Origin of the sequence: Oscillatoria nigro-viridis PCC 7112 (genome assembly GCF_000317475.1) — a bacterium.
GTDB lineage: Bacteria > Cyanobacteriota > Cyanobacteriia > Cyanobacteriales > Microcoleaceae > Microcoleus > Microcoleus nigroviridis.
Genome location: NC_019729.1, coordinates 1,841,274 through 1,898,944, shown reverse-complemented (window position 1 = coordinate 1,898,944; position 57,671 = coordinate 1,841,274). Strand labels below are relative to the sequence as shown.

The window sequence follows — 57,671 nt, the reverse complement described above, 5'->3', positions numbered from 1 at the left end:
TAGATAACTTGACCTGTCACAATATCGAAGTTGGCAATTAATGCCTGTGTGCCATGACGGATATACTCAAATTCTCGTCGTTGAACTTTACCTGGTCGCAATGGTAAGTCTTTCTCTTTACGTTCAATTGCTTGAATACCTGTCATTTCATCAATGCAAACTGTTCGTTCCCCTACGACAGCTCGTTCTATTGCTGTGATGTATAAGTTAGTGATGTTTTGGACTTTGGCATCAAATTCTTCATCTAGGGGGGGGAGTCAACCAGTAGCGACTCTGAGTAAGGCTTAATTTGGGCTTCTTCTAATAACCGTCCTACATGACGTGGAGATATACTTTCGACCCTACCTTGTTTAACCATCTCTTCTGCTAATTCCCTTGCCGTCCAATGACTGATCGGTCGTCCGCAATCTTCTGGCTCACAACAGGCAAGAGCAAATAATTCTACAACTTGCTCCATACTAAATTTGGCTGGCGCACCACAGCGCCAATCGTCTTGCAAGCGTTCAATAACTGGTAATTTTCGCTCACTTAACTCTAACCATCGATGCCGCCATCTACGAGCCATGAATCGAGTGATGCTCAATTCCCGTCCAAGATCACGGTTATTCTTCCCTGTGTCTGCCAGCAGAATTATTTTTGTTCGCAGTGCTATTTGTTGTGGCGTGCTACGGCGATTGAGCAGCTTTTCTAACTCTTGACGCTCACACTCACTTAGGGTTAATGATTTTGGAGCTAATTGTGCCATGTTCTCGTTCCTTATGTCTGTTCTGAGTACAATTTATCTCACTTAGCCCCTGTCTCCCATAAAATAGGTACTTTATTTCCGCCATGCTGTACTAGTACAGCACGGCGAAAATAAGCAGACCATTAAATAGCCAAAACTTTGCCCTTATATGTCCACTTAAAAGGTTTAGCCATTGTGTGATTAAAGTAGTCGATAAAATTCAGGATTCGATTTTTCAAATCATCGGTACTGACGAAACTTGCTCTTCTTAGTAACTGGCGAACCAAAATACTGAACCAAATCTCAATTTGATTGAGCCATGAAGAATGTTTCGGTGTGTAATGGAAAACAATTCGGTGTGCGGGGTCATTCAAAAAAGTAGTGCGAGATTTCATTGATTTAAGGATGCCACTTTTCCCCTTAATACCCAAGTCAATATCCAAACCTTCTGTTTCTGCAACCAAACGAACCAGGGACTCAGACTGATGAGTGTTCAGGCAGTCCATAATCAAATGCCATTTTTGGGCATCAGGGTCAGTTTCAATTGTGCGACGAATATGAAGGGCAAAATCAACTTCTGTTCTGGTATCTCCACAAGTCGGCTCGATAATTTGACCCGTGGCAACATCGAAGCTAGCAATTAAGCTTTGTGTGCCGTGACGAATGTACTCAAATTCCCTTCTTGCGACTTTGCCTGGTCGCATTGGCAAGTCTTTTTGTAAGCGCTCAGTCGCTTGAATACCTGTCATCTCATCAATGGATATTGTGCGTTCCCCCTGAAGATGACGCTCAATCGCACTCATGTATAAACCAGTAATATCTTCCACTTTTGCGTCAAATTCTGCGTCTTCAGGGGGGGGTTAACCAGTAGCGACAAGGCGTGGGGTTTAACTTCTGCTTCTTTTAGTAATCTTCCCACATGGCGGACTGATATGCTTTCAATAATGCCTTGTTTCATGATTTCATCTGCCAGTGTTCGCTTATGTCCAGTGACTTATTGGCCTGCCGTAATCGAATGGTGACGAACACAAAGAATGCAAACAACTCGATTATTTGTTCCATACTAAATTTTACTGGTGCACCCACACGCTCTTGATCTTGTAATCTTTGCAAAATCGATCAGTCCTTGCCGTCGGTCTCCAGCCATCGATTTCGCCATAAACGAGCCATTTGCCTATTGATATCTAAACTTCGGGCAATTTCACGATGGTTTTGGTTATCAGATGCCATGAGAATTATTCTCGCTCGTAAGGCTATCTGTTGCGGCGTGTTGTGTCTGTCGCTCAACTTTTGAAGTTGAGTCCGCTCGTCATCGCTTAAATTTAATGTTTTAGGAGTTAACTTAGGCACACCGTGATTCCTTGATACGTTCGCCCAAACGGTTTTTAAGCCGACTATTTATTTTCCCACGAATATGGTCTGTTTATTTCCGCCGTGCTGTACTAGTTGTGCTTGACCCTGATTTAAGATTAGCAATTAATGTATTCCCATGCCTGGATGGTTATACTAGCGAGCGTGCAGAGCGTGCATTGTTTGAGCAGGTGTTACAGACTGTTAAAAGCGGTGAATTATGGATTGCCGATCGCAATATGTGTACTCAAGGATTTCTCTTGGGCTGACATCAGGCGTCAGCCAACTTTTTGGTAAGAGAACACAAAACCCTACCAAGCGAAAGCTTTGACTCCTTTGAGCGAAGTTGGTCAAGTCGAGACAGGCACTGTTTTTGAACAAACAATTAGTATCACCCCTAGAGGAGAATATTTAGAAAAAATACGACGAGTAGTCCTGCATCTTCATAAACCTACTCGTGACGGCGAGTCGGAAATTGCTATTCTTACTAGCCTACCAACGGAAGTGGTCAGTGCAGTTCAAGTAACCGAATTGTATAGAAAACGTTGGAATATTGAAACTTTGTTCCAAATCCTAGAGCATAATTTTGCCTGCGAAATACCCAGTTTAGGTCATCCCAAAGCTGCTTTAAGTAGGTCGGCATAAAAAAACCAAAGTAAGTAAAGAAATGTTAAGAGCGGGAACGGGAACTAAATTTAAAGCGATTAGTTGTATCCCACATTCCGCAGATATTCGCTCGGATTTAATTTCAAAATAATTCAGAACTTTCCAAGCCTCAAATGATTGCACAGCAATCAATTGAGGCTTTTTTAAGGTATAATAATTGGTGCAAGTAGAGCAACCATTAAAACCATGAAAAAGCCCTCGAAAGCTATAAATATCGTAAATTTAGACCATTTGGGGATAGTAGCAGGGCTCATAGATGAAATGGAATTGGTAGAAGAAGTCAACAAAAAAGTGGGAATAAGAATTAAAGAAACCCTCAGCCCAGGACAAGTAATGAAAGCAATGATTTTGAACGGATTGGGATTTTTGAGCGCCCCAATCTACCTATTTGACACATTTTTTGTGGGAAAAGCAACAGAACATCTAATCGGATAAGGAGTGACGCCAGAACAATTAAATGATGACAGAATCGGGAGAGCATTAGACAAATATTATCGAGCTGGAACAACAAAGTTATTTACAGCAATTGCCCTGAAAGCAGCGCAAAAATTTCAAGTATCAATGAAAAGCGTTCATCTAGACAGTAGCTCAATATCAGTTTAAACGGAACTTTCCCCCTGCGGGGGGAGTTTCGAGGGCTGTATTCTTTTCCCCATCTCGGTTTTAGCCAATTGACCGCTCTCAAACCGTAGTCATGTATTTAAGATTTGCTTAATATTGAGGGCGAAAGTATTGTTCTATCATGAATTTAAGCAAAAACCCCGCCACATAAGGGTTAGAGAAAATTGTAGTCATGTAAAAGATTTTCCCCCTCCGGGAAAGTCTTACCCTGTAATGGTTTCAGACCAAACTTCCCCCGTGTATGGGGGAAGTTCCGTTTAAACATCTGAATGTCTAGATGGCTGAATGTTTGAATGTTTAACTGTCGCCCGAGGTTCTTCGTGAATGAGACGAAGCTCAAAACCGAAGCAATGGAGCTGTTGGGGAAACTTGCCGGCACCGTTAAAGCGTTCAAATCAGTCATCCACCAAAAACAGGCGATCGCCGATTCTTCGAGTCAGGGCGCTACCTTGTGGGATTGGGGCGGTCAACCTGCCTCATATTCCGGGAATGGGTACAGCCTGCTGTTTAAGGAAATCGCGGGAGCGCTCAAATGAAAGCCAAGAGACGCAAACCCTGCAAACCAGAGCCAAGAAAATGCGTTACTTGTTGTGGAAGGGCATCGGTTGCTAAAAATGCGCTCAGCGCCCAGCGGTATCAAAGATTTAGGAATCGCAAAAGTTCTTTTTGAGTTCCGCTATAAAAGAGAGCGCTCGACCGTTAAAACCTGCAACTCCAGCAACTATTTGCTCCATTCGTCCCATGCTGCTTTCGCCACTTTTGCGATGACTTCCTCGCGTACCGCATCGTTTGCTCTAGAGTCTGAAACAAAAACAGAGATCGCCAGATGCCGTCCATTGGGGAGCGTCACGAGTCCAATATCGTTGGTTGCAGCCGTCATTCCATTTACAGTAGACGAAGTACCCGTTTTGTGGGCCACAACCGTCCCATCAGGCAACAGTCCTTTAATGCGCTTTGGGCCTGTAGTTGTCTCTGTCATCAATTGCAGCAATAAAGCTTGACTGGATTTTGAAAGCCCTTTTCCCTCGTGAAAGGCGCGCAGCAAAGCGACGGCGGCATCAGGTGTCGCATAGTTGCGGTACTTCGCTGCTGTGTCTTGCGCCAGCTCCTTCTCCGTCTGAGCAACAACGATATCGTTTACGCCAAGACCGCGCAAATACTCAGTGACAACCTTTGGTTCGCCGAGGAGTTTTAAGAGCACATCACAAGACGTATTGTCACTTTCAGAAACCATGTACTTTAATAGTTCAGACAGACTGAACTCCATTCCCTGCGATTTTTCGTCGAGAATCCGACTACCCTGGAGGACATCGCTGGCTTCTACACGAATTTTCTGGTCTAGCTTCAGTTTTCCTCGGTCTACTCGATCCAGAACAGCCATTGCAATAGGAAACTTGTAAACGCTTTGCATCGGAAATTGCCCATCTCCATTCAGAGTGACTGACTCTCCGGTTTCTAGCACTGTGGCTGTAACTCCAACGCGCCCTAGAGCCGCCTGAGAAATTTGTTCGATCCGATCGCGTAATTCGTTTGTGCGTTCGGCGTTGGATATTGCGATACCGCTCGGTGCACTTGTCTCGTTGTTGGGAGTATCTTCTCTATTGCTGGAGTTAACGCTCGTGCAACCAAGAGTCAGTAAAAACAAGCAAAACGTGTAAAGCCAAGCTTTTTTAATCGCTGGAATCATGTCAGTAGTTCTCGGTTAGGGTTGAGCCGTATTAAGGATAGAATAAGTTAGGGATCGGATTTTAATTCATGTACCTCTGTGCGTTGGCTTTTTAGAGGGAAACTTACAGCGAGGCTTTTTGACGGTTCTAGGGTTAACCGAGAAGTATTGAATCCCGACCCGCCGAGTTTTTTCGAGGTGTACAACGTGCACAAACAGCAGCCCAACCACTGGTCGAAGGCTAAGTGGAAAGGGCGGACGGTTCAAATTAGAATCGTGCTGCGGGATTGGGCAGCTCCCCGCACCGGTAAGGTTGTCCCCACGCTCGCCGTTGATTTGATGTACCCCCAAAGCGCTGAGTTAGTCGGGTTCTACCCGCTGGGATTTGTTGCAGAAGCAGACCGCCCCAAGATTGCAATCGGCGAAACTCGAACTATGAAGATTTGGACGAAAGGAGACGGCGAAACCGGCATCCCCACCACCAAAGTTTGGCTGTTCGACGAAAGCGTGACCGAAGAGCAAATCCAGGATGTTCTCATGTTCGGGCGCGCGGCATCGAGTTTGTGGAAACCGGAAGATTTCGGTCTGTCCCCTTAATCGCAAGAGAGTTGTACAGCGCGACTTGTCTAAACTTTCCCAACAAAAAGCCGCTGTAGAGTGTCGAGTTCTCAATCAGCTTTTTGTTTTTTACAAGACGGTAGAGAGTTCGTCAGCGACTTGAATTCGACCTTTGACCAGGGAGCGAATCAGGCGGTCGAGCGAGCCGCGTTCTTCTTCAGTAATAGACTCGTCGAGGATGGCGGCCATCATGCCGTAGCGGTCAGCTTTGGTAAGGCGGTGAGTATCGGTGACAGCAGCGATGATTTCGTTGATAGCGCCGGGGAGAAGGTTGACTGGAGACACGGGATTGCTTTGAACTCGACACCTCAATCATCTCGTAGTTTCCCTTAAGAGCAAGTGATAGTGCTGGCATTTTCTGCGTGATAATACCGAAGGTGTTGGGTAAGCCTCGTCGGCATTACAAGCGATCGAAGTCACAATAACCCATCAGCGGAGCTGCCGAGCAACTAGAACTTTTAGCGCTGCTGAATTTAGGTACGGTTGATGCGCCCAGCAATTCATAAAAAACAATTCAACCCAAGTCTTATTCAGCAATATTCGCCTGGGGCGATCGCATCAATCACAGCTCGATCCAGCAATGCAGGCGGTCAACCAGCGAAAGATTCCGGGAAAGAAGCCAACTTTTTAAAGAAATTACAGGAGCGCTGTCATGACGCTAGAAATGCAAATCCCTCGGCAGTGCGGTGCCCGAGTTTGTTTTCGGTACAGCGGAAGCTGCACCAACAGCACCGGAAGTAACAACGCTCGCGCTGGAAACACAGCCAATGGAAACGGAAGCTCTACCGCCATCGGCAAAACCAACAGCATCGCTAACATCGGAAACACAGCCAGCAGCGGAATCTGCATTGCCAGCACCAACACCGCCAATACCGGAAGCACCCGTGCCAGAACCCATCCCGTTCAATCAAAGAAAAGTAGGCTGACTCACCGCATCCAAGCGCCAGACAAAGAAACGACGGTCAGGTTTACGGTAGATATGTCCGTCAGGAGAGTACCGCAAGCTGTCGGTGCTGGCTCATTAGTGACAAGTTAAGGTGATGGGTAAATTGTCAAGGGGGTATTTACATTGGTTAAAAAATAGATGAAACTCAGAATAGGCAAGTAGTTGAGCAATTATGACCAGCCATGACCAAGACCAGAACTACCAATCGGGACCACGCGAAAAAGAAACAACGACCACTGATAGAGGATGAAGTAATTGCCCAGCAACTAGAAGCATTACTGACACCAGCCATGCTCAATCAGGAAAATTCCTACCGTCAGCTAAAACTTCGAGACCGAATTCTCAACTTGCCATTGATGATGGCTGCGGTCTTAACCTTACTATGGCGAGATGTGGCAGGGGTAAGAGAGCTGACCCGAATGTTAACGAGAGACGGCTTTCTGTGGTGTAATCCCACTAAAGTCAGCCAACAAGCACTCTCACAAAGATTTTTGACCTTTCCTGCTGAGCTGTTTGAACAAGTATTTAAGGATTTATTACCGCGTTTAAGAACAAATTGGCAGAGGAGAAATCAACGAACCTTACCAGAAAGTATTCAGTTTACCTTAACAAGATTTGAGCAGATTTGGATTATAGATAGTTCAATATTAGAGGCATTATTTCGGAAATTATCAAACTTAGAGTCAGCTAAAATAGGACAATTGGCGGGGAAAATAAGTACAGTAATTGATCTAGTAACTAGATTGCCAGTCGAAATTAGGTTTACCGAAAATGCGAAAGAATCTGATGTAAAACTTGAAGAGAATATCCTTAATTTAGTCAGCGAAAATACGTTATTACTATTAGATAGAGGCTTCGATCGCTTTATTTTTGGTTAAACTTAATTGAGCAAAAGGTTAACTTTATTACCCGAATAAAGAAAGGAGCCGCCATCAAAGTAGAGGAAGTATTTACCGATAGTTATGGACTGCGAGACCGTAAGATACGTTTGGGGTCTGGAACAAAGAAAACTCCGTTTATTACCTTACGTTTGATTGAAGTTCGTTCATAAAAACCTGGCATTCTTATTTAACAAGTGTGCTAGAGCCAGAAAAATTACCCCCTTATGTAGTAGCAGATTTGTATCGAAGACGTTGGCGGATTGAAGAAGCTTTTAATATTGTAAAAAGGCTGTTAGATTTAAGCTATTTATGGACGGGTTCAATCAATGGGATTAAATTACAGATTTGGGCAACTTGGTTATTTTATGCAGTTTTAGTAGATTTAGGTGATGCGGTAGCTGATGAACTAGCTCTACCTTTTGAGCAGATTTCTTTAGAAATGATTTATCGCGGTCTTTATCATTTTACTATGGCTCATCATCAAGGTAAAGCAACAGAGCCAATCAAGTATTTTGCTGACCCCCAAAATCGAGATTTAGGCATTATTAAACAGCAGCGAAAACCGAATGTTAAGTTAATTATTGCCCCTTTTCCTGAAAAGCAACGAGGGTCTGACCAATTCTTTTTTAAGAACTCTCCGAAAGCCTCTTGACAAAAGACTTACAGCCTTAACTTGTCACCAATGGTGCTGGCTGCTAAAACGGGGCGCAAGAAAGCGGACTCTTGGTGCGGATGTGGCTGGAGGATGGGTTGAAAGAAGAGGTGTAGGTAAGGATTCTCTTGATATTGGGCGATCGCTGTACCCGCAGGGTGGCGATTGGTACTAGCGGGACTTAAATAAAGATTTCTCGTGTTCTATAGTGCTAGTAGCGATCGCCCCAATACGATCGGCTTTTACTGCTGGCAGCGGTCAAAGCTTACTTTTTCAAGGGGTTTTTAATGAAATCCAAAAATAATTTACCCACATCCGTAACGCGCTCTATCTTGGAGGCTTGGCTGCCGTACTGATAATAATATTCGCTTTTCCGAACAATTGCGTCAATATCCTCAACTTTCTTGAAAGATACCAAGTTTGTATCTCGATAAGGAAGCTCGTAACCTGAGATTATCTGCTGAGGTATAGGTAATGGAATCCCCAGGCTTCCAAACTGCCTTTCGTATTTCTCATTCTTTTCTTTGGTTACATACACTTCTTTCAATTGAATTAAACCTTTTGCGTTTAAGTCTTGTAAAACTTGATTGTAAAAAGGGCGCTTTAACTCAAGGTCATCTCGAACAAGTTGCAGGTCATTATAAGTACCTTCGTGCAAATACCTGAGCAGCATCAAATGCCAGCTTGTAAATTCATCTAGCCAATTTAGAAACATTCTCTGAATATCAGCCTCCGGTGCATTGGGTAGCCCCGCATTTAAAACTGTATTCCTCAGCGCTGCTAATTCTTGTTCTTGGTGGTGGCGCATTGCGGTGCTTAGAGCAGATATTAATGCTGTCTGAAAAATCGGGCTGTCTGCGGAAAAGCTCTCTACTTTATCTTCTATTTCTTTGATAGCATCAACAAGATTCAGTAAAAAATTGTCCAACCGCTGATTGGCGGGGGATTTGACATAAGTTTCATAAATATAGGATGCCAGCGACCCCCCTGGTAATAAATTGATAACGGCTTTGCCTCCATTGTAAAGCTTGTCATTATCGCTGTTTTTAATGACCTGTTCTAGTTGTAATTTAAGCTCTTGGGCTTTCGAGTCTGACATATCGGTTCCTCAAATTTATTCTGAACTGTAATCACAGCGGTAAGCTTAATTTTAGCAAGATTGAATAAAAAATCAAGTTCGCTTAACTGTTCTATACCGGGCAAATCATTTCTCGATCCCAGGATCTCGTCCGAACCTGAGAACGCTCAGCTCCCCCCGTGAAAGAACGTCTCCCCTTGGAGCCTCCATCCATCCCGCCGAGCTCGCGAAATACCCAGAATAGATGCAGTAACGCAGCAGGTAAAATAATGATGGCTGCAAACAGAAAATATTGGGCTGTCGCTGGCTGGCTGGGTAAGTTTTGCCGATATCAGCTTCTAGTTGCAGCAATTTCTGACCGACTGGCGAGCTGGCTGGAGGAATCTTGCCCCTCCCGTAGCTTGCAGCACGAGCGATCTACCGATTCAACCGCAGCGCGAACGTGCCTGGAAAAATCTAGTGGCGAGATACAATTTTTAGAGGCAATATGGCGAAAAACAAGCCAATTTATGAATTAATAGGGCTGGCATTGGATGCGATTTATCAAGAAAATCTTTGTCCGCAAGCGAGTAGCGGCAGAGATTTTCCAACCGAAACCGTACAGGTTTCATACGACCCAAGCCTTCCCGATCTGTGCTTTATCTCAATTGAAACTTTTTTAACGCACGATTACGATGTAGTAATTACAAAAAGCGGTAGCGTTCAAGTAATTTCAGATCGACCTAAAGGGGGAAATATGGCGAAAAACAAGCCAATTTATGAATTAATAGGGCTGGCACTGAATGAAATTTACAGGCAGGGCCTCTGCCCGCAAGTGGCGAGCGGTAGAGAAATTCCCATCGAAACTGTAAGGGTTGCATACGATCCGGATCTGCCCGATTTGTGTGTTCTCACAATCGAAACTTTTTTAACCCACGACTTCGAGGTACTAATTGATAAAGACGGCAGCGATGTGGCGGCGATTTACGATCGACCCAAAGCGCGCATCCGATTTGGCAGTAAAGAGAGCAATTCGGGTGAAAAATAGTTTGGCAAAAAATCATAAGGGAAAATAGGTTTATTCAATGAAACCAAGTGCAAAATTCCAGAAAGGGCAAAGAGTTAGCATTTACAACTCGCGAGGGTCGCGACCTATTTATGAAGTAGATGAGGTTGTTTGGTCTGGGTCAACTTGGACGTATACTTTTTTAGAATGCGATACTCAAAATCCCGTGTTTGTTACTTTTAGCAGCGGCGGTCATTCTCGGTACCGGCAAGAAGAACGCTGGCTGTCTTCGGTTTAAACATTCAAAAGCGAGGAAAACTGCCACTTCCCGCGTTCCTCCACACCAAACGCCAGGGTTCGCTGCCATCACAATTGGGCTTTGACCAAGATTATTTGTAACGCCCCAGGGTTTTCCTTGCTATGCAGGACTACCTTATTGGTTTTTCATTCCTAAGCGTAAATATTTGAAGCATTCATAATTTCTGACTTATACTCGCAGAGTGATAAAAGAGGGGTAAAATGGTCAGCTTGCTTGTCAAGTTCAGAGAAGTTATTTGCGGTCTTACATATTAATAATTGTTGAGTGACCGGAATAGGATATCATGGGAGTAGACAAACAGCTACAATTTAGATTCAGCTAAAGATATTTACACCTCTGAGCTTCTATCCTTGATGGGGTTTTAATATGACTCAAAAACAATGGTACGAATCCCTATTCGAGAATTACGGACAGAAATATGATTCTGAGATTTTTACACAAGGGACAATTGGTGAGTGTGATTTCATAGAACAAGAACTAGAATTTAATAAGTCCTTAAAAATATTGGACGTGGGCTGCGGTACAGGAAGACATACAATTGAACTGACAAAGCGGGGATATTCTGTTACTGGAATTGATTTATCCCCATCCCAGATAAAAAGGGCAAGGGATAAAGCAAAAACTGAAAAATTGATGATTGATTTTCAGCAGCAGGATGCCAGAAATTTGACATTTAATCATGAATTTGATGTAGTGATAATGCTTTGCGAAGGAGGATTTTCGCTCATGGAAACTGATGAAATGAACTTTGAAATCTTGAAAAATGTCACCCGCTCGTTGAAGACGAATGCTAAACTTATATTCACAACTTTAAATGGATTGTTCCCATTATATCATTCGGTTGAGCAATTCTATGAATCAAAAACAGAAGCCGGAAATTCTACCTGCAAAAGCAATAGTTTTGACTTGATGACATTCCGAGAGCACAACATAACGGAATTTGAAGATGACCTGGGAAACAAGAAATCTCTTGCCTGTAATGAAAGGTGTTATGTGCCGAGCGAAATTACCTGGTTACTTAAAACTCTCGGTTACAGCAGGATAGATATTTATGGTGCCAAACTGGGTGCATTTTCTAGGAATGACAAATTAACAACTGAAGATTTTGAGATGCTTGTTATTGCTGAAAAATAATTTTTTGACATCGGGGTGAAGCGAGCAGTCGAACAGAAACTTACGCTAAGGATTAGCCGTTTTGAATATTGCGATTGCCTCTTATAAACCTGCACCAACTCAACAAAGACCTGCACTAGCTCAACAAACTAATTGTGACCCAAGTTATCCCGACGTGTGCATCCCACCTGCACCACCTGATTTAAATTGTGGCGGCATTTCTCACCGTCGCTTCCGAGTATTACCGCCAGACCCTCACAAATTCGATCGCGACAAAGATGGTACAGGTTGCGAAAGGTAAAGGAAACCTGCCATTTCGAGTACAGTGGGGATAGGCGAAAAACTGTTAGATATTGATGGATCTGTAGCAGTTCCAAGCCCTGAAACAGCTTTTGCGAATATACTGATGAATTGGAGGTAATTATGCCCCTCGTAAGCCCCCCAATTTTGGAATTCAAAGCGAGAAAGGCTATAGAACCCATTTGATATCTTTTTAGCGATCGAGTAAAATCAGCAAGATAGAGAGTAATTTAACCCTCTTTTGTCACTTTAGGCAAAAAATAATCAGGAACGCTTAGAGCATAAGACTTTTACCAAAAATCCTGATGGGGGCCATTCTGGAATGAAAATAAACGCTCAAATGCTCGCTATATCTACAGTTAAAAATTTGGCTCTTATTTTTGTTTTCCCAGAGTGACAGAAGAGGGTTACAGACCGCTGGAATCATTTGGTTTGGCGTGTAAATATTTAGAAGTCGTGGCAACTGACGCATGACCCAAAGTTTGACTCAGCAAGTGGATGGGCGCTCCCCTGTTGAGCGCATGGCTCGCATGGCAGTGACGCAGCCAGTGAGCGCTAGTTTTCTCAGAAATTCCCGCGCGTTTAGCAGCTTCCTTGACCAAGTGCGTCACCGAAACCCTGTGCAAGCGGCTACCGTTGGTAGCTTTCCGACTCCTAAAAATCGGCGAGCGAATTCCCAGCACTTCCTCTGCTGTTCAAAAGTGCTAGATACAGAGACGAAGGAAGTAGAACCGCGCGAGTCTTGTCGCCCTTGCCATAAATCGAGAGTTGCCCGCTTTCACCGTTAGGTCATCGCACGCGACCGCTCAATCAATTGCTGTAACATCCGATCGATCTCGGCGATCGCTCCCAGGTTGAGACAAAAAACACTCTCAAGGGTAGCGCGGAACTCTGCAACCGTTGAAAGGACACGATGTTCTGTTCGACCATCCAAATAATGCACCGTAAGCTGATTATTCCACAAGGCATAACGACAATTTGAATCTGGTTTTGCCACCATCAAATTAGTAACAAAAATCGAGTTGGGATGAGTTGAAACGTACCAATTACTCACCTCATAATCTGGTAATTCTTGTTCCTGAAGATCGAATCTGTAAAGGGATTTCCACTCATGCTTGATATATGCTTGCATAATGTAGCTGCGATCCGCTGCGCTCAATCGAAATGGTTCGTGGGAGGTAGGTTGTTCAATATCCGGTGTCAAAGCAAGCGGCGCGGTAAGCGTTAATCCTCCGAATCCCGCATCTGCAATGTATGGCTCTCCATCAATATTGACCCCCAGCACCATATGACTGCGAGGTGCGATCGTCCCGGACGGCAAATTCCACAGCACGCGAGCTGCTAGATTCGTTACCTGAAAGCCAAGAGCAAGCAAAACAGCCCGCAACAGTGAGTTTTGCTCAAAACAATAGCCGCCCCGTCCCTGGTTGATGAGTTTTTGTTGCAAGGATGCTAAATCCAGCTTCACAGGTTGTTTCAGGAGCGAATTGAGGTTTTCAAAGGCGATCGTTTCGGAATGTCGCTGATGAATTGCCTGTAACGTTGTCAGCCTAGGCGAGCAGTCACCGCTATAGCCAATTCGTTGAAAATAGGCATCAAGGTCGATCTCAGTCAGTCGTTGTTGTAATTGCATATTTTATTATCAGAGTCAATGCTGAGTTTCTTCATGGGGAATAATTAATTATTATGTATCCAACGTTCCTTCATGTTTAGCATCGGAGAAATCTATGATTTCGATCGCTCCTTCACGTCGAATCATCCACTTCCCCTGCCGATCGCTCCTTTCATCCCATCAAGTAAATCGGTAATGTCTCTTTGGTCGGGGCCGCGATTATCGCATAGCTGTGCTGACATAACGCATCTCAAGAGCTAATCTCAAAGTTAGTTCTTTACCGCAATTGCTCATGGGTAGCCAATCTACAGCCAAAACTATCTTTCTCCTCGTCTCTATGGCGGGCTGGCTTATCGTTGGTGCATCTTTGATGTATCTTTTTCCGCTCGTCGCAGATTGGTTGATATCCTCCGATCGCACCCATCTATGGATGCAGACCCTCAGCCGTAGCGGTTACAATCCTATGCTGGCTTGGGTAGGAGGAGGCATCACTCTGGTTGTTACCGTGTCGGGGTATATCATCTGGCATCAGAGGTTTGAAGGCAAGATTTAGAGCGACGGTAGCAAGTCGATTTTGGAGCGATCGCGACCGCACCCTCTTCGGAATTTGCCCGTACACCGCCTGCACGGCCGAAGCGTGCAGCTTGAAAGTCATCGATGTTTTCACCCCGGCGGGCGTCGTCCGCTCCTCCACGATTATCCGCTTTCGTCAACACCAAAGGCAAGCTCGTCACCCGCACCATCCCGATCATTCAAGAGTTGAGGCTGCTGTTGGAAACCTACTCGCATCCCAATCACCAGTACCTGTTCCCCAGCCGCCACCTAAACCACCGCAGGAAGCACATGAATCCAGAAGCCGCCTCTCAATTGTTCCAGAAAGCTTGCGAGAAAGTTGGCATCACCGGCGCTTCCACCCACAGCCTGCGGAGAACGGCCCTCACGAGCGATGAGCAACGCGGGGATTCCATTGCGGATCGTTCAAGAAATCAGCGGTCACAGCAACGCCAGAATAATTGTACCGCTACAAAAGAAGTGCCGGCCAGAACAAGTCAGAAGAGCGATCTCTTCACTTTCTATGCTTTCTAATACTGGAAAACGCTCGTTACCGTGTTGGCAGCGGTCTGCTAGTTTAAGCTGATACGCAGCTAGATTGTATAATATAAATATAAGATAAGCGATCGTTAGTTAGAATGTATGCCCGCCAAAAACCATCTATCTCAAAATCAAAAACAGAGACTCATTAAACTCTTAAAAGAGTCTGATGATAATTATGTGAGGGAAAAAGTTCTCATCTTATTGCTAATAAATGACGGAAAAATTTATCGAGAATTCAGTGAATTTATGGAGATTGCTTACACAACGGTAGCTTATTGGTCAGTTCATGGCGACCCAGATAATTTGGATAGTTTTTTAGATAAAAGAAGCCCAGTAAATTTTCGCTTTCGTCACTCCAGAGTATGAAAAAATCTTGATAGATACAATTGATAAATATCCGGCAGAATATGGATATGAATTTGGGAGATGGACGGCAGCCAGACTAGCAACATATTTAGAAAAAGTCACAGGAATTAAATTGAGTGGTTCCCAGATATCCAGGATACTACATAAAAAAAATACGTTTATATTTGGGCTAAATATAGTTTAGAGGACAAATAAAATTCCATTGAAAGAGAAGTATTTAAACAGAAGCTATCTGAGTATTTAAGAATAACAAAAGAAACCCCAGAGCTTTTACAGGTATGGTAAAGGGCGTGAAAGTGGATTCAGTTTACGAGTGATAAGAAGAAAAAGTTGGGGTAAAAAAGGCAGTCGAAAAAAAATCACAGGTCAAAGGAAAAGAGGCAGAGTAAATAGGGCTTGCTGAATAATCGATCGCATATTGCGTGGCCTGGGTTTCGAGCGCGCGATCGAGAGTAAAGTGCAAGATAAACAGGTAAAATAGGTCAAAACCCGTGCATAGCCACCTGCGATCGTGTACAGAAAAGCTGAGCTTGCTCCCGTCGAACCCTTGGATTTTGAACTAGCCAACGGATGTAAATTGTCAGCAGACAACCGTTGGGTAAAAATGACCAAACTCATCCCGTGGTCAGAATTTGAAGCAGAATATGCTGAAAACAGCCCCACATCCCTGGGAGCCCCAGCCAAATCGTTTCGGATGGCATTGGGGGCATTAATCATTAAAGAAAAACTCGGAATCAGCGATCGTCCAAGAGTAGAACAAATCCGTGAAAACCCATATATGCAATACTTTATCGGTCAATCAACCTACAGTAATGAACTACCATTTGACCCTTCACTATTAGTTCACTTTCGTCAAAGAATTAGTCCCCACCTAATTGAAAAAGTGAATGAACGAATGGTCAAGAAAATGATTGAAACCACAGCCATCAAAAAAAAAAGGATTCGGACGCCAAAAATAAGTCACCTAATCAAGGAAAACTGATCGTAGATGCGACCTGCGCTCCCGCCGATATTAGCTATCCAACCGACTTAGGATTATTAAACGGAGCCAGAGTTCACACCGAAAAAATTATAGACATCCTCTATAAACCTCTAAAAAGTCAAATCAAAAATCAACCAAGAACCTACCGGAATCAGGCAAGAAAAGATTACTTATTAATTGCCAAACAAAAACGACCCACTCGCAACAAATAAAGACAGGCCATCAAAAAACCACTCCAATACCTGGGGGGGTGACAACCCGCCTGAAACCCATAATTAGTAAGGATTGAGCCAACTTGTGGTAAAAAAAGATAGGTAGCAGAATTGTTACACGCTTGCCTATCCCAAAAAATAATGATACCAACATTCTACCTCATTCATTTTAAGAAACAACTAAGTTCAGCTCAATTGAAACTGATTGAAATCTTGCTACCCTTGATACAATCAGAAAAACAAGTGAGATTAGAACGGCTCTCCCGGGTATTTCCCTATCCAATTACAACAGAAAGTCGGCGGAGAAAACTACAAAGGTTTCTCGATTTGCCTCACTTAACTATCTCACTAATTTGGTTCCCATTAATTACTTATTGGTTGATGACTTATTGCCGTGTGGGTAGTCGTTTATCAAGATCAATCGACCGCAGTCAATGGGGACGCATTAATCTGTTTATGGTTAGCCCGATCTGGGAGCGAAGAGCAATTCCATTATACTGGTCACTGTTGCCAAAATTGGGCAACAGTAACTTCGAGTCACAAACAACCAATTTACAGCAAGTTTTACCATTATTTTCAGAAGATAAAGTCATCGTTTTAGGAGACCGTGAATTTTGTTCTGTCGATTTGGGAAACTGGCTGAGGGAAAAGGGTGTATCTTTTTGTTTAAGACTAAAAAAAATCATTGCATCGAAACGGAACATTTAGTGTGGCAACGGTTAGATGAATTAGGAATAGTACCAGGAACCTCTTTATATTTTCAAGGTAAAAGAGTGAGAAAAACTCAGCCTGCTACTGGATTTGATGTTGCAAGTAGCGTGGAAAAGAAACTACGGGGCATGGAAGGTTGATGAAGCGTGGTTTATACTCACAGATTTAGGATCGTTGCCGGCAGCTATAGATGCTTACCAGCAACGGATGGGTATTGAAGAAATGTTCCGAGACTGTAAAACGGGAGGCTACGATCTTGAAGGAACTAGCTTAAAAGGAGACCGACTTATTAAGATGATTTTGCTCATGACGCTCGCCTACAGTTCGGGAATATTTCAAGGCAATGAAATAAGGAAAAAGCAGGTGAAAAAATATGTATCTCGCCGCAAAGAACCTAAAAAAAGATATCGAAGACGGAGTACATTTGGTGTAGGTTTAGATGGAGAAAAGTGGGTGAATTATCAAGGGACAATATTCTGACGAGGTAGAACAGTAAACGCAAGTTAACTCCTTCTAAACGCCGCTTTTACCAACAAGCTATGCGGGCTGCAACCCTTATACAGTCTATCTCGTAGACCTCTTTGTCACCCCCCCAGGTGTTTTTATGCCGTTATGGGAAAACAATAGCTGTTTCTGGATTTAACACGATCGGCGCTTATGCTTCGGTGAGATTGAGGTAGGAAAACTTATCTTTAACTCGGCTTGAATATATCAATCGCTCCCGATCTTGGTTTACGATCGATTATTCAGCAAGCCCTACATATTTATTACTACCGTAAATTCTTTGAAGGCTTCTATTTGGGCGATTAAGTCTCCTGATTCATTGAAGTTATCCCAACTAATTCGATCTAAAAATACATACCCTTCAAAGCTGCTCGCTGACAATTTGGCCCCAAATTCTGTGTGTTTTCCTGCTTTTCCTCTCACTATGGGACGAATGTGGGGTTGGGTTATGCTGACGATCCTATCTTCTATCTTATTGGTTTTGTTTTGGTACATCCATGCTTGTTGGCGGTAAACTTCGTGACAAACTAGCAGTATGTTATATTTCTGCTTTTTCAACTTGCCTAATTGCGCTCCTAACTCAATTAATTTCTCGATATGAGGTAGATTTCTGTTGAGATATTGCAGTTGCTTGTTGATTGCTGCTCTTTTTTGGCTGTGTTTCGGTCGGCGTTGCTTGGCAAGTGCTAGATAGTCTTTTCGAGCTGTTTTGCGGTAGGTTCTCGGTTTCTTCTGGCAGATATGTTTAATCGATTTGTAGAGGATATCTAATATTTTTTCTGTTTGCATTCTTGCTCTATCGAGAATGCTGATGTCTGTGGGATAGGCGATATCTGCACTCGCACAAGTTGCATCTAATAGTAGTTTTCCCTGATTTTCACTTTCACTTGGTTCTCCTGGTTTTTTTTTGCTTGTTTCTGGTTGAGGTGTTGTGGCTTCTCGGAGCTTTTGCACCATTTTTTTGTTCACTTTGTTAACTAAATTGATGCTAATTATTTGTCGAAAATGAACCAATAGGGAGGCATCTAATGGGATGAGAGCGCTATAGGATGATAGGCCGATAAAGTATTGTAGATAAGGGTTTTCTCTAATTTGTTCTACCGTTTCGCGGTCGCTAGTTCCTAATTTTTCTTTGATGATTAATGCCTCCAATGCCATCCGAAACGATTTGGCTGGTGCTCCAATGGAGACGGCAAAATTTTGTGCATATTCTGCCTCAAATTCTGACCACGGTATCAGTTGAGCCATGATTACCCAACGGTTGTCTGAGGGTAATTTTCCTCCATGAGGGAATTCAAAGCTTTCTGGTGGGGTGCCGTCTGGGCTTATTTTTATTTACACAACATTTAAGGGTCGTGCAAGGGTTTTGAGCTATTTTACCTGTATTTGTTGCACTTACCACCTGTGCGATCGCGATCGAAACCCTCAGACGGTCAACCTTTCAGCACTTATTCAGCAAGCCCTAGGTAAAATTGATTTTTCATGATTTACTTATTTTGTAACGACCAACAGAACTTTCTAGCATTTTATCCTGTTTCTAGTAAGACAAGAGTGCAAATAAGTCAGGAGTTGGGATTCAATCAACTCTCAGCAAAATTTTCTATTGTATCATAAAACTATTTTGCAATAGATGTTTTGATCTTCTGCTGTTCTTCTGGGGTCATGCGAACTTGGATTATGGTAATTTATCTGCTTTCTATTATGCCATCACCTTAGCCAGACAATTGTCTGAGTATTTATACTGACTGCTCTCATTGGGATACTCCCAACTGATTTGGGTTAAATGACTTGACTAAAAAAAGCTTCCCACATAATATTGTTCAAAACCATTGTCTTCCCAAATTATCTCAATCCTTTCATTAAGAACTCCCTTTTACATCCTCTTACCCCGTGAGCAATAAAACAAAAGCAAAAGTATTCTATATTCTATTTTATATTTGTGGCTTTCCCACTTTGGTAAGTGCCCAAATTGCCCCCGATCGCACTCTACCGCTCAACTCCACCGTCACCAGAGACGGAAACACCTTAAGGATTCAAGGCGGCACAGCAGCGGGCCCCAACCTATTCCATAGCTTTCGGGAATTTTCCGTCCCCACCGGCGGTACGGCATTTTTTAACAACGTTGATACCATTCAAAATATCTTTACTCGCGTCACAGGTGGGTCAATTTCTAACATTGATGGCATCCTCAAAGCGAATTGCTGCGCCAACCTATTTCTCATCAACCCCAATGGGATTATTTTTGGCCCGAATGCCAGCCTAAATATCGGCGGCTCGTTTTTAGGCACTACAGCTAATAGCATTAATTTCGCAGGCGGGAGAGAATTTAGTGCGATCGCTCCCAATCAAACTTCCTCTTTGCTCACAATAAACATACCCATTGCCTTGCAATATGACCGAAATTCAGGCAGCATTGTCAATCAATCCAGGGCGATCGATCGCAGTGGTAAAGTTGTGGGACTCCAAGTGTTACCAGGCCAAACTATAGCACTCGCAGGTGGCGATGTGAGGTTGGACGGCGGAAATTTGCAGGTTCCGGGGGGTAGAGTTGAGTTAGGCGGCTTAAGCAGATCGGGAACAGTCAGGCTGAATTGGGATAATAATCAGTTGAGTTTGAGCTTTCCAGAGGGGTTAGCCAGAGGTGATGTATCTCTGACAAACGGTACTCAAGTGAATGTACGTGCTAAAGAAGGCGGGGTTATTGCTGTCAATGCTAGAAACCTAGAGATTTCTCAAGGTTCGACACTTCGAGCGGGGATAGCAGCCGGAGTGGATACCGCTGACAGTAAAGCGGGAGATATCGAGGTTAATGCGACAGGAGAGATTGCCGTTACAGGTACTCAAAGCTTTATTTCTAACGCGGTTTTATCTGACTCCAAAGGTCAAGGAGGCGATATTCGCATCACAGCAGGATCTCTCAGAGTCACTAATGGAGGTCAGATATTTACAGGCATCTTTGGAAAGGGAAACTCAGGCAATGTGAATATAACTGTCAGGGATAAAGCTTCTTTTGAGGGAGAAGGTAGTGATAACGTTTCCAGCGGTGCATATAGCTTGGTTCAACCCAAAGCTGTAGGTCAGGGCGGTGATATCAATCTAAGAGCAGGAACTTTATCTGTCACCGATGGCGCTGTCTTGCAAGCTAGTACCTTGGGACAAGGAAATGCGGGGAGTATTAACATTAACGTCCGGCATACAGCTTCTTTTGATGGAGTAAATGCCGCCGATCTTTTCTCCAGCGGTGCATACAGCCGAGTGGAAGACTCTGAAACAGCCGGTCGGGGAGGAACCATTAACATCACAGCAGGATCACTGTCTGTCACCAATGGCGCTGTTATAACCACAAGCACAGGTGGACAGGGAAATCCTGGTAGCGTAATAATAAATGCCCGCGATACTATTATTTTAAACGGGGCAGGCCCGTTCAGAGAAGACTTAAAAGTTGGACAATCCAGTGGTATTTTCAGCAGCGTTAAAGAAACAGGGGTAGGTGAAGGTGGCAATATTCGGATTAATACCAGGGTGCTTTCAGTAGGAAATGGTGCCGTTGTAATTGCCAACACTTTTGGGCGGGGAAATGGAGGGAGTATTCAGATTAATGCTAATTCGATCTATTTAGCTGGAATGGATGCAGGTGGACAATCGAGTGGAATCTTTACACCTACCGAGGTAGGAGCGATTGGTGAGGCGGGAGAAATTAGCATCAATGCAAATACTTTTAGAGTAACAGACAGAGCAGTTGTCAGTTCCCGCACCTTCAATTCTAGCAATGGGGGAAACTTGACTGTTCAAGCAGGGCAGTTCATTATTCAGGATGGCGCCCAAGTTACTGTCAGTGCTTCAGGCTCAGGATCGGCTGGTAATTTGATAGTAAATGCGGACTCTATTCGCCTAGATCGTGGAGAGATATCAGCGACAACTTCTGCTGGCAATTTTGGCAATATTCGCTTACAAACTCAGGACTTGCAAATGCGTCGAGGTAGTCAAATCACTACTAGCGCTACAGGTTCGGCCACGGGTGGGAATATTAGTATTGATACCGGAGTATTAGCAGCGTTAGAAAATAGCGACATTAGTGCTAATTCCCTAGAAGCTAGAGGCGGGCGCGTTACAATTAATGCTCAAGGTATTTTTGCTACTGAGGCCCGATCGCAACAAACCCTAAACAGCGACATCACCGCTACCTCCCTAGCAGGCCCGCAACTCGACGGTGAGGTGATTCTCAATACTCCCGATATTGACCCCACCCAAGGTGTACTTCAATTACCAAAAACGATCGCCAATCCCGACGCAATCGCCCAAATTTGTCCCGGTCAACGACAGTCAGGAACCGATAGAACCTTTACCAGAATTGGGCGCGGCTTGCCAGCAAATCCGGCGGAAACACTCAGCAACGGCTCAGTTGCAGTCGGTTTAGCCGACGCTGTAGCCCCTGTAGAACAACGAACCAGAACTGCTGCACCCCAACAAGCTCGTCCTACTTCCGCCCCCATCCTATCGGCTCAAGGTTGGGCCGTTAACAGCAAAGGAGAAGTTATTTTTACTGCTAATCCTGCTGCTGTTACTCTCCACAGCCCTTTTAATCCTACCCGTGGTTGCTATGGTCGATAAAGGAAATCAGAAATGCGGCGATCGGCTCCTACAAATAGCTGCGGGAATATTAGCTAGTAGTTCGACGGTTTGGCCGGTGAAAGCACAAACCGTTCTCCTATTCCCAATAGAAGAACTCAACGAGCGCCCAGATTTCATAACACAGATACCTACCGCAACTCAAAATCCTAACCTCTCAGAGCCTTTAGTACCGCAAACCGTCCCTTCCCAGCCAAACCTACCCCAGCCAGCTAATCCATCTCCTAGCTTGCAGGAAAGAAAAACTGAACCGAAGCCGGATAGCAGTCAACTTTACGAATGTCCGCTCCCAGTACGATCGCCAGAGCCGCAATCTCCTCTAACTAAAACACCGGAAGATACCACTAATGAAGTCATTGAGGCAATCTCTGTTACTAATTTTCGCTTCATTGGTAATACAGTTTTTAGTCAACAAACCCTTGAAACGGAAATTACTAACAAATTGCTAACATTAGATAGCAATACTCATCAGTTATCAGAAATAAAAATCACATTTGCTCAATTGCAGCAACTAATTTCCGAAGTAACAAAATTCTATAATGACCGAGGATATATTAACTCTTTTGCCTACATTCCCACCACGAGCGAAGAACCAAATCAAAGGTTGCAAAACCGAGGGGCTGCTGGGGAAGTCACGATCAAAATCGTTGAAGGAGGCTTAGAATCAATTCGGGTCAGGAGGCGGACGGGAAAGCAGCGCCTAAATCTCAATTATGTATGCAGCCGTTTGGCGATCGCCTCCCAGCCTTTACAAGTTTCTCGCCTGCTAGATGCCCTACGATTGCTCGAACTAGATCCTTTAATTAGAAATATTTCTGCTGAGTTGATACCCGGCTCTCAGTCCAACAGAAGTGCCCTTGAAGTTAATTTCGAGGAAGAAAAAACATTTAGTGCTGCATTGCTACTAGACAATCGACGGGCTCCCAGTGTCGGCAGTTTCCGCCACCAGCTACAGCTAACGGAAGCAAACTTATTCGGAAAAGGCGATGGATTGAGTGTGGCTTACACCAATACTGAGGGCAGTAATGCTTTTGATCTAAGCTATACATTGCCATTAAATCCTAACAATGGCACAATTAATTTCTCAGCGGGCGTTACTGCCAATCGCGTCGTAGAGAAACCTTTTGAAAAGGTTGATATAAAAGCAGCAGCACAATATTTAGATATAACTTTGCGCCAACCTTTATTGATACATCCTAGACAAGAGGTAGCTATCGGAGTGACAGTAACTAGGCGGGAAACTGGCACTTCAATTTTAGGGGAAGATTTTCCTCTTTCTGCAGGAGCAGATGCCAAAGGGCGCACGGGAATATCAGCAGTCAGGTTTTTTCAAGATTGGACTGTGCGGAACAATGATGAATTATTGGCTTTGCGCTCTCAATTTAGTTTGGGATTAGGAGCGTTTAATGCTACTGTTAATAGCGAGGCTCCTGATAGCCGATTTTTGGCATGGCGCGGTCAGGGACAATGGATTCGCCGCTTGAGGAGAGACACTTTTGTGTTGGCAAAAACTGATATACAATTGGCGAATAGGACGCTTTTACCTCTAGAACAATTTGGAATTGGAGGTGGGAATAGTGTCAGAGGTTATCGGCAGGATATTCTGTTGGGTGATAATGGAATTTCAGCATCGGCGGAACTTAGGTTTCCGATTTTGGGTAAGTCCGATCGAGGGTTAGGGGTTTTACAAATTACTCCTTTTGTTGATGCTGGTACTGTTTGGAATAGTTCAGGTAGAGATAGCTTAGAGCGTCAATTGTTGCTCTCGGTTGGTACGGGTTTGCGGTGGGAATTGGGTGATAGTATGTCGGCCAATTTTTATTGGGGTATTCCTTTAGTTGATGTGAATTCGAGGGGGACAACATGGCAAGAAAAAGGTTTACATTTTTCCGTTCTATCCAGGTTCTCTTTTTGAAACCAGCACGTCTGAGGTGGGGGCGAAGTCTGAGACTATTTACTATCTTATTTGTGGCAGCATTATTATCATTGTTTGCTGCAAATGTCAAGGCTCAATCGGGATTGAATTTGGAAAAAAGTGGGGTATCACATTCTCTAATTAGTTGGGAAAAAGTGGATGAATTTTCAGTAATTTCTGGAAAATTAGGGATTGGCACTCAGCCGCGATCGCCACAGGAATGGGAGGATTTGGCTAGAACAAGTTATGCTGCTGGGGAGTTTCCAGAGGCTGCGAAGTATTGGCGGCAAGCTGTTGCGGGTTTTGAGGTGGGGGGAGATTGGTTGAATCAGGCGATCGCCCTGGGTAATCTTTCGTTGACATATCAACAGCTTGGGCGTTGGGAAGAGGCCAATAGTGCGATCGCCAAGAGTCGCAGTTTGTTACCAGAGGAGTCTAAGGTAAAATCGTTAGTGGAATTAAAGGCGATCGGGCAAATTCTCGATATTCAATCCAATGGGCAATGGGAACAAGGACAAGCCAATCTTGCTTTGCAAACCGGGCAACAAGCAACGAAAATTTATGTTAAATTAAAGGATAATTTAGGCTGGAAACGTAGCCTAATTGCTCAAGTTAAAACCCTGCAAGCATTAGGTTTATATCAGCAAGCTTGCCAAGCAATCATCCCAGTTGTCGAATCAAACAATCCCGAAAACTTCGCTATCCCCAGTCAGGATTGTCAGCAATTCATTACTGAAAAATTAGCAGCAATCAAAGAAAGTGTCAAAAGGCCATCAAATCCGACTTTGAAAAATATCCAAATTACCGGGGCGCGTTTCCTTGGCGATGTGTTGAGACAGCTTGGCTATTTGAATGAGTCTCAAGAGTTGCTGGAACAAGTAGATCGAGTTGTTACTCAACAAGAATATCTTCAAGAAAAAGCTTTAGTGTTATTAAGTTTAGGTGATACTTATCAAGCTCTGGGAAATAGAAACAAATTTTTGTCTAAATCGAACGAATATAAAAAATACTACCAAAAGGCTATAGATTCCTATCGAAAATCGGTAAATGTCGCTGCCAATAATTCCTTTGTCAAAGTCCAGGCACAACTAAATTTATTAAGTCTTTTAGTTGACAATAAAATCGGATTGGCTATAGATTTAAACGAAAGTCAAGCAGTGCGGTTGCAAATATTGTCTCAATTGAGTCAATTGCCACCAAGCCACAAGATAGTTTATGCAGAAGTTAGTTTGATGAATAGTTTGGTTCGCCTCAAGCAGGAAGAACTAAAAATTGCTAGTAATGTTTCAAATTCGTCTGGCGAAATTTCAGAAAAACTATCAAATTATTGTTTGCAAAATTCTTCGATTGTGGCTGAAAGTTTATCTGGCAATAAATCGTCTGTATCTGAGAGAGAAATTGTCGAATTGGGAGCAAAAGCGATCGAGTTGGCTAGGGATTTGGGGGATTCGAGGGCAAAATCCTATGCTTTGGGCAATTTGGGTAAGGTGTATGAAGGGAATCAGCGGTGGCTGGAGGCTCAACAGTGTACTGAACAAGCTTTGTTGTTGTCGCAGAATGTTCAGTTAAATGCGCCGGATCTTGCCTATCAGTGGCAGTGGCAATTGGGGCGGATTCGTTGGAATGGGGCGAGGGATGTTAAGGGTGCGATCGCGGCTTATACCGCTGCATTTAATACTTTACAATCGGTACGGGATGATTTAGTGCCGATTAGTCGGGATGGGCAGTTTGATTTTCGCGATAAAATAGAGCCTGTTTATCGGGAATTGGTGGATTTGTTGTTGCACGGAGAGAAGCCTATTCAGGAGAAGTTGAAGCAAGCCCGTAATGTCATTGAGGCGCTTCAGGTAGCTGAGTTGGATAACTTGTTTAGGGATGCTTGTATCGTAGTGAACAAGTTAGAAGAGATTGATGCGATCGCAGATAAATACGATCCGACAGCAGCAGTTATCCATGCAATTATTTTACCAAATCGTTTAGCAATTATCTTGAAGTTACCGGGTAAAAAAGACTTGGAGTATCGGGAGATTTACCAGAAACAGACACTCGTAAAAGATACTATCAATCATTTACAAACTCATTTAATTCAACCAGGTAATACTGATGAAGTCTTAGCAGAATCAAAGAAACTTTACAAATGGCTGATACAACCAATAGAATCATTGCTAGAAAGCGATCGAGATGTGAAAACATTAGTATTTATCTTAGACAGACCCTTACAGTCGATCCCAATGGGAGCTCTTTACGATGAGCGCTCAGATCAGTATTTAATGGAAAAAGATTATGCTCTTGCTCTAGTTTCCGGTTTGCAGCTTCTCGATCCTAAATCTTGGAATCAAGTAAAATCAAGCAAGTTAAAAGTGTTGCTAGGAGGTGTGGATCTACCCCAGACACTAGAAGGTCAGCATTTTGAAAAAATCCAAAAATTATTAGAAGAATTGGATGGAATCGCAAAAAATGTAGCAACCAGCAAAAGATTTTTGAATGAAGACTTTACTCTAACAAACCTGCAACAAGAGTTGGCTTTGGCTAATATCCCCATTCTACATATCAAAACACACGGTCAGTTTAGCTCTGACCCAGAAAAAACTTTTCTTGTTGCTTTTGGAACTTTGTTAAAAAGTAACGATTTGGATAAATTGATTAAGAGGGGCAATAAAAAGGATGTTCGAGCGATCGAGTTACTGGTACTCAGTGCTTGCAAAACAGCACAGGGGGATGATAGAGCAGTGTTAGGACTATCGGGCGTAGCTATACGGGCAGGAGCTCGCAGTACCGTTTCAAGTTTGTGGGTAGCAGAAGATGCAGTCAACACAAAAATTATAGTCAGATTTTATGAAGAGTTGCGTCAACCGGGAATGACAAGGGCAAAAGCACTTCATAATGCTCAAAAAGCGTACTTTCAAGCAAAAGAAGACCAAGAACCCCATTTTTGGGCACCTTATATTATCGTTGGTAATTGGCTTTAATCCCATAGGTCTGAATCAGACCATCGAGGAGACAAAACCCTAGGAAAAAGTAAGATAACCCCGTTAACCCAACTTTATTGAGTTATTTTTCCAAGAGTTGCACATTACCAACTAAGGGTTCTTCAGCCAGATCTTTAAATCCACCAGATTCTAATAACTTAATCCATTGAATTTTCAAGGTTTCATCTTTAGGATTTGCAAGTAAACGCTGAGCTAAACGGGCGACTGAATCATACCAAATATCAGGTGTTGCTGTATTGATTTGCTGTTGGCGTTCCGAGGTGAGTGGTACTCGTACGACAAACCCACTCACATACAGGTCAGTTGTAGAGCGCTTATAAGGTTCACAATTGAATTTGAAGTACCAACGGTAATACTCTATGAGTTCAAGAGCGTATTTTGGAGATTTTGGCAGGCTAACACTAATAATTCCTGGTGTTTTTGGCAAAGAGATAGCAGCTTGATAAATTGTATTTTTCCCATCTCTACTTACCAGGGAAAACTCGGCTGAGTTTATATCTTCAGGATGGTAGGGAATATAGAACAAAAAAGTTGGATATTCAGAAGTAGTGAAGATCGGATTTTTAATAGGTACAAGAGCGGTAATTGACTTACTTGTCTTTTTACAGTTTGGATTAGTGGGGTCAAGTCCGGTTCCCGGTCTTGGTTGATTATCTCGTGGCGGTGGCGGTGGCGGTGTTTGAGGAGGTGGTGGGGGGGATTGGCTCAAAAAAATTGCACTGTAGGTTTGTAAAGAGATAGGAGAAATCGTGATAATCGCCAGCGCAATAATGATAGCAAAAGCTAGTTGGAAATATAGCCGAGGCATTAGGATTTCGTTGTTGTGTTTTTGTCTAGGATGCTTATTCCGGCTGTCGATTTTGAGATATTTTATGGATGACTAATCCACTGCCGGTCGCTACTAAAGCTAAGGCTGAGGGAACTAGAGGCATCCATCTGCCCTGGTTAAGCATCTCAAGACAAATATGATATAACAGCACGCTAGCAACACAAGTGACTATTGTCAAGTGCAGCCGGGGGCGAACATATATCACCAACACTCCGCCAGTAAACGCCCATAGCCAAACAAATACTGCATCGCCCCATTGCAGATTACCCCACTGTGGTAGCACCCCTAACAAAGGTCGTTTTGGGTTATCCATCACGGCGCTAAGAATTTGACTTGTCATGTGGGTATGAATCCATACTCCTGGCATTTGGCCATAGGGAGTATCAAAATCATCTCTAGCTACTTCCGCAGTATAGCCGACGATGACTACCCGATCTTTGATGGCATTTTCGCTGACTTTTCCCTCTAAAATATCTGTCAGTGAAACTATTTTTGCGGGTCTAGGATTGGCGCGGTAGTTGAGGAGAATTTGGCTACTCTTGCCATCGAGGCTTTGATAACCTCCTGTGTGTGAGGCTAAGCGATTAAAAGTTACTCCGCCCAATTCCCAATTTTTTGTAGTTTGATTAACTTGTAATGGTTCAATTTTCTGGGATGATAAGAATGAAAATGCTAATAAAAAACTGAAGCTGTAAGGTGTAATACATTTAGAAGATTTAGGCAAATAATTGGGTTCATAGGATAAGACTTGGCGACGAACTGTCTGATGTTTATTGTCTTGAATGTTATTATCAAAAATATCTACAAATCCGACTTGACCGATTAATTGTTTCGGGGAAAACTCAGGAAGCGGAGCATAATCTGCCGCAGACGATTGGTAGGAACAAACGGTATAAAAGTTTTTATTTCTTTTAAAAATTTCGATCCAATCTTTACGGGCTGTGATATCCATATCATCCTTGATTCTAGGTTGATTGCGAGATATATCGAGCCCAAAGGCGGCTGGTTTATATTTTTCTACTTTTTTGACGATTTCTGCTAAAGCGGATTCTTTGATCGGATAGCCACCATACTTATCAACTTCTTGTTGATTGATTTCAACTACTGTGATACGGGGATCGATAGCCTCAGCTTCGCGCTGTCGCATTAAATAATCGTAAGCAGGTAATTCCAGAGGTTCGAGGAATTGTAGCGATCGCACTCCCACGATCGCACCGGTGGCGATCGCACTTGCCATCAACACAGTCTGAAGATTGCGCCAAATAGAAAAGCGTTTGCGCTCTTCCTCATTTCCCCTCAACAACTCAATCCAAGTTAGAGCCCCAACACCCGGAGACTCATAAATCATCGGCAACCAGCTAGCACCAGGATAGTTAACCTCAAATCGATCCAGTTTTTTCCGCGCTTTCCCAACTGATTTATCCAAAGACTTATTTTCTATAGCAAATGCGTCCAACAAATACTCCAAAAATTTTTGAGCTACTTCATCAGGGACTCGCTCTCGCATGGCGATAACTGCTGGAATTTGTAGAGAAGCGAGTTCCTGCACTAATCCCATGCCGTCACAAGAATTGAAAATCGCTAATTTTAAACCATGTTGAATAGCATTTTCTAAACCATACTTTAAGTTTTTAATTGTTATGCTTTCGGCTTCACTGAGGGCAAGTTTACCCTCGGTGTAATCAGCATTGCTCGAACTATGACCAGCAAAGAATAAAATATCCCAATGCTGTCGCCATAACTCATCATTGAGCTCGCTGTTGGAAGTAGCTATCAGAGGTTTAATGTAGGCAGATATTTGGTGAAGCTTTTCGGTCAAAAGCTTCAAATCTGCCTTAATATTGATCCCTGTATCTTCTCCCATGACAACCAGAATTCTGACCTGGTTTTGATTTTTCTTGCCTTGGTATTTATGGGGTTCTTTATGGTTGACTTTGCTCAGAATTGGCTCGATTTCAGCATCATGTAAAACATCCCACAAATGCCAAGGGAATTCCCAAAGAGCGATATCATCTGTTTGAATGATTAATCTGACATTTTCTCCCTCAGCGCTCAAGACTTGTAAGAGCTTATCCCGGACAGGCTGAAATCTTTTATCTCCTGAATTCAACCAAGTATTCATACTTGTTTCCACAGACTTAGCTGAATCTTTAACGGAAATTTTGGTAATTTGCCCCTTTTTGCTCTGTTCTAATTTGCGGTAAGAACCACAACCTGCTTTTTCGCGAGCTAAGCGTAAATTTTCAGATGCTTTCAGCACATCTGTAGCTGGTGGCAACGACCCAGAAATAGAATAGGATATACTATCAACTTGAAGACTGACAGAATAAGGCTGTTTGCTCTCTGTTTTGATATCTAAGACGATTGACTTGCTCATAGGTTTTGGTCGGCTGGTAATGATGGTTGATTTAAACAGTAAAAGGTTCTTTGAGGCTCACTCCGTTCACTGCTATTTTAACCAGGAAATAATCGTCGATCGCCGCCGTAAATTCATATTCAATTAGATTGTCAGCAGCATCCGTTTGTTCTTCAAAGAAAACTTCGTCATCTTCATCTAGGATAGTAAGTTGCAGATTTGGTGGCAGAATTGGCGATCGCTCAGGATGTAATAGCAGATGAACCTTGATTTTATCAGTTTCTTCGGGGGTGAGAGTCAGCACAAGCCGAAGTCGATCGCTATCAAGGCGCATCCCTAAATTAATAGTCTTACCAATGCCGACACCCGCACTCTCATTACTCGGATCAATTTTCCCCAAACTCACGGATGCTTCGCGGCGCAAGGCGTCATTTTCAGTCGTTTCCAGCAGGTGAGTCAGGGTGGCGATCGCCTCTTGATTTCCTGGTTCGAGACCACCTAATAATTTAATCGCCTGCAATTGATTCTGGGGATTGCGCTTATTCTGTGAAATTTCAATCAATGTGGGAATGGTATTGTGACTCTTAAAGTTACCGTCCCTATAGGACAAAGCTCCTACCCTCCCATTCACTAAACTCTGGTCTACATTTCCCAACATCTCTGTAAACATTTGCTCACCTGTCTTCCAGCCATCTTGGAGATAATTCTTCATGCGCTGAAGCAAAACTGCTGGAGTTGAACTCGCGACAACTGGCACAAAATTTGCTACACGATTGTGATACAATAATTGCCGATATTTGTCATTTGCCAAGAAAGCGGCCCACTGTTCAAAGGATACTTTCAGTCGGGGAGAATATAGCGAGGAATCGCTCAAAAGCTGTAATAATTTCGCCGCCTCCATCTCTGATAAATTAAGCACGGGAGCAACTTCTGCTTGCAAGTTTAATCCTAGAGTAATTTGCATGACAGTCAGAGATGCGGTCAACTCATCTATGGCTAAAGAATAAGTGCGATCGCCCGCACTGTATCTGCCTTGATGCTTCAGTTGCTGATGAGTCGCAAACCCGCAGACTTCCAGCCAACAGCGATCGTCATCATCCCCATCCAAATTCACCTGCACAGCCACATAATAATCACCAGCCCAACTAGGAATATCAATCCATTCCTGCGGCACACAAATTTCTTCTACATCTGACTCGTCACTGGGAATAAACACCAGTCTGCTATCACCAATCTGAATAGCTGTACCGTTGACTACTTCCCAAATACTAGCAAGATCCTGACCGTGCCAGACTAAAGGTTGAGGGTTCTCTGGTTCCAGCCATTCAGAAAGCCAGTTAAATAAAGCATTTAAACAAGCGCCATTGAGATAACCATTGTAGCGAGAAATAGGATTAGAGTGATGTTGATTTTGTTGCCAAGCAGTCTCTAGGTCTACTTCGTCAATAGTCAAGCGCAGCCTATCAGAAATTTGAGACTCAAAGGGTTGGATTTTTGTGAATTCAAACATTTTTTATTCTCCTTTTTTGTTGTTAGCCATTAGAATTTGCAAGCATTCGTCAACGATAACATCCACTGTTTGGGAGGTATCTTCAGCCTGAAGAGAGAGATTCCGACTGCGACAGACAGCTCGAACTTGAGATTGATAAAAGCGCAATAACCACTTGTCCACACAATCCCGCTGCCAATTTTGAATTTCCGCAATTAAATTGGATTGTAAGTTTTGCTGAGATTGAGAAAGTATGGCATTCACCTCTAAGTTATCCATGCCCAGCATAATCGCAATCCTTTCTACGTTTAACTGCTGACCATAGTGAAGATGGAAAACAGTTTCCTCTTGAGATTCAAGTTTTTTAACAGCTTCAACTAAAGCTGCGTGAATTAAATCTGAATGCAGGGGAGCTCGGAAGTTTTTATGCAGCCATTGCAATACATACTTTTCTGACCATACTTCCGGTTGTGACATTTCAGCCATAGTTTTGATGAGTTTTGTTTTAATAGTATTCAGGCGACGAGAAATAGCAGATTGACTGATTCCTAATTTAATTTCTAGTTGTGTTTGCTTGATGCCGCAACCATAATAAAGCAGGAGAGTTTTGTGTTGATCTGGTTTAAATTCTTCTATCTGTTTGCGAAAAGCAGAGTGAACTTGCTGGCTTTTTCTGCTATTTGACTCAGTATTTTCATTTGCTTCTATATCGAAAGATTCTTCGGTATTTGACTCAGATAAATTTTCACCGCCTTTTTCCTCAAGTGATTCCCAGGGGATGTTGATGTTATGGTTAATGGGATTTTGGTAATTTTGTAATGCTTGAATACATAATTTCATCCAAGCTTGCACTTGCTCTTGATTGATATTTGAGCCAGCGGAGACTTCGTGAGGTGCATTCAATAGGACCTTTTCTGCATTGTAAGATTCAGCGGTCTGCCGAAAGTCTTCAGTATCAGCCTCGTGCCATTTATCCCCTCTTTTCCTGACCGCAGGATTATAAACTTTGTTTAAGCTATAAACTTGTTTAAAACATTTGCGTGCAAAGATACATTGGGTAATTGTTGGTTCTGGAATCGCAGAAGTTTCTAGGGCTTCCCGAAGCAGTTTATCGGATTTTTTAACTAGCATTCGCCACGGCGAAAACTTACCTACAGACATTTTATCTCGGATATCTTGGCTCAAGGCAGCTTGAATGTAGGTATCTAGAGAAGCCTGACGATCGCAATCATAGGATTGTAACAGGCGGCACAGATTGTCAGGATTGTAGATAAAAATGCGAGCAGAGGAGAGATACTCGTCCCAAAGCTGCTCCTGTGAGGCTCTGGAGGCTTCTCTTGCTGCATAATAGCAGTTTTTTTGAAGGTAACAAACCAAGTGTTCTAAGGCTAGCTTCTGGCGATTTTTTGGTTCCCATTCTTGAGGGATTGATGCCGCATTAATTGCTATTTTTCTCCAATAGAGTGCTAGATTTTTGCTGTAATTTTGCTGAGAACATAACTGTGCAAATTCTGGGTTGCGTTGTTGATACAAATTAAAATTGGTTCTGAGATGATTCTGGTTGTGCCACTCAATAATCTGGGCATTTTTGCTGGTATTCAGCCTGAGATAGGTGCAAAATTCGTCGGTGTAATTTTGACGTTCCGGCAGTCGGGGAATATTTCCCTGGTGAGAAGGGTTGGTCATCTTAGTTTGTTATCGAAGAACAATAAAGGAGGAATTGAGCCAGAAGTTTTGAGTTTACAGCAGCCTCGCTGGAGAGGAAGCTGTTGGCCAGTACAGAGGCTCAGAGGTTTTTGACTCGGAGTCATGGGGGAAATTGGGCGACTGAAGCATAGTGGCTGGAAGAGCGTCCTCTAAAGTGTGCTACTAACTTATTGGTGTCGTCAGCCGACATTTATGCGGGTAGCTCTGAGTTGGGGATGCAGCATTGTCTCTGAGCAAGGCAGTAGCAGTGCATCTGTTGCTTGCCCCCGTGCTGAGGCTGAAAGTGGGGCTGGTGTCTAACTCTTGAGACATAACTGCTTGAGTTGGAGTTACAACAGTCCAGCTTCTGGGCGCATTCCTCCAAAAGTGGGGCGCTAGACCTCACAGGCAGTCCCAGAATATCTGGCTGGTTGCCTCTGTCATTGCATTGTCCCACAATCGACTGCGATCGCCCTCCAGTTCTAAAATTCAGTCCTCAAATGCGATCGCCTCTGGCTGTTAGCTAGCTCGATCGCCCTTACTTATTCAATTGAGCAGCTTTTGAACAATTTGCATAAATTAGCAGACATAATTTTGAATGTTTTAGCTAAAAACTCGCCTCAACTTAAGAGATAAACTTACTCCGATTGTCTAAGATATTGACAATTACGAAATTTCCCGATCGCACAAATTGATTTGCATATTTTTGAACAATGGCACTTCTTTTAAGTTCCCATAACGTTGCCAAGTATTTAAGAGATGTAGAGCTCTGTACCGATACAGAGCCAGACCTCTTTCATGTAGATTCAGTTGCCGCTAAAAACTTTAACTTGTTAGTAACTCTTTCCAACGGTTATAAATACCTTGTCAAGCAGGAGCGCTTGGTCTCTGATGGCAAAGCTGATGGCGAATTTCTCAATGAATGGCGAACTCAAGATTTGTTACGGGTCTTTCCAGAATTGGACAGCTTTCGTTCGTTACTACCAATAGATTGAATGTCTCATAAATAGCAGAGCAACGATTGTTGTATTGCCGGAAATATTGAAATGATGATTCTTCAAATAATCTGCAATCTGATATTTTATATGACTTTACTATCAAAAAATAACTTTAAAAATGTATGTATAGCATGATTCACAAAAATTATGTGTTTGACTATCGGTACTTACTCAAAAAAATTAGTTGCCAAAAAGAGCTAGGCATTTGGATTAGAAGATATGTTGATGCACATGGTTTTCTAATCTTGCAAAATGTAGAGGGTAGCTCTGATGTAGAGCGCTCAAGTTTATTTTTAAGTTTAAGTCAACTCTGCTCATCGATCGGTACTCTAGTACCTCATAATCCTGGCAAGAATGACTTTGTTTGGCAAATCAAATCTCAATTATCTACTTCTGCTCTCAAGACTTTTTCGGAACACAATCAACACGCTCCACTTCATACAGATTCTCAATATAGGAATCAGCCTGAAAGATTCATTGCTTTGATGGCAATACGCCAAGCTCATTGCGGTGGTGGCTATACAGAAATAGTTGACTTTAGGAAGATTTTAGAAGATATAAAATGTACTGCTATGGGAAGTAGAGTTGTCGAGTTTATCAGAAATGAAAGTTTTCCTATTGCTATTCCAAGTGTTGTTCAGGAATCTTCTAAGCCAGCATCTATACAAGCAAAGCAGGTTTCAGTAAGCCCTTTGATTAGATATAGGTATGATACTCTCAAAGCTGGATTGTCTCTAATAGAACATGGTCGAGTTGCAGCTTTTCATGAAAATCTTGATTTGCTCGATCTTTTTATTCAATCAACTCCTCATCGATTTCGTTTTATATCATTACCTAACGAAATCACCTTTCTTGACAATCACAGATTCTTACACGGTAGGTCATCATTCGCTGATTTTAACAGATTACTACTCAGAACTAGAATGAACTAAATATTTCAACACATGACATGAGGTTAGCAAATATGACAAACTATCTCGAAAAATCCTCGAAAGTTGGTCAAGGTGCTTGGGCAGCAAAAGCTATTTACGATCTGACTGTAACTGCTTTATTGAAGAATCAGTTCAATGAAGTGGAAGAATTTATTGGCGTTTTCAATATAATTTCTGGAGATTTTGGAGGTGAAGCTGCCGCCCGTAAATTAAGAAGTGCGGCCAATCTTCTAAGTACATATGGCAACCAAAAACAATTAGCTTCTAGCCCGCCCCTAAAAAAATTGCGGAGGCAGCGCCCACCCTACATTTACACAGCATCCCAAACAATCAATTGAATCGGCGTAGGATTGTAAGCATTGCAAGGATTGTTCATTTGCGGGCAGTTAGAAATAGCAACCAGCGCGTTCATTTCGGCTCGCAAATCAACTGTACTTCCCGGATCGGAGATACCGTCAACAATTTCAAGCGTGCCATCTTCGCTAACCGGAACATTCATAAAGAAGTTGATATTGCTGACTAAATCTCGCTTGCCCAAACCGTAGGGAAGAATTGCGGCGAGGAAATTTTCAACACAGGCGTGCTGGTATTTTTTATCTAGCCCAAACCGCACCGAATTGCTCTCGCAGCTACAGGCGCCACCGGAGGTATCGTGCCGCCCGCAGGAGTCAGCAATTATGGTCATCATGGCTCGCCCTTCGTTGGAAATCAGTTGGCTGTTTGTAGTGACAAAGATGTTGCCTTGATTGACGATCGTATCGGGGGCGCTGTAGCGTTCGGAAGGGTCATCGGCATTGTAAACTAAAAAATCTACTGCTTGATTGCCGCCTAAATCTACAATGCGGAGAATTTGTCCTTTTTTGATGACGCGAGACCAGGGATGTCTGGCGGGTAAAACTTCGTTATAAATTGCAGTTTTTGGATCGAGAATTTGTTGTGTGGTTGCAGTCATGGTTCACTTTTTGTGATGGAATTGCAGATTTTTTCCCGCCGATTGGTGCGGACAAGATTGAGTGCTGGAATCTGGTTTATTGGACGAACAAAGCATCGGTGTTGATGAACCCGCGCACTGCTTCCGGGTTGGCGGTGCGGCACAAGTCGTCTGGTGCGGGTGCGGGGGTTTTCACAATCTGAATTTGGATGGGTTTTGGATCGTAAATTGAACCCGGATGCAGGATGTGGGGGCAGTTAGAGATAATGGTTAATACGTTCATTTCGGCTCGCAAATCGATAAAACTACCGGGTTTCTCGCAGCCTTCGCGAAACTCCATCGTGCCGTCGGGTTTGACGGCAATTCGAGTAAATAAGTTGAGGTTGGGCATGATATCTTTTTTGCCCAATCCCCACCGACTTAGGGCTTTGAGGAAGTTGTCGCGGGAGTTTTTCCAGTCTCCTTCGCCGTATTTTTTGGCATTGCTAATGGCGTTGCTGCATCCTCCTAGCAAATCGTGACAGCCGGAGGTGTCTTGGGTGATGGAAAATAGGATGCGCCCCATGTCTGTGTAGATCACCATGCCTTGTTTGAGAAAGGCGTTGAATTGAATTTTGGCGGTGTCTGCTGCGTTGAAACGTTCGATCGCATTGTCGGCGTTGTAGCACAGCATGGAAACGCCGCGAGAGCCTTCTAAATCGGTGATTCGCAGGGTGTTTCCCCGCTTGATGACTCCCGACCAGTACGCGCCGCCCGGTACGGTTTCTTGCATTAATACGAGGTCAGAATCAATTTGTGAGTTTGTGTCGATCGATGATAGTTGTACCATAAGTTCCTCTTGATGTATTTAGGTAGGTCAGCGACATAAAACAATAGTATTTTGTAATGGCCAAACCCGTCCTCTCCCAAAGTAATATTTATTTCCACTGATATCTTGCACGATTCTTAAGAACGGGCTCTCCGGCCCGTTCCACAATAAAATTGAGTTTTGTGGAACGGGCCGGAGAGCCCGTTCCTAAATAGGTAATTGACAATGGTGCAAGATGTTAAGTTTCCACTTACTTAGGTTGGCCGTTGTACTGTTGGCGCGGGTGCAAAAAGTGCAACTACAAACCTATTTTTATTTAAGCAGCCATTGCAACTGCTTCCTGTCCGTGTTTCCGCATCAAATCCATGAGTTCGTCGCGGTAATCGTGGAATTTGGCGTGGCGTTTGACGCTGGGAGTGCGATCGGGCAAATTAATCGACATTTCCTTTCTCACTGTACCGGGACGAGCGCCCAAAGCATAAATCCGATTGGAAAGAAACACCGCTTCTTCGACATCGTGGGTAATCATAAAGATTGTAATCTGAGTGCGGCGCCACAAATCCAGCATGAATTCGTGCATCGATTCTTTAGTGTGGATATCCAATGCGCCGAAAGGTTCATCCATTAATAACACTTTAGGTTCAGAAGCGAGGGCGCGGGCGATCGCCACCCGCTGTTTCATCCCGCCCGACAATTCCTTCGGCAGCGACGAAGCAAACTGCGTCAATCCTACCACACTCAAATAATAGCTCGCTTGTTCGCGCCGCTTTTTCTTGGAAACGCCTTGAAGTTTGAGGCCAAACTCGGCATTTTCCTGCACGTTCATCCAAGGATAAAGAGTGTAATGCTGAAATACCATACCTCGATCCGGTCCCGGCGAAACAACTTCCTTGCCATCAATTTTAACTTCCCCTGTTGTCGGCTTGTCCAATCCCGCAATCTGCCTCAACAGAGTAGATTTGCCCGAACCGGATGCGCCTACCGCGCAGATAAATTCGCCTTGCTTGATGCTCATATTGATGTCCTTGAGGACAACTAATTTACCGTTTTTAGTTTCAAAGTTTTTGTGCAGATTGTTGATTTGTAGAAACATGAGTAAATCCTCCGTATTGTAAGTAAAAAATCACACCATTCTGCTTCCTAACACCAAATACTCGTTAGTAACTCTTTAGTCTGCGAAGGCGGACTTCGTTTGACAAGAAGCGGTTTAAACCGCCGATTACGATCGAGACTTTTTAACAAGGATTTGTATAACACCTGCTTACTGTTTCTGACTTGACCATTTACAAGAAACCCGCAGCAGATATTGAAAAAGCAAGTCAAAAGTCAGTCCGATCGCCCCAATGACAATCAGCCCCACAAAAATTTCATCGGTTCGGAGAAATCGACCTGCGACGCTGATCCGGCGACCTAAGCCTTCGGTGGCGGCAATCAATTCCGAGACGATTACCAATTGCCAAGCCGCAGCTAAGTTGATGCGGCTAGCATCAAGAATTCCCGGCAAAACGTGGGGGAAAATAACTTGAGTTAGGATTTCCCAGCGATTCCCGCCCAACATATAAGTAGATTCGATCAAGTCTTTGGGAACAAACTTGACTGTATCCATCACCATCAGCGAATTGAAGAAAAAGACACCGATAAATATCAGCGTTATTTTGGGTTCTTCGCCGATTCCCAAGTAGAGAATTAGCAGGGGAATGAATGCTGGTGCGGGCATATATCGCATCAAGCCGAACATGGGTTCTAGCAAGGCGCGAATACTGGCAAAACTGCCCATCAGCACGCCAATTGGTATGGAAAAAACCAAGGCGAACAGAAAGCCCACTCCCACCCGCCACAAACTCGCTACCGTGTCTTTCAAAAGTTCGCGAGTGTTCCACAGCCGACCAAATGCCTCTAAAACTTTGCCGGGGGAAGGCAAAAATTTGGGGTCTACGTTGGCGAAGGTTGTTACTAGCCACCACAGCAGCAGCGGCAGTGCGATCGATGTTACCGTTAACCCAATATTGAGGGGTTGTGGTATCTCTTCCCCAATCCGCCAGAAAACGGTGGGATTTAGGCTTTTTTGCTTGAGGTGGGATTGGATCGATCGGGGTTCGGGATTTGGTGGCATGATTTAATTGCAGAACAGTTGAGCGAGTAATTTTAGTAGCTTTTTGGTATTTTCAAAAAGAATATTCTTGAAAGCTTTTTGTGTCTGCATAATCGTAAATTCTGCCTTTTAGCTTTTACCTTCAGAATAAGCTTTTATAAAACGATCGTCAAATAATTGGCTGATATCTGGTTGGGTTTTTGCTAAATTTACATCTACGAGAAATTTGGTCATTTCTGCGGCCGCAAACGGCAATGATGTCATGTCATTTCCCGGTTGAAAGGCTTTCAAGTTTTCCTCGATCGTGAATATCTTAGTGCCGTCTTCATATTCTTTGTATTCCTCAACGCTGACTCCGGCGCGGTTGGCTAGAATCTCGTAAGATTTCTCTTGATTTGATTTCATGTATTCCAATGTTGCAAACCAGGAATTGACCAGGGCTTGCACTCGATCGGGGTGTTCGCCGATAAACTTTCGCGTGAATACCAAATGGTCGGAAATCGCCCCCGGAAAATCTTTTGAACTAAACAGTTCCTTGCTGTTCGATCGTTTTAATGCTTGCGTGGTAAACGGCGCAAATACTGCCGCCGCATCGACTTGTCCTCCGACGAAAGCCGCCGCAGCTTTGCCGGTTTCCAGCGGTACAAATTGAATATCTTGCACTGATAAACCTGCTTTTCTCAGCCCTAACAGCAATAGAAAGTGATCGACTGTACCTTCCTCGGCGGCAACTTTTTTTCCTTTTAAATCGGCAACGGAATTGATGCCTTCGGCGACAATCACTTTGTCATTTCCAGTCGAGTTGTCGTTGACTAAAACAATTACTTGGTCGGCGCCGCCGGATATGGAGTTTACTGTATCGCCGAGGGTTTGGCTGTTAGCATTGATCTGTCCTGCTGTGAGAGTGCCGATCGATTCTAAGTAGCCGTCAAACCATTTTAAGTCTACAGCAACTTTGTTGGCTTCAAATATCTTTTGCTCTTTGGCAATTTGCCAAGGAAACCAGCCGGGCCACGCGCTGAATCCGAGGCTAACTGCATCAGCATTTACTGAAGAAGCTGCTTCGCTTTCTGTCGTGGTTTTGATATAAATTGCCGGGTTGACGCAGCCGACAGCGAAAAACAAGGTGATAAAAAATAGGGCGCAGTAGGACAAGGGCGATCGCGTTATTTTGGGGGAGCAATATCGGATATTCATAGCATATTCTTGTTGCTGGTTAGAGGTGAATATGTCGATCGAGCTTTTGCACCTTCTTTGGCTTCCTTAGCTGCCGCAAACCCCCTTGATATACAAGGATAAAGCCCGAGAGCTAACGAACCGAGTCTTGCTGACCGATCGCGTTTCTCCCGGGCTTTTATCCCGCCGTGTAACTGGCTAGTGTTTCCCTAAATTTAAAATCTTGGGAGAACCAGTCTGCTTCTCTCGGACCAGCACTTGAACTGTCTAACCTGAGTTAGAAACTGATTCAAATCGGAACCCTAGAAGCGGTTAAATTTTTCGTTTTTTGTCTGTATAAGTCCTGTTTGCAACCCAAGGAGTTATTCGAGACTGTTGGTAGCAGCAATGCACTTAGCTTTTTGAAAGGTAAGCATACTGTAGAGTGCAATCCTATTAGATTGCTATGTTTCAAACCGTAACAGCAAACTTGATGCAAAAATGTGTAAAATGTTACAAAAAACGGTTTTTCTGGAATTTGTAAAATTAAAATTTTTGGAAGATTAAACCGGGCGATGAGACGGGGCGATGGGAAATCGTGAAGTTTGCCTGCACACAAAGACGAAACCCGCAAGGTCAGGGTTGAATATTTCTCAAGGGCGTTGCTGAATACAGGTAGGAATTCAGATTTCCCAATTGCTATCAGCCAAGTATGGTGAGTTTTGTAACATCAAGCGAAAAGTTGATTCATACCCTGAATCAGCAACGCCGAATATTTCTCAAGAAATACTTCGCTGCCTCGACTAGATGCAAGTAAGATCGACAATGCGGTAAACTAACCTTCTATTTGTAAGAACGATCGCCTTGCACAGCCTGTGAAGTGATTTCTTCAATCGAAAATCTAAAATCGAAAGATCGCCCAGCAAAGCCTGTGAAGTCAACTATTCAATCTAAAATCTAAAATCTAAAATCTAAAATCGATTGACGGTGCATTATGGAAAAAGTTAACTACAGTCAGAGTCTCGACATTCATTCGCTGCTCGATCGCTACCGCACCGGCTCGCTCGCGCCTGCAGATGCGATCGCGAGCGTGTACGATCGGATCGAGCGCTATGCAGATCCGGCGGTATGGATTTATTTAGCACCGCAGGCGGAAACCCTCGAACGCGCCAAAGCCTTGGAAAACCTAGACCCGCAGCAGTTGCCGCTCTACGGGATACCTTTTGCGATCAAAGATAATCTCGATTGGGCGGGCGTTCCGACTACGGCGGGATGTCCGCAGTTTGCTCGCACTCCAGCGCGATCGTCCGCAGTCGTAGAGCGTTTGTGCGCGGCAGGTGCGATCGCGATCGGCAAAACAAACATGGATCAGTTTGCCACAGGATTAGTCGGAACCCGCACGCCTTATGGAGTTTGCCGCAATCCGTTCGACCGGCGCTACATCCCGGGCGGATCGAGTTCCGGTTCCGCCGCAGCAGTCTCCGCCGGATTGGTGAGTTTTGCTCTGGGTACCGATACCGCAGGATCGGGGCGGGTTCCCGCTGCTTTTACCAACATTGTCGGGCTGAAGCCAAGTTGCGGCTCGATCGGCACTCGCGGCCTGTTACCGGCGGTGCGATCGCTCGATTGCGTTTCTGTGTTCGCTCTCACCTGTGCGGATGCGGCTTCCGTGCTGCAAGCAGCCAGCGGTTTTGACGCTGAGGATGCGTTTTCTCGTCGCCCTGAAACGAAAGTTTTGCCGGATTTATCCAGCTTGCGGGTGGGAGTTCCCGCAGACGGCGAACTCGAATTTTTCGGGAATGCAGAAGCCGAACAGCGCTACCGAGAGGCGATCGCGCGCTTGCAATCTTTGGGCTGCACGATCGTACCTATTGACTTCAAACCCTTTGCGGATGCTGCCGAACTGCTCTACGGCGGGCCTTGGGTAGCAGAAAGGTTGGCCGCGATCGGCGATTTCCTCGACGCGCACCCAGATGCGATCGATCCGATCGTCTGCGAAATTATCAGCGGCGGCAAACGCTACGATGCCGTCTCTGCCTACCGCGCGTCGTACCGGTTGGCCGAACTCCGCCTGCAGGCAGAAATTCAGTGGGAGTCAATGGATGTTTTGGCTGTTCCCACGACAGGCACGATTTATACTGTCGCAGAAGTTGCAGCCGAACCGATCGCCCTCAACACCAATCTCGGGCGCTACACGAACTTTGCGAATTTGCTCGATTTGTGCGCGATCGCAGTTCCCAGCGGGTTTCAAAGCAGCGGATTGCCCGCAGGATTGACACTGATGGCTCCTGCGTGGCACGATTTATCGCTCTGCAGCCTGGGATCTGCTTTCCACGCTAGCTTGGGCGGAACTTTGGGCGCAACCGGGCTGGCGCTGCCAACCCTCCCGGAACCCGCCAGCGCAGCCAAACCTGACTCAGAAGAACGAGTCAAAATAGCCGTGGTTGGCGCTCATTTGAGCGGTGAGCCGCTGAATTATCAACTAATCGAGGGGGGAGGCGTTTTGGTTCGCGCCTGCCGTACCAGCCCGATTTACAAGCTGTACGCTTTGACGGGTACTGCTCTGGGCAAGCCGGGATTGGTGCGTCAGGTAGAGGGCGGTAGCGCGATCGAGGTGGAAGTTTGGGAGTTGTCGATCGCGGCTTTCGGCGGATTTGTCGCTAAAATTCCCCCGCCGCTGGGAATTGGTACGCTGGTGTTGGAGGACGGCTCCACGGTGCAGGGCTTTTTGTGCGAATCTTATGCTGTGGCGGATGCGATCGATATTTCTCATCTCGGCGGTTGGCGAGCGTATCACTTCCGGTTTTAGGCTAAGTTAGAATGGCAAATTTCTACCATCTTCAGAATCATGCCATCAGCAGTGCCAATTCGACCAATTCCCATCACAACCCCAACCCCCACCGGCGGCGGTACCCGTCCCTCTGGGGTCTCTGGCGGCAGAAATGGCACCAGCGGCCCCGACTCTCTCAGGGGTAGTGCGGGCGCGGACTTGATATTTGGTTTGGGTGGGCCTGACAGCATTTTTGGCTTAGGCGCAGACGATTCCCTCTACGGCGGCGACGGCGACGACTCAATACTGGGGGACGCTGGCAATGATTTGCTGTTCGGCGGTGCGGGTCGCGACAGCGTTTTGGGCGGCGTGGGCGACGATACTTTCTACGGCGGCAAAGGTTCTGACTCAATGCTGGGCGAAGATGGCAATGATTTGCTGTTTGGCAACCAAGACGCCGATACTTTGTTGGGCGGCGCGGGCGATGACACGCTTTTTGGGGGTGCCGGCGATGACTCGCTGTTTGGTGGCATCGGCAATGACTGTTTATCGGGCGATCGCGGCTTAGATACTTTAACTGGGGGCGCCGGAAACGATACTTTTGCGATCGGGCGTTTGGCAGATGGTGATGTGATTACAGATTTTACTGATGGTACGGATCGAATTCGCTTGGCTGCCGGCCTCACCTTTGGCGAACTCACCATTTCGGCTGGGGCCGGAACTTCGCCGAGTACAATTATTCAGCTTACAAACACCAACGAAACTCTCGCTACTTTATTCGGAGTTGCCCGCACTTCTATCACTCAGGCGGACTTTATTCTTTAATTAGTCGTGGGGAATGGGGAATGGGGAATTGGGAATGGGAATTGGGAATTGGGAATTGGGGACTTTGTAGTTTTAAGTTTTCAATATTAAACTTTTTAACTCAAAACCGCTTTTGCGTTGCAAGTAACGTTAGCTTTCGCAATGCGAAGGCAAGCAATCTCAAAACTTCTCATCTTCCTTTTTCCTGCTTCCTTCTTCTCTCTTCCTGACATCCGTTAGATCAGTTACATCCCGTACATTGCTCGTTGCCGAACTTCCTAATGACTACTGACGGTTTTCTCAATCTCAACAAACCTGCGGGCATGACTTCTCACGACTGCGTGGGGCGAGTGCGCCGGCTATTGAAACTCAAGCGAGTCGGACACGGAGGAACCCTCGATCCTGCCGTGACTGGCGTTTTGCCGATCGCCCTGGGCAAAGCAACCAGACTGCTGCAATATCTCCAACACAATAAAGCTTACCGAGGCACGATTCGGTTTGGCTTAACTACTGCTACTGACGATTTAGAAGGAGAAATTCTCCATTCTCGACCGGTGCCAGAGTTGAGTTTGGAACAAGTGCAAGCTGCACTCCCCAACTTTATAGGAAAAATCGAGCAATTTCCGCCGAGTTTTAGTGCGGTTCAGGTGGGAGGAAAACGCCTTTATGAGTTAGCTAGAAAAGGCGAAACAGTGGAAGTTGCTGCTAGGAAAGTGGAGGTTTTTCGGCTGGAAATCTTGGATTGGCGGCCGGGGGATTTTCCTGAATTGGATTTGTCGATCGCCTGCGGGGCGGGTACTTACATTCGGGCGATCGCGCGGGATTTGGGCGCACTGTTGAATGCAGGCGGTACTTTGGCTGGTTTGACTCGCACCGAAAGTAGCGGTTTTTCGATCGGGGAAAGTCTCAGTTTTGAACAATTGGAACTGCAATTGCAGGAGAATAAATTCTGCCCGATTTTGCCATCGGCGGTTTTGGGACATTTAGGTGCGATCGTCCTTTCCCCTGAATATACCAAACGCTGGTTTCAAGGACAGCGCCTCCCGATTCCCGAAACGCCGATCGGGGCAGAGGAGGAAAGTAGCAACCAGCCCCCCCACAACCCAATACCCCAACCTCCCTATCCCTTGCAGGTTTACGATCGAGACGGTAATTTTTTAGGTATCGGTCAAGTAGCGAACTCAGAGACAAGTACCATATTATCTCCTCAAATTGTGCTTTAAGTATCTAAAATAAAAATGAAAAAAGGTATAATTGGTACAGGAAAAGTTGGCGGAACTCTAACCGCTGGGAATGCTCTCGATTCACCTAGCTTACAGCGGTACGGGACAAGATTTGCCTATTAATCTAATCAATCGCTGAGGTAAAAATGGTGAAAATAGTGCTGATCGGATTAATCAGAGGCTACAAAATGGGGATTTCTCCTTACCTGCCTAACGCCTGTAGATTTCAGCCAACTTGTTCGCAATACGCCATCGAAGCAATAGAAAGATTTGGGCCTGCCCGCGGCAGCTCGATGGCAGTTAAGCGAATTTTACGCTGTCATCCTTTTCATGCAGGGGGTTACGATCCAGTACCTCCCAAAGATAGCGAGGGCAATTAGTTATTAATTAGAAGCCGGATTTTAGTGATTAGTTAATAGTGCAAATAGGCGCTGCATCCTCATGGCTAAAACTACCGAGGGGAATCACTCCCTAAGAGGGTTAAATTCGCACAATAAGTGGTGTTTCTTAACCCAACTTCAGTAAAATTACTGTTATCTTTCAAAACTCAGCAGCTATATAATGGTACAAACAGAGTACAGGGGATGCGAGTTGATATGTCTGCTACCGCAATCGGATACAAAATGTTGTCCCATACTCTGGCTGTACTCAGCCAGAAACAAGCAACAGGGAAACTGGTTTTAGAGCAAGGGGAACAACAGTGGCAACTTTACTTTTTTCAGGGTAGTTTGGTGTATGCCACGGGAGGATCGCACAGAGCGAGGCGGTGGTACAGGGCGATCGGGCAACACTGTCGAAACTTTCAAGTGGATCTCAGAGACCTCGATGCTGGAGAACTGTGGGAATATCAACTGCTTCAGCGAGGGATAGCAGCCAGCGAAATGAGTCTGGAACAAGCTAGGGCGATCGTCCAGACCAGCCTTTCGGAAGTGTTATTTGCTCTGATCGGTCAATCGGGTTTGCGCCGGGAGTGGCGTCCGTCCCAGAAATATTTTTCTACAATTACCTCTTCTTTGCTGCTGTCTTTAACAGAAGTAGAGAAAGTTCTGTGTTGTACAGAAGAAATTTGGCAGAAGTGGAAAGCAATGGGTTTGTGGCTGGTAGATCCAGAACAAGCACCGCTTTTAAAACCGTCGGCCCAGTTGCAGCAAAATCGATTTAGTTCTAATTCTTTGATCGCTTTGAGTAACGTATTCAACGGCGAGAATACTCTTTGGGATATTGCATTTAAGAAAAAGCAGTGCGTGACAGTGGCAACTCGCGCTTTAGTTAATTACATCAAACAGGGTTTAGTAAATTTCCGAACAGTACCAGACTTGCCGTCGCCTATAGAACAGTGGCGCCTTGCCGCAGCGATTGCAGGGCCGGGTCGCCCTTTGATTGCCTGTATCGATGACAGTCCGACAGTATGCGAATTTTTAGAGCAAATTTTATTGCCCCAGGGGTATCGAGTCCTAAAAATTCAAGACCCCATGCAGGGAGTGGGCCTCCTCGCCAAACAAAAGCCTGCTTTAATTTTTATGGACGTGGTGATGCCGAAGACAAGTGGCTTTGCTTTGTGCAATTTTTTGCGAAAGACACCCGCTTTTCGCGAAACTCCGATCGTGTTTTTGACCAGTCAAGATAGTATAATTGACCGCACGCGAGCGAAATTGACAGGTGCTTCCGATTTTTTGAGGAAACCAGCCAATCCCGAACAGGTTTTGGAAATAGCTGACAAGTATTTGAAGGTAAAAGGCGATGGCCACCCTTCAGCAATTCGCCCCCAAGATATACTTAATCCACGACAACTTGCCCTGGCCAATTCTTGAACCCAAATTATGCCGATCGATCGTCACTTATCGGGTGCGTGAGCCTCCGAGTCACCCGATAAGTATTGTACAATAAAGACGCCACCGGATTTTATCAATAAATCTTCTAGAGGCGGTTGCATGGTTTTTCTTGCTTTCAAAGCCCGCATTTCCGTAAACTTGCCCAGCGCGTATTGATTCTAATACCAGTTCCTACCAGTTGACAAAAAGAATGCAACTGTAGGCAAGTTCCCAGCCAGACGCTCATCAGTCATTTCCTGTTTTTTAATCTAAAATCTAAAATCTAAAATCTAAAATCTAAAATCTAAAATGGTATAATCCCTAAAACTTGATATTAATTATGAGCGATCGCACCCCGCAGGTGAGCGTAGTAATTCCGGCTTACAACTGCGCTGCTTACGTCGGCCAAGCCGTCGATAGCGTCCTGCACCAAACCTATGGTAACTGGGAAATTATTGTCGTAGACGACGGCTCCCGAGACGATACCAAGTTAGTTTTAGAGAAATATGGCGATCGAATTCGCTACATATACCAACAAAATCAAGGAGTTTCGATTGCCAGAAATCACGGTATCGAGCTAGCCAGAGGAGAATTTATCGCCTTTCTCGATGCTGACGACTACTTTTTTCCCGACAAATTAGCATCACAAATGGCTGTATTTGCAGCGCGACCAAATCTAGGAATAGTTCACAGCGGCTGGCGTCTTGTTAATAGTATAGGCGAACCCCTAAAAGATGTCAAACCCTGGCAAAATGTACCTAAATTAGACTTAGAAATGTGGCTGCGGTGGAAACCAGTATTACCCAGCGCGATGGTATTTCGCCGTCAGTGGTTAGAGGGCGCCGGCGGATTCGATCCTCGATTTCCCCCGGCGGAAGATACAGATTTAGTGCTGCGTTTAGCCTTAATGGGATGCGAAGCAGAGTGGCTGCAGCAAGTAACTGTTTGCTACCGCCAGCACGAACAAAGCGCCATGTACAAAGGTTTACCGCAGGCTAAATCCCTCGCTGCCGTGATGGACAATTTTTTTGCCCGCCCCGAGTTGCCGGATAAAATACGTTTGTTGGAAAAGCAAATCAAGTACAGTACCTTAGTTTGGATTGCTTGGTATTTGTACCGCACCGGTCATTCTGTTGAGATGGTAGAGTTTTTGCAGCGTTCTTGGAATTATACGCCTTATTTACCTGTGGAAACAGTAATTAATTGGGCGGAAGCTTTCGCCGAGTTTTCGCAGGATGCGGGAAATGAATTCGATGCAGATTTATTAGCTCAATCTCCCGAGTGGCAGCAGTTAATGCACTGGACTATTCTCGGTACACCAGCTTGATTGTGTTGATAGTCGATCGAGCTTGTATGTCATTTCTGGTTGATTCGCGACCATATAATTTGCGCGATCGTCAAGGCTGGTTTTACAAACAATCTATAGCGCTTTTCAGGGAGGAAGTGATATCCAATCCGGTAGCATCGGAATTAATATTACCCACAGGTTTCGAGAGGGGGGCGTACCTTTTCCCTACAATTCATCCGGGTAGGGAAACGTCATGATGCCGTGTCCGACCTATCATGTCTGAGTTCTCGTATTGTTTCCGGTTGCATCGGAATAATAAACTCGAGTCAACAGCTAACACTCAACCATTCAATTTTTTGAATCCGAGTCAACAGTCAACAGTCATGAAGAGTGCAACCGGAATTGAGATTACTCATTCGTTTAATCATTTCGATGCAACCGGATGTGATATTACGGAGTCAGGATCGGGAGTTCTGAGTTCGATATTACCGTCAATTCCTAATGCTGAACAGGCGTCGATATCGGTAGTTTTGACTCGCTTATTTGAACTTTTTTGGGACTTTTTCTAAGTCTTTGAGTGTCATCATATTGATTATTCCTTGAGCGAAAAGGAGTTGCCGCAGCTACAGCTTTGGGCGGCATTGGGATTGTGAAATCGGAAACCTCCGCCCATCAAGTCTTCTGAATAATCCAAGGTAAGCTCATTGAGATATTTTAAGTGCTGGGGGTCGATCGCAACGGAAATTCCCTCCGACTCGCATACAGCGTCTTCTGGGGTTGGCGCATCGTCAAATGCCATTGTATAAGACAAACCGGAGCAGCCGCTCGATTCCACGCCCAGACGAAATAAAGCATTGGGATTGGAATGCTTCGACTTGAGGCGCGTTACTTCTGTTGCTGCTGTTTTGCTCAGATGAATCATTATTAGTAATTGGTAATTGGTAATTGGTAAGTAATGTTGAGTTGTGAAAATGTAGAGTGTGCCTAGGCGTTTACCTTACCCGGAGAATGTAAGGTGCGCTCTTGGCGCGCACCTTACCCCTATATTTTTAGCAACTTGAGTTACTTAGCCTTTTCAGTACGGGCATAATCGTCTTGAAAGCGGATAATATCATCTTCTCCGAGATATTCGCCATTCTGCACCTCAATTAAAACCAGGGGGATAACTCCCGGATTTTCCAGGCGGTGAGAAATGCACTGAGGAACGTAGGTAGACTGATTTGTAAACAGAACTTGTTCAGTTTCGCCGCAAGTAACTTTTGCAGTACCACAAACTACGATCCAGTGTTCGCTGCGGTGGTGGTGCATTTGCAGGCTGAGGCGGTGTCCGGGCTTAACTTCGATCCGCTTAATTTTATATCCCGGGCCTTCTTCTAGAGTCGTAAATGAGCCCCAAGGTCGCAATTCTGTAGCGGCTATTCCGTTGGGTGCTGCAGGTGCGTGCAGGGTTGATACTTGAGAAATTTCTTGAATCTGAACCATGATTTTCACTCCTTGAGGATTGCTTGCTGAATCCTTTGGTAAACGACGTTGTTTTTTGAGATTAACTAATCTATAGTTAAAACCGAAGCCCACCTGCGGGGACTGGTTAGCCGAGTGTAGAGTTTTGCAAGAGTTGTGCTCAGCCCGATCGACTTGCCTTAACAACCATAGCAAAACCAACATAGCTGTTGTCACCCGGTATTGGCTCGATCGCCCCAATCTACATCAAATCTTCATAGAAAGGGCGCTGGTTCTTGAATATTGATTAAAGGTAAATCCTCATCCAGCTCTTGAGACTGCTGCCGCAAAACTTCTAGCATCTGGTTAGAGATAATGACAATTGGATATCCCGCCCGCAACAGCAGGAGATTCAAAAATAGCTGTCCCGTCCGTCCGTTACCATCCCGAAATGGATGAATCTACACAAAGCGAAGATGTGCTTCGGCTGCATACTCTAACGGATGCAACAATTTGATTTTATCACTGTTGAGCCATTCGATAAATTCCGGCATCAAACGCGAAAGCAAATAATGAGGCGGATAGAGGTATTCAGTACCGGCGGCTTTGACATCTAACTGCCGATAGCGCCCAACTTCCTCCGGGGCGTTAGCGAAGCCCTCGAAGAGGATCGCCCTTATAATTAAGTTGTGAATTTATTTAATCTCCCATTCACCGATCTCCGCGTCCGATCGCGTTAGCATTTCAATGTAGCCGATCGCATCTCGATGTCCGATGACTTCTAGGTGTTCGCGCCAAGTTTTGCCACCGACAGTGATGCCGGTTTCTAAGACTAATGCGGTTTCGCGCTGCGTTAAGGTGTTTCCCTCGATCGCATTAGAATGATAGGTGAACCGAACATCGTAGAATTTTTTCAATTCTGCAACCATGGTGGGAGAAAGCGGACGAAAGCTATCCAACCAGGCTTTGAGTCGATCGACTTGTGGCAATTTTTCAGAAATACTCATTGCTGTTGAGAAGGCAAAATACTGGTGGAGAATGTCACCCACACGCTGAGGATACAGTCGCATTAACAATGCTATAAAGTCATTTCTCAAGAACAGGCTTTCCGGCCTGTTCCACAGAGAGTAAATTTTGTGGGTCGGGCATCTGGCCCGCCCTTGAAAAGCTTATTAACAAGGGTGCAAGATGTGAGTTGGTATCGGAATTACTCATCTCTCTTCTCTTCTTCTGCGCTCTCTGCGGCCTCTGCGGTTTAATAATTCAGATAATTGAAGAGTCTTTAAGCATAAATCTTTAATCTCCGGGTTCCATAGTTAAGTTATCGGCTTTAACTATTTTTTTACTCGGATCGAATAAGCTGGGATGTTTGGGTGGATCTACCCAATTGAGTAGATGCACATATAATACATGATACTAGAGCGATCGGCATCCCACCATCTACTCTAGATCGACATCTTTTCGCCACTTTGACAGGAGCATCAAAATGAACAGCAACGGACTGCCACAAAAGCAAGGTCTGTACGATCCGCAGTTCGAGCACGACGCTTGCGGAGTCGGATTCATCGTACACATGAAGGGTAACAAATCCCACGCAATTGTCGAGCAAGCACTGACAATCCTATTGAACCTCGACCACCGGGGCGCGTGCGGCTGCGAACCCAACACCGGAGACGGGGCGGGGATTTTGATGCAGATACCCCACAAGTTTCTCAAAAAAGTAACGGCGGGTCTAAACATCGAACTTCCCGAAGCCGGCGAGTACGGCGTTGGCGCGATTTACTCGTCGCCAAATCGAGCTGAACGCGAAAACGGCCAACGCATTTTTGAGGAAATCGCGGCAGAAGAAGGTCAAGAAGTGCTCGGCTGGCGCGATGTTCCCACGGACAATTCGTCCCTCGGCGACACCGCCAAATCTAGCGAACCCTTCATGCAGCAAGTGTTCCTCCGGCGGGCCGCAGGTATTGACGAGGCGGCTTTCGAGCGCAAACTGTACGTCATCCGCAAACGGGCTCACAATGCCATCCGCAGGACTAACACAGACCCCTACTGGTACAATTCCACTCTCTCGTGCCGGACGATCGTCTACAAGGGTATGTTAATGCCGGTGCAAGTCGGCGATTACTATCCCGAACTGCACGACCCCGACATGGAAAGCGCTCTAGCCCTGGTTCACTCGCGCTTCAGCACGAATACTTTTCCGAGCTGGGAACGATCGCACCCTTACCGCTACATCGCTCACAACGGCGAAATTAACACGATGCGCGGCAACATTAACTGGATGCACGCGCGGCAATCGCTGTTCGAGTCGGAACTATTCGGCGATGACTTAAAGAAAATCCCCAATTTAATCAATATCGAAGGCAGCGACTCGACGATTTTTGACAATGCTTTGGAATTGCTGAATTTGGCCGGGCGTTCTTTGCCGCACGCTGTCATGATGATGATTCCCGAACCTTGGACAGCCCACGAGTCCATGAGTGACGAGAAAAAAGCTTTCTACGAATACCATTCTTGCTTGATGGAACCTTGGGACGGCCCAGCTTCGATCGCATTTACCGATGGTACATCGATCGGGGCAGTCCTCGATCGCAACGGTTTGCGCCCTTCCCGCTACTGCGTTACCAAAGACGACTTGGTAATTATGGCATCGGAAGCCGGAGTTTTGCCGATCGCCCCTGAACGAATTGTATCAAAAGGTCGCTTGCAACCGGGGCGGATGTTCCTGGTAAATACCGAGGAAGGCCGCATCGTCTCTGACGAGGAAATTAAACATCAAATTGCCTCGGAACACCCGTACCGCGAGTGGCTCGACCAGCACATGGTCGAAATCGCCAAACTGAAAGATGCGCCTGCAGTAGCAGAATCCCACCCGGAAACATTATTGCAGCGGCAAATGGCCTTTGGCTACACCTTTGAAGAACTGCGGTTGCTGTTAGCGCCGATGGCGAAAGATGGCGTGGAAGCTGTCGGCGCGATGGGTGCGGATACGCCGCTGGCGGTGCTTTCCAACCGGCCAAAACTGCTTTACGAATACTTCCAGCAGTTGTTTGCTCAAGTTACCAATCCGCCGATCGATTCTATCCGCGAAGAAATTGTAACTTCTGCCGAAACTACGATCGGCGCTGAACGCAATTTGCTCAAACCGGAACCGGAAAGCTGTCATTTGATTGAACTGAAAACGCCAATTCTCAGCAATGAAGAATTAGCTAAGCTCCAACACGTAAATGAGGGCAATTTCAAGTCCGTCACCGTGCCGATTTTGTTTGACCCCAAAAGCGGCGTAAAAGGTCTAGAACAAGCCTTAGAAGAGGTTTTTGCAGCAGCAGACAGCGCGATCGCCTCCGGGGTGAATATCCTCATTTTGAGCGATCGGGGTATCAGTCCAGACCAAGCCCCAATTCCGGCGCTGCTGGCAGTTGCGGGGCTGCACCACCACTTGATCCGCAAAGGTACGCGCACGCGGGCGGGACTCGTGCTCGAATCCGGCGAACCGAGGGAAGTGCATCACTTTGCGACACTTATTGGATATGGTTGCGGCGCGATCAATCCGTATTTGGCCTTTGAGACGATCGCCGATTCGATCCGCGAAGGATTGCTGCTAAATGTGGAGTACAAAACAGCTTGCAAAAACTACATCAAAGCCGCGACTAAAGGGGTGACGAAAGTTGCCTCGAAAATTGGGATTTCCACCATTCAAAGTTATCGCGGCGCGCAGATTTTTGAGGCGATCGGCTTAAACAAATCCGTAGTCGATAAATACTTTGCTTGGACAGCCTCGCGGATTGAAGGCGTAGACCTCGAAGTCATCGCCCGAGAAGCAATTTTACGCCATACTCACGCTTTCCCAGACCGCCCAGCCAGCGGACATACTCTCGATGTTGGCGGCGAATATCAGTGGCGGAAAGAAGGCGAGGCGCATTTGTTTAGTCCGCAGACAATTCACGCGCTGCAAAAGTCGGTGCGCGAGGGCAGTTATACGCTTTTCAAACAGTATTCTGGGCTGGTTAACGAACAAAACCAGCAGCATTTTACCTTGCGCGGTTTGTTGCAATTCAAACAGCGGGAATCGATACCGATTGAGGAAGTTGAGCCCGTTGAATCTATTCTCAAACGCTTCAAAACTGGGGCGATGAGTTACGGTTCGATTTCTAAGGAAGCCCACGAATCTTTAGCTGTGGCGATGAACCGCATTGGCGGCAAATCGAACACAGGTGAAGGCGGGGAAGATCCGGAACGCTACACTTGGACGAACGATCGCGGCGACTCGAAAAACAGCGCGATCAAACAAGTTGCTTCCGGGCGTTTCGGCGTTACCAGCTTGTACCTTTCCCAAGCGAAGGAACTGCAAATCAAGATGGCGCAAGGCGCGAAACCCGGTGAAGGCGGACAGTTGCCCGGTAAAAAAGTATACCCGTGGATTGCCAAGGTGCGGAACTCGACTCCGGGTGTGGGTTTGATTTCGCCTCCTCCTCACCACGACATTTATTCGATCGAAGATTTGGCCGAATTGATTCACGACTTGAAAAATTCCAACCGGGAAGCGCGGATCAGCGTGAAACTCGTGTCGGAAGTGGGAGTCGGGACGATCGCGGCCGGGGTTGCGAAAGCCCACGCCGATGTCGTGCTGATTTCCGGCTACGACGGGGGTACGGGCGCTTCGCCGCAGACTTCGATCAAACACGCGGGATTACCTTGGGAATTGGGACTGGCGGAAACTCACCAGACTTTGGTACTCAACAATCTCCGCAGCCGGATTGTGGTAGAAACTGACGGTCAAATGAAAACCGGCCGCGATGTAGCAATTGCTGCCTTGCTTGGTGCTGAGGAATTCGGTTTTGCCACAGCGCCGCTGGTGACATTGGGCTGCATCATGATGCGCGTTTGCCACCTGAACACTTGCCCGGTGGGCGTGGCGACGCAAGACCCGCTGCTGCGGAAAAACTTTACCGGCGACCCCGATCACACGGTAAACTTTATGACCTTCGTCGCGCAGGAAGTCCGGGAAATTATGGCGCAGTTGGGCTTCCGCACGCTGAATGAAATGGTTGGCCGCACTGATGTTTTGGAAGCGAAACAAGCGGTGGAACACTGGAAGGCTAAGGGTTTGGATTTCTCGAAAATCCTTTATCAGCCGGAAGTTGGGGCGGATGTCGGGCGCTATTGCCAGATGGCGCAGGATCACGGGTTGGAAAAGTCGATCGACATGAGTGTACTGCTGGATTTGTGCAAAGGTGCGATCGAAAACGGCGAAAAGGTACGCGCCAAACTGCCGATTACCAATGTCAACCGCGTTGTCGGCACAATTCTCGGCAACGAAATCACCAAACGCCACTGGGAAGGTTTGCCGGATGACACGGTACACCTGCACTTCCAAGGCAGCGCCGGGCAAAGCTTTGGGGCTTTTGTGCCCAAGGGAGTCACTCTGGAGCTCGAAGGCGAAGCTAACGACTATTTGGGCAAGGGGCTCAGCGGTGGCAAAATCATCCTGTATCCGTCGCCAGCTTCCACCTTTGTCGCGGAAGAAAACGTGATTGTCGGTAACGTAGTGCTTTACGGCGCGACATCCGGCGAGGTTTTCATCCGAGGGATGGCGGGCGAACGTTTTGCGGTGCGTAACTCCGGCGTCAACGCAGTAGTTGAAGGTGTGGGCGATCACGGTTGCGAGTACATGACTGGCGGCAAAGTTGTAGTTTTGGGCAAAACCGGGCGCAATTTTGCTGCGGGTATGAGTGGCGGTGTTGCTTACATTTTGGATGAAGCGGGGGATTTTGCAACTCGCTGCAATATGTCGATGGTAGGTTTAGAAAAGTTGGAGGATGCTGAAGAAATTAGCGATTTGCGGCAGTTAATTCAGACTCATTGTGATTTGACTGGAAGTGCGAAAGCATCGAAGGTTTTGGCTGCGTGGGATGAGATGGTGCCGGTGTTTGTGAAGGTGATGCCGCGAGATTATAAGCGGGTGTTGCAGGCTATTGAAAGGGCGATCGCATCGGGTTTAAGCGGTGATGATGCGCTGACTGCTGCATTTGAAGAAAACGCTCGCGATGTCGCCCGGATTGGCGGCAGCTAGTATTAGTATGGGTGCGTTACGGCTACGGCCTAACGCACCCTACAAAACTATAATTAACTCAAGCATGGGTTTCTCGAAGCGGGCGTGAAGCAAATTCATACGGATCAAGTCAAATAATCTCATATTCAAAATATCTTGGGCGCTGACCATGAGTGATTTTCAATCTTTAAATTATGACAACCAATTTCTTAATCTGGCTTCAGAAAGCGGAGCTGATTACACTCAATTACGCAAGTTTTTAGCAGAGGGCAAGTTTAAAGAAGCTGATTGCGAAACTCAACAAATTATACTTTGGGTAGCGTGCTGTGAAAAATTAGGCTATTTAGGGCATTCAGATTGGGTAAACTTTCCTTGTACAGACCTCCAAACAATTAACCAACTTTGGGTAAAATACTCAAATGAGCGTTTCGGATTTTCAGTACAAAGGTCTATTTGGCAACAAGCGGGTAAAGATTATGACAAATTCTGCGAATACGTTAAATGGGATTTATTTAATAGTAGAATGACCTATGAACTCCGCGCTCCCCTTGGTCATCTTCCCCATACTTTTGTATATTGGTTAGGACATAGAAGTGTCATCGTCCCTGGTGGAAATAGCTGGGGATTGGGATTGCATTGGTTAGATTCCAAACTATCTGCTTGTCATCTATAAAATAATTATTGTAAATACAGAAGTAGAGAAAATTGTGCAATGGATCAACTAATCGAGTATCCCAAACTAATCAAGCGTATATTGACCGAGTATATAGAATTGTGCAATAATCGCTCTTCCCAACAAGACATCGAGACATTCTTTATTGCAGACGAGAAAAACGGTCATTACATCTTTTGCAGTAGCTTCTTAGCACTTCATGAAACTTTATTCAGATGTCATCTTGCTGTGCAACCTTCCAGAAGAAGGACTTTATACCGGCGAGATCGGTACAGTTTTAGAACAGCATCACGTTGAGGGACTAGAAACAGGTTATAGCGTTGAGTTCTTCGATCTGTTGGGAAACATTGCAGCAGTTGCCACACTACCTGGAAGTTATTTGCGATTTAATTGAGCGATCGCAACCGCTCCACAACTGCTCGAAATTGAACTCACCCCCGAATTGCTGTCAAGCCACCCGTTTGATATAATGTTGTTACTAGATTGTAAAATAGCAATAAAAAAAAGGGATAATTATGACCGTCGAACAAGCCATTTTGGAAAATGTGAAGGTCTTATCGGCAGACCAGCAACAAGAAGTCTTAGCTTTCATCAAATTCTTGCAGTCCGATAAATGGGAAGATATCTATAAAGGACGCTTCAAAGAACTCCAGCAAGAAATTCGTCTGGGAATGGATGCGGCCGGGCGGGGTGAAGTAATCGATGCTGAAGATATGTTTCGGAGTTTGCGCTTAAAGCTACAACAACGTCGCACGCAAGCAGATATATGAATCGGATTTGTAGATTTACAATTCCGGCAAGTCGGGACATAGAAAGCATTATGGACTATATTGCCGATCGCAGCGGTTTCGATGCAGCAGAAAGCTTTCTGGACAGAATTAACGATAAGTGTCAAACTCTCTCGCAGTTTCCGAGTATGGGACGGAATCGCGATGAGTTAATGGAAAATGTACGGAGTTTCCCGATCGATGATTACCTCATTTTCTATAGTCAGATCGAAGCAGGAATTGAAGTTCTGCGGGTTGTTAGCGGCTACCGAGATTTAGAAAATTTATTCTCTGAGTGAACTGTGTCGAGTTTCTTATATTATGAAAGCGATCGAAACTACCGGAAAAATTGACCGTCGAGGAATGCTTTGTATCGATCGACCCCTTGCTATTGCCAACTGCAGCCACGTTCGGATTATTGTTTTAGTACCGGAAGACACTGACATCGATCCAGATGATGACCCCACTGAAACTGTCCTCGAAGGGCTTCAGCAAGGCTTCCATGAGGCAATTACCGGACAAACTCTCCCCTTGTCTCAACTGTGGAATTGATAGAGAATTAGGGAAATCAACAAGCAAAATGATTCAACCCCTACCGAAAATATCCATTAAACCTGGATACCGTCCCCAGT

Annotated in this window: 55 protein-coding genes, 5 pseudogenes and 1 riboswitch (1 of these 61 only partly in view); of the genes and pseudogenes, 36 read left to right on the top strand and 24 right to left on the bottom strand. The window is 45.1% G+C overall.

Features of this window, described 5'->3' with window-relative positions; genetic code table 11:
• Nucleotides 1-244: 244 nt before the first annotated feature.
• The 4 genes from OSC7112_RS08110 to OSC7112_RS40825 all read right to left on the bottom strand — a co-directional run bounded on the left by OSC7112_RS08110 (nt 245) and on the right by OSC7112_RS40825 (nt 2,074).
• Nucleotides 245-745 carry a helix-turn-helix domain-containing protein gene (locus OSC7112_RS08110; protein ID WP_051041497.1) on the bottom strand — a complete coding sequence of 167 codons (501 nt, stop codon included), beginning with the start codon at nt 743-745 and terminating at the stop codon, nt 245-247.
• Nucleotides 746-867: 122 nt separating this feature from the next.
• A complete protein-coding gene (locus tag OSC7112_RS08105; RefSeq protein ID WP_083888135.1) occupies nt 868-1,551 on the bottom strand; it encodes a transposase in 684 nt (227 codons plus the stop codon).
• A complete protein-coding gene (locus OSC7112_RS40830; RefSeq protein ID WP_223300790.1) occupies nt 1,524-1,682 on the bottom strand; it encodes a hypothetical protein in 159 nt (52 codons plus the stop codon). Before OSC7112_RS40830 ends, OSC7112_RS08105 begins: the two co-directional genes overlap by 28 nt.
• Before the next feature lie 161 nt (nt 1,683-1,843).
• Nucleotides 1,844-2,074: a helix-turn-helix domain-containing protein gene (locus tag OSC7112_RS40825; protein ID WP_223300789.1), complete on the bottom strand. Its 231-nt coding sequence runs from the start codon at nt 2,072-2,074 to the stop codon at nt 1,844-1,846.
• A 327-nt stretch (nt 2,075-2,401) separates the two neighbouring features.
• Here OSC7112_RS40825 and OSC7112_RS34395 point away from each other — a divergent pair, with 327 nt between their 5' ends.
• From OSC7112_RS34395 to OSC7112_RS08085, 3 genes and pseudogenes are all read left to right on the top strand, one after another.
• Nucleotides 2,402-2,719 carry a transposase gene (locus OSC7112_RS34395; RefSeq protein WP_051041496.1) on the top strand — a complete coding sequence of 106 codons (318 nt, stop codon included), beginning with the start codon at nt 2,402-2,404 and terminating at the stop codon, nt 2,717-2,719.
• 207 nt (nt 2,720-2,926) lie between these two features.
• A pseudogene (locus OSC7112_RS37975) lies at nt 2,927-3,340 on the top strand (DUF4277 domain-containing protein); the annotation flags it as partial.
• A 341-nt stretch (nt 3,341-3,681) separates the two neighbouring features.
• Entirely contained in the window at nt 3,682-3,897 is a 216-nt protein-coding gene (locus OSC7112_RS08085) for a hypothetical protein (protein WP_150111513.1), read from the top strand.
• A 185-nt stretch (nt 3,898-4,082) separates the two neighbouring features.
• On the opposite strand, the gene bla is transcribed toward OSC7112_RS08085, so the two are convergent.
• On the bottom strand, nt 4,083-5,048 hold the full coding sequence (gene bla, locus OSC7112_RS08080) for a class A beta-lactamase, subclass A2 (protein WP_015175448.1): 966 nt from the start codon (nt 5,046-5,048) through the stop codon (nt 4,083-4,085).
• Between the two features lie 78 nt (nt 5,049-5,126).
• Here bla and OSC7112_RS08075 point away from each other — a divergent pair, with 78 nt between their 5' ends.
• Nucleotides 5,127-5,624 carry a hypothetical protein gene (locus OSC7112_RS08075; RefSeq protein WP_015175447.1) on the top strand — a complete coding sequence of 166 codons (498 nt, stop codon included), beginning with the start codon at nt 5,127-5,129 and terminating at the stop codon, nt 5,622-5,624.
• A 90-nt stretch (nt 5,625-5,714) separates the two neighbouring features.
• Here OSC7112_RS08075 and OSC7112_RS08070 read toward each other — a convergent pair whose 3' ends face one another.
• The gene (locus tag OSC7112_RS08070; protein WP_015175446.1) at nt 5,715-5,930 is read right to left on the bottom strand and encodes a hypothetical protein; all 216 of its coding nucleotides are present in this window, start codon (nt 5,928-5,930) and stop codon (nt 5,715-5,717) included.
• A 367-nt stretch (nt 5,931-6,297) separates the two neighbouring features.
• On the opposite strand from OSC7112_RS08070, the gene OSC7112_RS37970 reads away from it, so the two are divergent.
• Nucleotides 6,298-6,681 (top strand): hypothetical protein, encoded by a 384-nt coding sequence (locus OSC7112_RS37970; protein ID WP_015175445.1) that lies wholly within the window; start codon nt 6,298-6,300, stop codon nt 6,679-6,681.
• Nucleotides 6,682-6,827: 146 nt separating this feature from the next.
• Nucleotides 6,828-8,124 (top strand): annotated as a pseudogene (locus OSC7112_RS08060) (IS4 family transposase).
• A 265-nt stretch (nt 8,125-8,389) separates the two neighbouring features.
• Here OSC7112_RS08060 and OSC7112_RS08055 read toward each other — a convergent pair.
• Nucleotides 8,390-9,223, bottom strand: a complete 834-nt coding sequence (locus tag OSC7112_RS08055) for a hypothetical protein (protein ID WP_015175444.1) — start codon at nt 9,221-9,223, stop codon at nt 8,390-8,392.
• 466 nt (nt 9,224-9,689) lie between these two features.
• On the opposite strand from OSC7112_RS08055, the gene OSC7112_RS08045 reads away from it, so the two are divergent.
• From OSC7112_RS08045 to OSC7112_RS35465, 4 genes are all read left to right on the top strand, one after another.
• The gene (locus tag OSC7112_RS08045) at nt 9,690-10,229 is read left to right on the top strand and encodes a hypothetical protein (RefSeq protein WP_015175443.1); all 540 of its coding nucleotides are present in this window, start codon (nt 9,690-9,692) and stop codon (nt 10,227-10,229) included.
• Nucleotides 10,230-10,266: 37 nt separating this feature from the next.
• Nucleotides 10,267-10,485, top strand: a complete 219-nt coding sequence (locus OSC7112_RS08040) for a hypothetical protein (RefSeq protein ID WP_015175442.1) — start codon at nt 10,267-10,269, stop codon at nt 10,483-10,485.
• Nucleotides 10,486-10,872: 387 nt separating this feature from the next.
• Nucleotides 10,873-11,640 (top strand): class I SAM-dependent methyltransferase, encoded by a 768-nt coding sequence (locus OSC7112_RS08035; protein WP_015175441.1) that lies wholly within the window; start codon nt 10,873-10,875, stop codon nt 11,638-11,640.
• A 61-nt stretch (nt 11,641-11,701) separates the two neighbouring features.
• Entirely contained in the window at nt 11,702-11,920 is a 219-nt protein-coding gene (locus tag OSC7112_RS35465) for a hypothetical protein (RefSeq protein ID WP_223300788.1), read from the top strand.
• Between the two features lie 406 nt (nt 11,921-12,326).
• On the opposite strand, the gene OSC7112_RS35460 is transcribed toward OSC7112_RS35465, so the two are convergent.
• Both OSC7112_RS35460 and OSC7112_RS08025 read right to left on the bottom strand, forming a co-directional pair.
• Nucleotides 12,327-12,602: a tyrosine-type recombinase/integrase gene (locus tag OSC7112_RS35460; protein ID WP_071883975.1), complete on the bottom strand. Its 276-nt coding sequence runs from the start codon at nt 12,600-12,602 to the stop codon at nt 12,327-12,329.
• A 101-nt stretch (nt 12,603-12,703) separates the two neighbouring features.
• Nucleotides 12,704-13,552, bottom strand: a complete 849-nt coding sequence (locus OSC7112_RS08025) for an arylamine N-acetyltransferase family protein (protein WP_015175440.1) — start codon at nt 13,550-13,552, stop codon at nt 12,704-12,706.
• Nucleotides 13,553-13,823: 271 nt separating this feature from the next.
• Between OSC7112_RS08025 and OSC7112_RS35455 the strand changes: the two genes are divergently transcribed.
• From OSC7112_RS35455 to OSC7112_RS40810, 6 genes and pseudogenes are all read left to right on the top strand, one after another.
• Nucleotides 13,824-14,084 (top strand): hypothetical protein, encoded by a 261-nt coding sequence (locus OSC7112_RS35455; protein WP_015175438.1) that lies wholly within the window; start codon nt 13,824-13,826, stop codon nt 14,082-14,084.
• A gap of 104 nt (nt 14,085-14,188) precedes the next feature.
• A complete protein-coding gene (locus OSC7112_RS35450) occupies nt 14,189-14,617 on the top strand; it encodes a tyrosine-type recombinase/integrase (protein WP_071883974.1) in 429 nt (142 codons plus the stop codon).
• A gap of 382 nt (nt 14,618-14,999) precedes the next feature.
• Nucleotides 15,000-15,176: a helix-turn-helix domain-containing protein gene (locus OSC7112_RS42320; RefSeq protein WP_223300787.1), complete on the top strand. Its 177-nt coding sequence runs from the start codon at nt 15,000-15,002 to the stop codon at nt 15,174-15,176.
• Between the two features lie 327 nt (nt 15,177-15,503).
• A pseudogene (locus tag OSC7112_RS08010) lies at nt 15,504-16,183 on the top strand (transposase); the annotation flags it as partial.
• Nucleotides 16,184-16,327: 144 nt separating this feature from the next.
• The gene (locus OSC7112_RS40815) at nt 16,328-16,894 is read left to right on the top strand and encodes a hypothetical protein (protein ID WP_223300786.1); all 567 of its coding nucleotides are present in this window, start codon (nt 16,328-16,330) and stop codon (nt 16,892-16,894) included.
• A gap of 96 nt (nt 16,895-16,990) precedes the next feature.
• Entirely contained in the window at nt 16,991-17,377 is a 387-nt protein-coding gene (locus OSC7112_RS40810) for a hypothetical protein (RefSeq protein ID WP_223300785.1), read from the top strand.
• A gap of 294 nt (nt 17,378-17,671) precedes the next feature.
• Here the strand turns inward: OSC7112_RS40810 and OSC7112_RS08000 are convergent.
• Nucleotides 17,672-18,736 (bottom strand): annotated as a pseudogene (locus OSC7112_RS08000) (IS5 family transposase); the annotation flags it as partial.
• A 555-nt stretch (nt 18,737-19,291) separates the two neighbouring features.
• Between OSC7112_RS08000 and OSC7112_RS07995 the strand changes: the two are divergent.
• Genes OSC7112_RS07995 through OSC7112_RS34380 form a run of 3 tightly spaced genes read left to right on the top strand, consistent with a single transcriptional unit; the run spans nt 19,292 to nt 26,914 of the window.
• Nucleotides 19,292-22,012 carry a two-partner secretion domain-containing protein gene (locus OSC7112_RS07995; RefSeq protein WP_015175437.1) on the top strand — a complete coding sequence of 907 codons (2,721 nt, stop codon included), beginning with the start codon at nt 19,292-19,294 and terminating at the stop codon, nt 22,010-22,012.
• Complete coding sequence (locus OSC7112_RS07990) at nt 22,002-23,945, top strand: ShlB/FhaC/HecB family hemolysin secretion/activation protein (protein ID WP_015175436.1); 1,944 nt, start codon at nt 22,002-22,004, stop codon at nt 23,943-23,945. Before OSC7112_RS07995 ends, OSC7112_RS07990 begins: the two co-directional genes overlap by 11 nt.
• Nucleotides 23,946-23,998: 53 nt before the next feature.
• Nucleotides 23,999-26,914: a CHAT domain-containing protein gene (locus OSC7112_RS34380; RefSeq protein WP_051041492.1), complete on the top strand. Its 2,916-nt coding sequence runs from the start codon at nt 23,999-24,001 to the stop codon at nt 26,912-26,914.
• Nucleotides 26,915-26,996: 82 nt separating this feature from the next.
• On the opposite strand, the gene OSC7112_RS07980 is transcribed toward OSC7112_RS34380, so the two are convergent.
• The 5 genes from OSC7112_RS07980 to OSC7112_RS39495 all read right to left on the bottom strand — a co-directional run bounded on the left by OSC7112_RS07980 (nt 26,997) and on the right by OSC7112_RS39495 (nt 33,628).
• Nucleotides 26,997-27,743, bottom strand: a complete 747-nt coding sequence (locus OSC7112_RS07980) for a DUF928 domain-containing protein (RefSeq protein ID WP_015175434.1) — start codon at nt 27,741-27,743, stop codon at nt 26,997-26,999.
• Nucleotides 27,744-27,777: 34 nt separating this feature from the next.
• Complete coding sequence (locus tag OSC7112_RS07975; protein WP_015175433.1) at nt 27,778-30,141, bottom strand: CHASE2 domain-containing protein; 2,364 nt, start codon at nt 30,139-30,141, stop codon at nt 27,778-27,780.
• 31 nt (nt 30,142-30,172) lie between these two features.
• Complete coding sequence (locus OSC7112_RS34375; protein ID WP_015175432.1) at nt 30,173-31,630, bottom strand: DUF1822 family protein; 1,458 nt, start codon at nt 31,628-31,630, stop codon at nt 30,173-30,175.
• Nucleotides 31,631-31,633: 3 nt separating this feature from the next.
• Nucleotides 31,634-33,295 carry a sigma-70 RNA polymerase sigma factor region 4 domain-containing protein gene (locus OSC7112_RS07965; RefSeq protein WP_015175431.1) on the bottom strand — a complete coding sequence of 554 codons (1,662 nt, stop codon included), beginning with the start codon at nt 33,293-33,295 and terminating at the stop codon, nt 31,634-31,636.
• 183 nt (nt 33,296-33,478) lie between these two features.
• On the bottom strand, nt 33,479-33,628 hold the full coding sequence (locus OSC7112_RS39495; protein ID WP_190274346.1) for a hypothetical protein: 150 nt from the start codon (nt 33,626-33,628) through the stop codon (nt 33,479-33,481).
• Nucleotides 33,629-34,008: 380 nt separating this feature from the next.
• Between OSC7112_RS39495 and OSC7112_RS07960 the strand changes: the two genes are divergently transcribed.
• From OSC7112_RS07960 to OSC7112_RS07950, 3 genes are all read left to right on the top strand, one after another.
• Nucleotides 34,009-34,290 carry a hypothetical protein gene (locus tag OSC7112_RS07960; protein WP_015175430.1) on the top strand — a complete coding sequence of 94 codons (282 nt, stop codon included), beginning with the start codon at nt 34,009-34,011 and terminating at the stop codon, nt 34,288-34,290.
• Nucleotides 34,291-34,415: 125 nt separating this feature from the next.
• Nucleotides 34,416-35,225 carry a TauD/TfdA family dioxygenase gene (locus OSC7112_RS07955; protein ID WP_015175429.1) on the top strand — a complete coding sequence of 270 codons (810 nt, stop codon included), beginning with the start codon at nt 34,416-34,418 and terminating at the stop codon, nt 35,223-35,225.
• 32 nt (nt 35,226-35,257) lie between these two features.
• A complete protein-coding gene (locus OSC7112_RS07950) occupies nt 35,258-35,563 on the top strand; it encodes a hypothetical protein (protein ID WP_015175428.1) in 306 nt (101 codons plus the stop codon).
• Here the strand turns inward: OSC7112_RS07950 and OSC7112_RS07945 are convergent.
• The 5 genes from OSC7112_RS07945 to OSC7112_RS07925 all read right to left on the bottom strand — a co-directional run bounded on the left by OSC7112_RS07945 (nt 35,536) and on the right by OSC7112_RS07925 (nt 40,253).
• The gene (locus tag OSC7112_RS07945) at nt 35,536-36,177 is read right to left on the bottom strand and encodes an urea amidolyase associated protein UAAP2 (protein ID WP_015175427.1); all 642 of its coding nucleotides are present in this window, start codon (nt 36,175-36,177) and stop codon (nt 35,536-35,538) included. The two genes, OSC7112_RS07950 and OSC7112_RS07945, sit on opposite strands and share 28 nt — an antisense overlap.
• Nucleotides 36,178-36,253: 76 nt before the next feature.
• Nucleotides 36,254-36,985: an urea amidolyase associated protein UAAP1 gene (locus tag OSC7112_RS07940; RefSeq protein WP_015175426.1), complete on the bottom strand. Its 732-nt coding sequence runs from the start codon at nt 36,983-36,985 to the stop codon at nt 36,254-36,256.
• A gap of 295 nt (nt 36,986-37,280) precedes the next feature.
• Entirely contained in the window at nt 37,281-38,057 is a 777-nt protein-coding gene (locus tag OSC7112_RS07935) for an ABC transporter ATP-binding protein (RefSeq protein ID WP_015175425.1), read from the bottom strand.
• A 168-nt stretch (nt 38,058-38,225) separates the two neighbouring features.
• Nucleotides 38,226-39,077, bottom strand: coding sequence for an ABC transporter permease (locus tag OSC7112_RS07930; RefSeq protein WP_015175424.1), 852 nt, complete (start codon nt 39,075-39,077; stop codon nt 38,226-38,228).
• 108 nt (nt 39,078-39,185) lie between these two features.
• Nucleotides 39,186-40,253 carry an ABC transporter substrate-binding protein gene (locus tag OSC7112_RS07925; protein WP_015175423.1) on the bottom strand — a complete coding sequence of 356 codons (1,068 nt, stop codon included), beginning with the start codon at nt 40,251-40,253 and terminating at the stop codon, nt 39,186-39,188.
• Nucleotides 40,254-40,397: 144 nt separating this feature from the next.
• Nucleotides 40,398-40,549, bottom strand: a riboswitch (guanidine-I (ykkC/yxkD leader).
• Nucleotides 40,550-41,205: 656 nt separating this feature from the next.
• On the opposite strand from OSC7112_RS07925, the gene atzF reads away from it, so the two are divergent.
• The 6 genes from atzF to OSC7112_RS07895 all read left to right on the top strand — a co-directional run bounded on the left by atzF (nt 41,206) and on the right by OSC7112_RS07895 (nt 48,146).
• Nucleotides 41,206-43,020, top strand: a complete 1,815-nt coding sequence (gene atzF / locus OSC7112_RS07920; RefSeq protein WP_015175422.1) for an allophanate hydrolase — start codon at nt 41,206-41,208, stop codon at nt 43,018-43,020.
• A 39-nt stretch (nt 43,021-43,059) separates the two neighbouring features.
• A complete protein-coding gene (locus OSC7112_RS07915; RefSeq protein ID WP_015175421.1) occupies nt 43,060-43,806 on the top strand; it encodes a calcium-binding protein in 747 nt (248 codons plus the stop codon).
• A 260-nt stretch (nt 43,807-44,066) separates the two neighbouring features.
• Nucleotides 44,067-45,008 (top strand): tRNA pseudouridine(55) synthase TruB, encoded by a 942-nt coding sequence (truB, locus tag OSC7112_RS07910; protein WP_015175420.1) that lies wholly within the window; start codon nt 44,067-44,069, stop codon nt 45,006-45,008.
• Nucleotides 45,009-45,157: 149 nt separating this feature from the next.
• On the top strand, nt 45,158-45,388 hold the full coding sequence (gene yidD, locus OSC7112_RS07905) for a membrane protein insertion efficiency factor YidD (RefSeq protein ID WP_041622986.1): 231 nt from the start codon (nt 45,158-45,160) through the stop codon (nt 45,386-45,388).
• Between the two features lie 216 nt (nt 45,389-45,604).
• Nucleotides 45,605-46,819 (top strand): response regulator, encoded by a 1,215-nt coding sequence (locus OSC7112_RS07900; protein ID WP_223300784.1) that lies wholly within the window; start codon nt 45,605-45,607, stop codon nt 46,817-46,819.
• A 340-nt stretch (nt 46,820-47,159) separates the two neighbouring features.
• Nucleotides 47,160-48,146 carry a glycosyltransferase family 2 protein gene (locus OSC7112_RS07895; protein ID WP_015175417.1) on the top strand — a complete coding sequence of 329 codons (987 nt, stop codon included), beginning with the start codon at nt 47,160-47,162 and terminating at the stop codon, nt 48,144-48,146.
• A gap of 553 nt (nt 48,147-48,699) precedes the next feature.
• Here the strand turns inward: OSC7112_RS07895 and OSC7112_RS07890 are convergent.
• The 4 genes from OSC7112_RS07890 to OSC7112_RS40800 form a co-directional block, all read right to left on the bottom strand.
• Nucleotides 48,700-49,029 carry a HesB/IscA family protein gene (locus tag OSC7112_RS07890; protein WP_015175416.1) on the bottom strand — a complete coding sequence of 110 codons (330 nt, stop codon included), beginning with the start codon at nt 49,027-49,029 and terminating at the stop codon, nt 48,700-48,702.
• A 140-nt stretch (nt 49,030-49,169) separates the two neighbouring features.
• A complete protein-coding gene (locus tag OSC7112_RS07885) occupies nt 49,170-49,589 on the bottom strand; it encodes a phosphomannose isomerase type II C-terminal cupin domain (protein WP_015175415.1) in 420 nt (139 codons plus the stop codon).
• Nucleotides 49,590-49,822: 233 nt separating this feature from the next.
• Nucleotides 49,823-50,008 carry a Fic family protein gene (locus tag OSC7112_RS42640; protein ID WP_479687537.1) on the bottom strand — a complete coding sequence of 62 codons (186 nt, stop codon included), beginning with the start codon at nt 50,006-50,008 and terminating at the stop codon, nt 49,823-49,825.
• Between the two features lie 234 nt (nt 50,009-50,242).
• Nucleotides 50,243-50,554 (bottom strand): Fic family protein, encoded by a 312-nt coding sequence (locus tag OSC7112_RS40800; RefSeq protein WP_223300783.1) that lies wholly within the window; start codon nt 50,552-50,554, stop codon nt 50,243-50,245.
• A gap of 479 nt (nt 50,555-51,033) precedes the next feature.
• Here OSC7112_RS40800 and gltB point away from each other — a divergent pair, with 479 nt between their 5' ends.
• From gltB to OSC7112_RS07845, 8 genes and pseudogenes are all read left to right on the top strand, one after another.
• Nucleotides 51,034-55,620, top strand: a complete 4,587-nt coding sequence (gltB, locus tag OSC7112_RS07875) for a glutamate synthase large subunit (RefSeq protein ID WP_015175414.1) — start codon at nt 51,034-51,036, stop codon at nt 55,618-55,620.
• A 148-nt stretch (nt 55,621-55,768) separates the two neighbouring features.
• Nucleotides 55,769-56,272 carry a GUN4 domain-containing protein gene (locus OSC7112_RS07870; protein ID WP_015175413.1) on the top strand — a complete coding sequence of 168 codons (504 nt, stop codon included), beginning with the start codon at nt 55,769-55,771 and terminating at the stop codon, nt 56,270-56,272.
• A 39-nt stretch (nt 56,273-56,311) separates the two neighbouring features.
• A pseudogene (locus OSC7112_RS40795) lies at nt 56,312-56,431 on the top strand (XisI protein); the annotation flags it as partial.
• 40 nt (nt 56,432-56,471) lie between these two features.
• A complete protein-coding gene (locus OSC7112_RS40790; protein WP_015175412.1) occupies nt 56,472-56,666 on the top strand; it encodes a DUF4926 domain-containing protein in 195 nt (64 codons plus the stop codon).
• 121 nt (nt 56,667-56,787) lie between these two features.
• Nucleotides 56,788-57,042: a hypothetical protein gene (locus OSC7112_RS07860; RefSeq protein ID WP_015175411.1), complete on the top strand. Its 255-nt coding sequence runs from the start codon at nt 56,788-56,790 to the stop codon at nt 57,040-57,042.
• Nucleotides 57,039-57,338: a type II toxin-antitoxin system RelE/ParE family toxin gene (locus OSC7112_RS07855; protein ID WP_015175410.1), complete on the top strand. Its 300-nt coding sequence runs from the start codon at nt 57,039-57,041 to the stop codon at nt 57,336-57,338. Before OSC7112_RS07860 ends, OSC7112_RS07855 begins: the two co-directional genes overlap by 4 nt.
• 22 nt (nt 57,339-57,360) lie before the next feature.
• Nucleotides 57,361-57,591 carry a type II toxin-antitoxin system RelN family antitoxin gene (locus tag OSC7112_RS07850; protein ID WP_015175409.1) on the top strand — a complete coding sequence of 77 codons (231 nt, stop codon included), beginning with the start codon at nt 57,361-57,363 and terminating at the stop codon, nt 57,589-57,591.
• Nucleotides 57,592-57,619: 28 nt separating this feature from the next.
• Nucleotides 57,620-57,671 carry the start of a hypothetical protein gene (locus tag OSC7112_RS07845; protein WP_015175408.1) on the top strand. 806 nt of this gene lie beyond the right edge of the window, so only the first 52 of its 858 coding nucleotides appear in the window; its start codon is at nt 57,620-57,622; its stop codon lies off the right edge, out of view.

Coding starts and splice junctions, on each gene's coding strand:
- OSC7112_RS07850 (WP_015175409.1), top strand. CDS start 57,361: ATGAAAGCGATCGAAACTACCGGAAAAATTGACCGTCGAGGAATGCTT.
- OSC7112_RS07980 (WP_015175434.1), bottom strand. CDS start 27,743: ATGCCTCGGCTATATTTCCAACTAGCTTTTGCTATCATTATTGCGCTG.
- OSC7112_RS08040 (WP_015175442.1), top strand. CDS start 10,267: ATGAAACCAAGTGCAAAATTCCAGAAAGGGCAAAGAGTTAGCATTTAC.
- OSC7112_RS07955 (WP_015175429.1), top strand. CDS start 34,416: ATGTATAGCATGATTCACAAAAATTATGTGTTTGACTATCGGTACTTA.
- OSC7112_RS37970 (WP_015175445.1), top strand. CDS start 6,298: ATGACGCTAGAAATGCAAATCCCTCGGCAGTGCGGTGCCCGAGTTTGT.
- OSC7112_RS07915 (WP_015175421.1), top strand. CDS start 43,060: ATGCCATCAGCAGTGCCAATTCGACCAATTCCCATCACAACCCCAACC.
- OSC7112_RS40790 (WP_015175412.1), top strand. CDS start 56,472: ATGAAACTTTATTCAGATGTCATCTTGCTGTGCAACCTTCCAGAAGAA.
- OSC7112_RS07935 (WP_015175425.1), bottom strand. CDS start 38,057: ATGTTTCTACAAATCAACAATCTGCACAAAAACTTTGAAACTAAAAAC.
- OSC7112_RS07960 (WP_015175430.1), top strand. CDS start 34,009: ATGGCACTTCTTTTAAGTTCCCATAACGTTGCCAAGTATTTAAGAGAT.
- OSC7112_RS07940 (WP_015175426.1), bottom strand. CDS start 36,985: ATGGTACAACTATCATCGATCGACACAAACTCACAAATTGATTCTGAC.
- OSC7112_RS08035 (WP_015175441.1), top strand. CDS start 10,873: ATGACTCAAAAACAATGGTACGAATCCCTATTCGAGAATTACGGACAG.
- OSC7112_RS07860 (WP_015175411.1), top strand. CDS start 56,788: ATGACCGTCGAACAAGCCATTTTGGAAAATGTGAAGGTCTTATCGGCA.
- OSC7112_RS07855 (WP_015175410.1), top strand. CDS start 57,039: ATGAATCGGATTTGTAGATTTACAATTCCGGCAAGTCGGGACATAGAA.
- OSC7112_RS07975 (WP_015175433.1), bottom strand. CDS start 30,141: ATGAGCAAGTCAATCGTCTTAGATATCAAAACAGAGAGCAAACAGCCT.
- OSC7112_RS07925 (WP_015175423.1), bottom strand. CDS start 40,253: ATGAATATCCGATATTGCTCCCCCAAAATAACGCGATCGCCCTTGTCC.
- OSC7112_RS07870 (WP_015175413.1), top strand. CDS start 55,769: ATGAGTGATTTTCAATCTTTAAATTATGACAACCAATTTCTTAATCTG.
- OSC7112_RS07990 (WP_015175436.1), top strand. CDS start 22,002: ATGGTCGATAAAGGAAATCAGAAATGCGGCGATCGGCTCCTACAAATA.
- OSC7112_RS07945 (WP_015175427.1), bottom strand. CDS start 36,177: ATGACTGCAACCACACAACAAATTCTCGATCCAAAAACTGCAATTTAT.
- OSC7112_RS40830 (WP_223300790.1), bottom strand. CDS start 1,682: ATGAAACAAGGCATTATTGAAAGCATATCAGTCCGCCATGTGGGAAGA.
- atzF (WP_015175422.1), top strand. CDS start 41,206: ATGGAAAAAGTTAACTACAGTCAGAGTCTCGACATTCATTCGCTGCTC.
- OSC7112_RS07885 (WP_015175415.1), bottom strand. CDS start 49,589: ATGGTTCAGATTCAAGAAATTTCTCAAGTATCAACCCTGCACGCACCT.
- OSC7112_RS07950 (WP_015175428.1), top strand. CDS start 35,258: ATGACAAACTATCTCGAAAAATCCTCGAAAGTTGGTCAAGGTGCTTGG.
- OSC7112_RS08045 (WP_015175443.1), top strand. CDS start 9,690: ATGGCGAAAAACAAGCCAATTTATGAATTAATAGGGCTGGCATTGGAT.
- OSC7112_RS08055 (WP_015175444.1), bottom strand. CDS start 9,223: ATGTCAGACTCGAAAGCCCAAGAGCTTAAATTACAACTAGAACAGGTC.
- OSC7112_RS07900 (WP_223300784.1), top strand. CDS start 45,605: ATGTCTGCTACCGCAATCGGATACAAAATGTTGTCCCATACTCTGGCT.
- OSC7112_RS39495 (WP_190274346.1), bottom strand. CDS start 33,628: ATGTCTCAAGAGTTAGACACCAGCCCCACTTTCAGCCTCAGCACGGGG.
- OSC7112_RS07890 (WP_015175416.1), bottom strand. CDS start 49,029: ATGATTCATCTGAGCAAAACAGCAGCAACAGAAGTAACGCGCCTCAAG.
- bla (WP_015175448.1), bottom strand. CDS start 5,048: ATGATTCCAGCGATTAAAAAAGCTTGGCTTTACACGTTTTGCTTGTTT.
- OSC7112_RS07930 (WP_015175424.1), bottom strand. CDS start 39,077: ATGCCACCAAATCCCGAACCCCGATCGATCCAATCCCACCTCAAGCAA.
- OSC7112_RS07965 (WP_015175431.1), bottom strand. CDS start 33,295: ATGACCAACCCTTCTCACCAGGGAAATATTCCCCGACTGCCGGAACGT.
- truB (WP_015175420.1), top strand. CDS start 44,067: ATGACTACTGACGGTTTTCTCAATCTCAACAAACCTGCGGGCATGACT.
- OSC7112_RS40815 (WP_223300786.1), top strand. CDS start 16,328: ATGATACCAACATTCTACCTCATTCATTTTAAGAAACAACTAAGTTCA.
- OSC7112_RS35455 (WP_015175438.1), top strand. CDS start 13,824: ATGGGTAGCCAATCTACAGCCAAAACTATCTTTCTCCTCGTCTCTATG.
- OSC7112_RS40800 (WP_223300783.1), bottom strand. CDS start 50,554: ATGAGTATTTCTGAAAAATTGCCACAAGTCGATCGACTCAAAGCCTGG.
- OSC7112_RS35450 (WP_071883974.1), top strand. CDS start 14,189: ATGTTTTCACCCCGGCGGGCGTCGTCCGCTCCTCCACGATTATCCGCT.
- OSC7112_RS34375 (WP_015175432.1), bottom strand. CDS start 31,630: ATGTTTGAATTCACAAAAATCCAACCCTTTGAGTCTCAAATTTCTGAT.
- OSC7112_RS08025 (WP_015175440.1), bottom strand. CDS start 13,552: ATGCAATTACAACAACGACTGACTGAGATCGACCTTGATGCCTATTTT.
- OSC7112_RS08110 (WP_051041497.1), bottom strand. CDS start 745: ATGGCACAATTAGCTCCAAAATCATTAACCCTAAGTGAGTGTGAGCGT.
- OSC7112_RS40810 (WP_223300785.1), top strand. CDS start 16,991: ATGTTGCAAGTAGCGTGGAAAAGAAACTACGGGGCATGGAAGGTTGAT.
- gltB (WP_015175414.1), top strand. CDS start 51,034: ATGAACAGCAACGGACTGCCACAAAAGCAAGGTCTGTACGATCCGCAG.
- OSC7112_RS07895 (WP_015175417.1), top strand. CDS start 47,160: ATGAGCGATCGCACCCCGCAGGTGAGCGTAGTAATTCCGGCTTACAAC.